The organism is Rhizobium sp. BK529, from assembly GCF_014194105.1.
GTDB lineage: Bacteria > Pseudomonadota > Alphaproteobacteria > Rhizobiales > Rhizobiaceae > Rhizobium.
Map to the genome: position 1 here is coordinate 2,511,917 of NZ_JACIAU010000001.1, position 57,671 is coordinate 2,569,587.

Genomic DNA, 57,671 nt, shown 5'->3' on the forward strand with positions numbered 1-57,671 from the left:
ATGGCTGGCGAATGCCACAGGGCTCATGAAAGAGGCCCGTGGACGCGTTGTCATCTTCACACTCCATCATGTGCGTCCTCATATTACGCGGCCGTTTAAGCCCAACCAACATCTTGAAATAACGCCGGAATTTTTGGATGCAGCGCTTCGGCAGCTGAAGCGGGACGGCTATCGGTTCGTACCGCTCGATGCCATGCCCTCCCTGTTGTCGGACCGGCAGGACGAACGTTCGTTCGCCGCCTTCTCGCTGGATGACGGGTATCGCAACAATCTCGCCCATGCCCTGCCCGTTTTCGAACGACATCAGGCGCCCTTTACCGTTTTCATCACGCAAGGATTTGCCGAGGGCTCACACAGCATCTGGTGGGAAACACTGGCGCTGCTGCTCGATAGGGAGAACAGCATCGAGTTCGACTTCGGCCGCGGGCGAGAGCGACTGGCGCTCGACACGCCAGTCCAAAAATGGGACGCCTTCGACCGGTTTGCCGAGTTTATCCACAGGCAGGACGAAAGTCGTGCCATTCTGGCGGTGGATGCGCTGGCCCGGCGCCACGGAATCGAGCCGGCAGACATTACCCGGGAATTGGTCATGGCGCCGCCGGAACTGCGCAGGCTTTCGGCAAGCCCGCTCGCCAATCTCGGCGCCCATACGATTAGCCACCGGGCGCTCGCCCGCCTGCCGCAGGCGGAAGCACGGATCGAGATGGAAATTTCGGCCGATTATGTCGAGTCGATCACTGGCATTCGTCCCCGGACAATCGCCTTTCCCTATGGCACGTCGGAGGCTGCGACGGGCCGCGAAGCAGATCTTGCGGCAGATCTCGGCTTTGCCGTTGCGGTCACAACGCAGCCTGGCTTCCCGACCGCGAGCCGCGCCACCTATATGCCGCGCATCTCGCTTAACGGCTTTTACCAGAAGCCGCGCTACGTTTCGGCGCTAGCTTCGGGCATTCCCTTGAAATTGCTTGGAAAATAGCGGATCAGGGATACATTCTCACCTTATCCCAAGCGCCTTCCGGTGTTGGGCGACGAAACTCGATACGATCGTGCAGGCGGAATTTCTGGTCCTTCCAGAACTCGATTGAGGTCGGGCGTATCCGGAAGCCGGACCAGTACGATGGGCGCGGAATCTCGCCGATCGCGTACCGCGCCGTATATTCGTCAACGGCCTTTTCCAGGGCAAAACGGCTTTCGAGCGGGCGCGACTGCTTGGAAGCCCAGGCGCCGATGCGGCTGCCGCGGGCGCGGGTCGCAAAATAGGCGTCGGCTTCGGCATCGGTCACGATTTCGACAGGACCGCGGACACGCACTTGACGGCGCAGCGTTTTCCAGTGGAAACACATGGCCGCTTTCTTCTGTCCCAAAATTTCGCGACCTTTCTGGCTCTCGAAATTCGTGTAGAAGACGAATCCGTTGATATCGAAACCCTTCAGGAGAACCATGCGGACATTGGGCAGCCCATCTTCGTCGACCGTCGCGAGGGCGACAGCATTGGGATCGTTGACTTCGGAAGCCTCCGCCTCTTTCAACCAGTCCCCGAAGAGCTTGAAGGGCTCCTCACTTTCAGTAAAGTCACTACCTGTTAACCCGTTTGCCGACATATTAATTCAAATCCCGCGGTTTATTAAGCTGACCCAGCCCTTGACGCTGGGGAAGGACACAGGGTGGAAGTCATAGCAAAGACACATCGCCATACAAAGGGTTCGCTGCGCCGCAGCCTCAGACTCTCCATCGTCGGTATCGCGATTCTGTCACTTTCCGGCTGCGTCGGCGGAGGATTCGATTTCCTGAGCTCGGCAAAGGTCGACCGCTCGGTCGCGACCGGCACCGTGCCGCAGCCTGCTCCCAGTACCGATACGCTTTCCGACGAGATGACGGTGCGCAATGCCGTCACATCCGCCGATATCCAGAAGCTCGAGGGGCAACCCCTCCCCTGGGCCAATGCCTCGACCGGCAGCGCTGGCGTCATCGAGACGATTGTCGAGAACAATGACGCCGGACAGGTCTGCCGCCAATTCCGCACGACGCGCCATTCCTATGTCGGCATCGCCAAATTTTACGGCAAGACCTGCCTTGTCGGCGGCGGCAACTGGCAGCTTCTGAGCTTCCAGCCTGAAAGCTGACCCCGTCTTTTCGCTTGTTTCGGAGAGATACGCGCCCTGACACGTCCGGGTTAACGGCCGCGCTGATTCGCCTTAATGTTTAGCGAAAGGCTAACCATTCGCGACAAAACATCGCTTATCAGCTGCAAGAAATAAGAAGTGATTAGTAACTCTCTCGCACGATCGACCGACGAGCGTGCCTTCTTCGCCTGAGCGGACCGAACGGCGCGTCATGAGTTGACATTTCGATTTCCGGGAACGGCCACGAGGAACATGTCGCCCGGATTGCGACAGCGGCGGTGCAAACAATGCGCGATCCATATAAGGTTCTGGGCGTCACGCGTGACGCGGGAGCGGATGAAATCAAGGCGGCTTGGCGTCATATGGCAAAGGCCGTGCATCCTGACCACAATCAAGGTGACCCGACGGCGACTGCGCGTTTTGCCGAGATCGGCCGCGCCTATGAGACGCTGAAGGATCCGAAGAAGCGCAACCTGTTCGACAATGCCTTGCGCATGGCCGAAGCCAAGAAGCAGGAACAAACGATCATGCAGCAGCGGCAGGCAGCCCGCGAGGCGGCTGCTCGCGCTAAGGCCGCGCAGGCGAACGCCGAGCGGGTAATGGAGGAGCTTGCGCGTGCCAACGCCTATGCGCAGAAGGCCGCCGCGGCAGGTGCCAAACAGCAGCAGGCGAGCACTACCGAAGCCGCCGAAGAAATGGTCGAACGCATCTTCGGCGCGCAGACAGCCCGCGCCGCAGGCGCCCAATCTCAGGCACAATCACAACAGCAGGCGCAGGCCAAGCCGCACACAGATGAGTCGGCCAAGCAGCCAGAACAGGAAACCACTGAATCCGAACCCGCCAAGGCTGAGGACGAACATATGGAGGCCTCCGCTGCCGGGGGCTCCAACATGTCCCTGCCGCTCAGCCTGCTCACCTCGCTTGTGCGCCGCTTCACCGGCGCCGGCCAGCCGGGTCTTGAGAAAGCTCCGGACGAGGTAGCAACCGCAACCGTGACGATCGAAGACATCATGAAGGGAAGCTGGACGACGGTTTCGCTTCCGGAAGGCCGCGAAGTAGGGTTTGCCCTGCCGGCCGGCACGACAGAGGGTCACCAGATCCGTCTCAAGGGACAGGGTTTCAAGTTGCCGGGCATGCAGCGCGGCGACGCGGTGATCAATATTCACATCGCACCCGACCCGCGTTTCACGGTCAATGGTTTCGACGTGCATGCGGTGCTGCCCTTGAACATCGAGAATGCCGTGCTCGGCACCGAGGCGCGGATCGACGGTCCGCAAGGACCGGTCAATGTAACGGTCCCGGCCTGGTCCGGCTCCGACAAGACGATCCGCATTCCTGACAAGGGTCTGCCCAATGACAACGGCGGAAAAGGCGATCTCGTCGTAGAATTGCGTATTATGTTGTGGGAAAAACCGGACGATAAAGTCACCGATCTCATGCGCAGCATGCGTGAAGGGCTATTTTTGTGAAATTTCGGTGACAATCGCACCCTTTGTTACGATCCCTAACAGTTGATGATCTTTGGCAAGCTTGAACCGATTAACGGCCTATGCCATAGGCAGGATCATCAGAATTCCTAGGGAAGCGAAATATGGCTCAAGCATCCGGCCTCATGGCAGGCAAACGCGGCGTCATCATGGGTGTCGCCAACAATCGTTCGATTGCGTGGGGTATTGCCAAGGCCATTCATGCGCAGGGCGGAGAAGTTGCATTCACCTATCAGGGCGATGCGCTGAAGAAGCGCGTGGAACCGCTGGCTGCCGAAATCGGCGCTGTCATGGTCGGCCACTGCGACGTGAGCGATGAATCCACGATCGATGCCGTCTTCGAAAATGTCGAGAAGCTGTGGGGCAAGATCGATTTCATCGTGCACGCGATCGGTTTCTCCGACAAGGACGAACTGACCGGCCGTTACGTCGATACGACGCCTGACAATTTCGCCAAGACGATGCAAATCTCCGTCTACTCCTTCACCTCGGTCGCTCGCCGCGCCGAGAAGCTGATGACGGAAGGCGGCTCGATGCTCACCCTCACCTATTACGGTGCCGAGAAGGTGATGCCGAACTATAACGTCATGGGCGTCGCAAAGGCTGCTCTCGAAGCGAGCGTCAAGTATCTCGCTGTCGACCTCGGACCAAAGAATATTCGCGTCAATGCGGTTTCGGCAGGCCCGATCAAGACGCTTGCCGCGTCAGGCATCGGCGATTTCCGCTATATCCTCAAGTGGAACGAGTACAACGCGCCGCTGCGCCGTACTGTTACCATCGAGGAAGTCGGCGATGTCGGCCTCTACCTGCTCTCCGACCTGTCACGCTCTGTCACCGGTGAAGTGCATCACGCCGACAGCGGCTATCATGTCATCGGCATGAAGGCTGTGGACGCGCCTGATATTTCCGTCATCAAGGACTGAGAGGTCCTCTCAAGCGGAGCCGATCCCCGTGCTTATCTATGTGATCAGACACGGCCAGACCGACTGGAATGCGGAGCGCCGCCTGCAGGGGCAGAAAGATATTCCGATCAATGCGATCGGCCGCGAGCAGGCAAGACAGAACGGGATCGCCCTTGCGGCGATCCTGAAGGGCGAAGACAGCAAGTTCGATTTCGTTGCGAGTCCTCTCGGGCGCACGCGCGAGACCATGGAGATCATGCGATCGGCCATGGGGCTCCCGCCCAAGGAATATCGCACCGACGAACGTCTGGTCGAAGTCTCCTTCGGCGACTGGGAAGGCTATACGCTCAAGCAGCTCAGGGTCTCGCAGACAGAGCGTGTCACGGAACGCAACATCAACAAGTGGGATTTCATTCCGCCAGGCGAGGATGCGGAAAGCTACGAGATCATGTCGTGGCGGACCGGCGCATGGCTTAATTCTGTCGACCGGCCGACGGTCTGCGTCACCCATGGCGGTGTCATCAGAAGCCTGTTTAAGATGATCTCCAACTTGCCGAAGGACGTCGCTTCCGAGGGCGAAATTCCGCAGGACCGGATTTTGAAGATCGAGACGTCGCAGAGCATGATCGGCTGGCTCTAGTCCAACCGGCCTGCCGGTGGCGACCTACTTGACGATATCGAGATCGTTGATGACACGCTTGCCATCAACCTCCGTATAGAAGATCACAACCTTGACGCCGGCCTTCAGGCCTTCGAAATCGAACTCCTCCGGCGCCTGATAGGTCTTGCCATCGTCCAGCGTCAAGACAAGATTGGTCGTGTCGACCTTCTTGATCGTTGCCTCGACATCAGCGCTCTCAGCAAAGCCGCTCATGGGCGAAAGAAAATTTGCCGTGGCCAGAAGCGTAGCAATAACGAAACGCATGTCGGCAATCCCTTTGAAACGCTGCCGTTGATATCGATTGGCCACAGATAAACTCCTGAATATGGCGAAAATTGCCCGGAAGAATGGCTTTCGGCGCCCAATTGATGAATAGGATTTTACGGATAATCAAGAGGCTCTATTCACTGTATTTTTCTCTCTATTTACGTGATTTAGCAGTCCCGAATGCGCGCAATCGTAAATTAACCCCTGCACAATAAGGTCAACGCGAATGTGGGGGTGGATGATTTGCTATTCCAGCGGAGCAACAGCAACCGGCTGCGGCGTGTTCTGAAGAATACGCGTATTTCGCTGCTTGTTTCCGCCCTCGTAGCCGTCGTCGTTATTGCCGTCGGCTTTGCACTCGACAGGGCGAATACCGATGCGCATCTGCGCGAGCTGCAAATCCGAACCGCAAACGAGACGAACCTGATCCGCGCCCGCATGATGGCGCAGATCAACATGGATATCACCGCCGTCCGCGATCTCTCCAACCTGGTTTCGCTCAGCACGCAAACGAACGACGTGGAGATAGAGCGGCAGATCAACTGGCTGCTGATCCAGAACCCGCATTTCATTCATATTGCAGTTGCGCCTGATTTCATCGTCAAGTCGGTCTATCCCGCGCAATCCGGCAAAGAGCGGATCGGCAAGGATGTGCGGGAAGTGCTGATGCAACGCATGTCGATCAACCGCAATACCGGCGACCATTCGGCCCGCTTCTACGGTCCCTTCAAAACGACGGATGCAGAAAACGCCTTTGCGATCTTCTTTCCCGTTTTCGTCAAGGAGAACGGCCAGCGCCGCGTCTGGGGCGCGGTCGAGGCGGTTATTGATCAGGACATGTTCTACGAGGCGACAGGCCTCAAGCCCGCACGCAACAGTGAAAACCAGGAGCGCTATCCACATCTCGACCATCTCTCGATCGCGGTGCGCGATATTGGGGTTCCGGATGAAACGGACGCGCCCTTCTTCGGTCCCTCCAATATCTACGAGAAGAATCCGCTCCGCCGCAGAATCAACTTCGCAGGCGGACGATGGGAACTGGCGGCGGTTCCGAACACAGGCTGGAATGCCGTCCCCGACAATCAGTCTGAACTGCGATTGATCATTGTCGCCGCGGGCTGCGTGATCATTATCCCGATCTTCTTCGCCACATTGCTGCTCGGCGAACGCAATCGCAATATTATGCAACTCGAAACGCGCGAGGCCAAGCTCCTGGAACTATCGCAGCGGCTCAATCTGGCGCTCGAATCCTCCCGGATCGGCATCTGGGAGCTGCCGGAAAACGCCACCAGCCTTTCCTGGGATGCGCGCGCATCCGCGCTTCACGGCCTCGAGGCGATCGAGGATACTCGGTCGCAGGACATGTGGCTGTCAACGATCGTGCCCGAAGACCGCGAAATCGCAGAGGTTCACGTCTTCGGCTGCAGCATCGCAGGCGAAGCCTGCGCCGCGCAATACAGAGTGATGCGGGAAGACGGCAGCATTCGTCATCTGCGTTCTGTCGGAGCCTTCTACACGGATGCCGGCGGCACCGGGAAAACGATCGGTATCGTCTGGGACGTGACAGCAGATGCACAGGTCACCAGCACACTCCGTCTCGCCAAGGAAACAAGCGAGCTCAAAAATGCCGAGTTGGAACTTGCGTTAGAAGAGCTTTCAAGCCGTGAGGCGGAGCTTTCCGAACTGTCTAGCAAGCTCGACCTAGCACTCGATTCCTATCAGTGCGGCATCTGGGAAGCCATTCTCGGCAGACCCGGCTCGATCTGGGACGAACGCATGCACGAGCTCTACGGACTCAAGCAGAGCAACGCCTTCGTGACCGAAGACGCCTGGCTCTCCTGCATCCACCCCGATGATCGCGGGCTGGCGCTCGAAAGCGCGCGGCATTTCAAACGGCTCGGGGATACCCATACACTCGTCTGCCGCGTGCCGGACGACGATGGCGGCTTCCGCTATGTACGTTCTGTCGGCAAGGTGCATCGCACGCCGACCGGCGAGATGAAGATCATCGGTATCGCCTTCGATTCGACCGAGGACGCGTTGATGACGCTACGCCTCAAGGCCGCGAAGGACGAGGCGATCGCCAAGAACATCGAACTGGAGCTTGCCAAGACCAGGATCGAGCACAATTCCCTCCACGACCCGCTGACCTCGCTCGCCAACCGCCGTAAACTCGACATCGCGCTGGAAACTCTGACGGATGCCGGTCGCAGGGAGCGACAGAAATTCGCAATCCTGCATATCGACCTCGACCGCTTCAAGGAAATCAATGACACGCTGGGTCATGCCGCCGGCGACGCGATGCTGGTGCATGCTTCACGCGTGCTTTCCAGAAATGTGCGTGACAGCGATGTCGTCGCGCGTATCGGCGGCGACGAGTTTGTCATCCTCTCCTTCGAGGTAGGCGACGAGGAGATGGCGGTGCTTGCAGGCCGCATCATTGAGGAAATGCGTCAACCGATCGACTTCCAGGGCTTCTCCTGCCGCTGCGGCGTTTCGATCGGCATCGCACTGGCGAACGGTGTTCATGTCGATGCCCGCAAAGTACTGATCAACGCCGATATCGCACTTTACCGAGCCAAGAGGCTCGGCCGTAACCGTTTCGAATTCTTCAACCAGAACCTACAGGCCGATGTCATCAACAATAAGCGCATGGCCGACGAGATTCTGGCGGGCATCGACAACGACGAGTTCACGGCCTGGTACCAGCCGCAATTCTGTGCCCGCTCGATGAAGCTGACGGGCGTCGAGGCGCTGGTGCGCTGGCGCCATCCTTCCAGGGGTCTGCTGACGCCGGACAAATTCCTGCGCATCGCCGACGAGATCAATGTCGTCCAAACGCTCGACCGCATTGTGTTGGAAACCGCGCTACGCGACAAGATGCGCTGGGCGGCACAGGGCATCTACGTGCCGAAAGTCTCCGTCAATGTCTCCGCGCGGCGCCTGCACGATGGTAGCCTGCTGGAATCATTGAACGACCTGCAGATCCGCCCCGGTGAAATTTCCTTCGAGTTGGTGGAATCTATCTTCCTCGACGAAAGCGAGGACGTGGTCTCGCAGAACCTCGAACGGATCAAGGCGCTCGGCATCGATATCGAGGTCGACGATTTCGGCACCGGCCACACGTCGATCGTCTCGCTGCTGAAACTGAAGCCGAAGCGGCTGAAGATCGACCGGCAGCTCGTGCAGCCGATCGTCGCTTCCTCGCAGGAACGCGCACTCGTCAGTTCCATCATCGAGATCGCCCGCTCGCTCGGTGTCGAGACGGTGGCCGAGGGCGTCGAGACACCTGATCATGCCGAACTGCTGCGCGAGCTCGGCTGCGATCTCCTGCAGGGTTATGCTTTCGCACGTCCTCTTTCCTTCGACGATTTCGCCATAGAAGCGCGCGGGACGGCCTGGCTGCTGGCTTCCTAAGAGCGTTCCGATTCTTCTTCGAAACGTGGAAATGCTCTTACCCTTTATTCTCCCCCAATTCCGGACGCAAAACCGCTACACATTTCTGATGGAATTGCTCTAGAGTCTCCATCGTTCGCAAATACGGGAAACACCATTTCCCCGACGGTACCGTGGGCGCAAAGAAAGGCTTTTGCCGGAACGTTTTTTTGGCCTATGAGTGTCGCGCCTTTTCGAGTAATGGCGCTGCCGGTGACGATCGGTAGCGCGTCCGGCGGGAACACATGTCGCACAATACATTCGGTCACCTCTTCCGTGTAACCACCTGGGGCGAAAGCCACGGACCGGCGCTCGGCGCCGTCGTCGATGGCTGCCCTTCGGGACTGCGCTTCAAACTTGAAGACCTGCAGGTCTGGCTCGACAAGCGCAAGCCTGGTCAGAGCCGTTTCGTTACCCAGCGGCGCGAGGACGACCTGGTGAAGGTTCTCTCCGGCGTGATGATGGACGCCGACGGCGAGACAATGATTTCGACCGGCACGCCGATTTCCATGCTGATCGAAAATACCGACCAGCGTTCCAAGGACTATGGCGAGATCGCGCGGCAATATCGTCCAGGCCATGCCGACTATACCTATGATACAAAATACGGCATCCGCGACTATCGCGGCGGCGGCCGTTCTTCCGCGCGCGAGACGGCAGCACGCGTGGCGGCCGGCGGCATTGCCCGGCTCGTCGTGCCCGGCGTGACCATCCGCGGTGCGCTCGTTCAGATTGGCAAGCACAAGATCAACCGCGCCAACTGGGACTGGGATCAAGTGGGGCAGAACCCGTTTTTCTCTCCCGATGCCGAGATCGTGCCCATCTGGGAAGACTATCTCGACGGCATCCGCAAAGCCGGCTCTTCCATCGGCGCCGTCGTCGAAGTGGTTGCCGAAGGTGTTCCAGCCGGACTTGGTGCGCCGATCTATGGCAAACTCGATCAGGATATCGCCTCGCTGCTGATGTCGATCAACGCCGTCAAGGGTGTCGAGATCGGCAACGGTTTTGCCGCCGCCGAGACCAGCGGCGAGGACAATGCCGACGAGATGCGCATGGGCAATGACGGCAAGCCGATCTTCCTGTCCAACAATGCCGGCGGCATTCTCGGCGGCATTTCGACCGGCCAGCCGGTCGTCGCCCGTTTTGCGGTCAAGCCCACCTCTTCCATTCTCACCGAACGGCAATCGATCGACGCCGACGGCAACAATGTCGATATCCGCACCAAGGGCCGCCATGACCCCTGCGTCGGCATCCGTGCCGTGCCGATCGGCGAGGCGATGATCGCTTGCGCCATTGCCGACCATTATCTTCGCGACCGCGGCCAGACCGGCCGGCTGAAATAGGACCGACTCCATGCCTTATGACCAGAAACGCGTCGTCGACGCCATCAGGGCTTTCGAAGCCGGCGAGATCGTCGTCGTCATGGACGACAATGACCGTGAAAACGAAGGCGACCTGATCGTCGCCGCCGTGCATGCGACACCCGAAAAGATGGCCTTCATCGTACGCCACACATCTGGCATCGTCTGCGCGCCGATGCCGAAGGAAGAGGCCAAGCGGCTGAACCTCAACGCCATGGTGGCGGAAAACGATTCTGCCCATACGACGGCCTTCACGGTTTCCGTCGATTTCAAACACGGCACGACGACGGGCATCTCCGCCGACGACCGGACGCTGACAGTACGCAATCTAGCGAACCCCAATGTCGGTGCTGCCGATTTCGTTCGCCCCGGCCACATCTTTCCGCTCGTTGCCCGCGAAGGCGGCGTACTGATGCGCTCCGGCCATACGGAAGCGGCCGTTGATCTCTGCAAGCTTGCCGGCCTGCCGCCAATCGGCGTCATCTGCGAACTTGTCAATGACGACGGTACGGTGACGCGCGGCCCGCAGGTGGTGGATTTTGCCGAAAAGCACGGGCTGAAGCTCGTCTCCGTCGCCGATCTCATTGCCTATCGCCAGCGCAAGGAAACACTGATCGAACTCGGCTCGAGCTTCGATATCGAAACACCGTTCGGCAAAGCCAAGGCGCATGCCTATTCCCTGCCCTGGGATCCCATGCAGCATCTCGCCGTCGTCTTCGGCGATATCCGGGATGGCATCGATATTCCTGTGCGCTTGCATCCGGAAAACGTTGCCGACGATCTGTTCGGCAAGCGCAAGCCGGTCGATTTCTACATGCAGAAGATCGCCGAACATGGTCGCGGCATCATCGTCTATCTGCGCGAAGGCTCCGTTGGAGTCGGTCATTACGACAATGGCCGAAAGGCGCGCAGCCAGGGCCGCGAGGCCCATGCCGAGGCGCAGACGCGCGATAATGAGTGGCTGGAAATCGGCCTCGGTGCGCAGATCCTCAAGGATCTCGGCGTCAGTTCGATCAAGCTGATGACCAGCCGCGAGCGGCACTATGTCGGCCTGGAAGGATTCGGCATCAAGATTTCCAAGACGGAAATCTGCTGATTATCTCTTCTCCCCACCGGGAGGAGAGCTTAGCCTCTCCAGCCGTCCAGATAGACGACCTGCTCGACGCCGGCGAAACGCGCAAGGCGTTCGAGCTCCGCTTCCAGTTTTTCGATCCGACCGGCAGACGCCTTCACACGCGGCTCCAACCATAGCCGCTTCACGTCCAAGGTGCCCTTTTTCCGATCGGCTTTCATGTCAATACGACCAATGAGCCTGTCGCCCTCCAGCAGCGGAAAAACATAATAGCCATATTCGCGCTTCGGTTCCGGCACGAAGACCTCAATGCGATAGAAGAAGCCAAAAAGTCGCTCTGTCCGGTTTCTGTCGCGGATCATCGGATCAAATGGGCTAAGCACCCGGATTCGCTGTGGCGCCTCCGGATAAGTATCTATCGTGCCAAGGAAATCGGCTGATGCCCATGAAGAGCGTGGCTTGCCGTCGAGTGCCGGTGCGATCAGCACTTCGACCAGTTCGTCCCGATGTTCAGCCACCCACGCCTTGACTTCGTCCGGCGAGAGCAGATCCCAGAAGGCGGCGATTTCGCCGTGAGTGGCAAAGCCGAGACGGGTGAGCGCGCTGCGGCAGGCCCAGTCGACAAATTCCTCGCGGCTCACTTCTTGGGCGTGGAACTCGGCAGGAATGACGCGTTCGACGAGGTCATATATCTTCTGGAAATTGGAGCGGCCGGCGATAGCGAATTTGCCGGTGCGCCAGAAATATTCGAGTGCCGTCTTGTTCGGATGCCAGTTCCACCAACCGCCGGAAACATGGCCGTCCGCCTTCATGTCGCGCGCCAGGATCGCACCGTCCTTCACGACCCGCTCATAGGTTTCTTCGAAGGAGGCCTCGAAGCCCTCCCCCCGCCATTTGCGCCAACGCTCGACGATCGCCACCTCCTCGTCGCGGAACTTGTGTTTCCAATATTTGAAGAAGGCGCTCGGCAGGATGGAGGCATCATGCGTCCAATGCTCGAAGAGCGTGCCGTCCTTTTCCAGAAGCGCCGTCAGATGTTCGCGCCGATAGGTCTGGTTGCGGGAAAACAGGATCTGATGGTGGGCGCGCTCCACCGTCTGAATGCTGTCCACCTGCACGAAACCCAGATCATGAATGAGCTGCAGCAGGCCGGCCTTGGTCAGCGCGCGGTTCGGTGGAGCACTCAGCCCCTGTTTGGCGAGGAAAACACGGCGGGCGTCGGCATTGGAGAGAAGATTCGTCATGTGAACATCATAGCGCGGAAAATCTTCCTAGCTACCCGCCAGCATATTCCGGGCGATTTGATTTTGATCCTTTATCGCATGGCCGTCGCCTTATAGAAGCAAGAGCTCTAAGCAAGGGGACCACATTGAATATTCGCTTCGACAGCGCAGGCGCCAGTTTCGGAACGAGGGTCGCAGTCGAACCGCTGACGCTCTCGCTCATGGAAAAGCGTCTCGGGGTCATCGGCCTTAACGGTTCAGGCAAGACGACCTTCGCGCGGATGATCAACGGGCTCATGAAACCCACCACGGGCAAGGTCGTGGTCAACGGGCGTAATACGCTCGAGGAGAAAACAACGCTTGCCGATGTCGGCTTCATTTTCCAGTCGCCGCAGAACCAGATCATCCTGCCGATCGTCAAAGACGATATCGCCTTCGGGCTCAAAGGCCGCGGCTTTACGAAGGCGGAGATCGAACGCAAGGTCGAGCTGGTTCTTGCCCGCTTCAGCGCCGAAAACCTAGCAGATCGCCGGGCGCACGAGCTATCGGGTGGCGAGCTGCAAATCGCTGCCCTCTGCTCAGTGCTGGTAACCGGCCCGAATATCCTGATCCTCGACGAACCGACAAACCAGCTGGATCTGCGCAACCGAGCGCTGGTCCAGAAGACTATCGACGGGCTCGAAGAAAACGTCGTCGTCATCACCCATGATCTGGAGCTGATCGCCGGTTTCGAGCGGGTGCTGCTGTTTCACGAAGGCAGACTGGCGGCTGACGCCCCCGCGGCAGAGGCGATCGCCCGCTACAGGGAGCTCGCCAGCTGATGCAATCGCTCTATGTCGAAGGCAATAGCGCCCTGTACCGGCTTTCGCCGCGAGTAAAGATCCTTTCGCTTTTCCTGCTCGGTCTCGTGCTCTTCGTTGGAGACTATCTCCCACTGCTCGCCATCGTTACGCTGCTGGCGGCGCTGGTCTATCGCAGCACTGGCCTGTCGCTGAAGGAATCGCTCGTCCGGCTCAGGCCGATCTTCCTGACGATCGTGATCGTGGCGCTCTTCACCCTCATCGTCAATCCGTGGCACGCCGCCCTTGCGACACTGCTGAGGCTGACGGCGCTGATGCTGTTTGCCGCCGCCGTGACCGCGACCACGACGATCACACAATTCATGGATGAGATAACGGCGCTTGCCGGGCCTCTGGAACGAACGGGCTGGGTGAAGGCCGACGATATTGGCTTGGCGGTTGGTCTCGTGCTGCGCTTCGTGCCCGAGATAATCGCCCGATACCATGCAATCAGCGAAGCACATGCGGCACGCGGACTGAGGGTGCGGCCGGCGACGATCCTCGCCCCGCTCATCATTTTGACTCTCAAGGATGCGGATAATATTGCCGCAGCGATTGACGCGCGCGGCATTCGGCGGCATGTCAATTAACGATTTGTTGAACTGGAGCTCCCGATGAGCACGCGCGACCTCGTTCTTGCCGCCCTCTTCGCCGCTATTATCGTGGCGCTCGGCGTGCTGCCGCCCATCTATCTCGGCTTCATTCCGGTGCCGATCACAGCGCAATCGCTCGGGGTGATGATGGCTGGCGTTGTGCTCGGCGCAAGGCGCGCCACGGTTGCCGTACTGATCGTGCTGGTGCTCGTTGCCATGACCTTGCCCGTGCTTTCCGGCGGCCGCGGCGGATTTGCGGCCTTCGTCGCACCGACCTCAGGCTTCCTGTTCGGCTGGGTCTTTGCTGCTTTCGTCACCGGCTTTCTCAGCGAGCGGCTGGTCAATGCCGGCCAATCCGGCCTGGTGCAGACGGTGAGCTTCTTCCTTGCCGCCTTGATCGGCGGTATCGTCGTGCTCTATGCCTTCGGCATCATTTATCTCGCCTTTGCCGCCAATATCGGCCTGAAGCAGGCCTTTATCGGCAGCATGGCCTTCATTCCGGGCGATGTCGTCAAGGCTGTCGTCGCAGCGCTCGTCGGCCGGGCCGTCATGGTCGGCTATCCGCTGCTGCCGGCCCGCCTCTAGAGCAATTTCTGTGGTGATGTGCCGCTGCTGATTTAACAAGCCCATACGGATTCCCAAAAGGACCCATCAGGAATGATCCGAGTCTTACGGGACATCACTTCGGATCGCTGAAATGTTCTAGGACCGACTGGCGCCAGCTCTGTGCATGTTTGCGCGCCGCGGCTTCGGTGGGGCAAAAAGCGGCTGGCCGATCGCTTCGAGCACCGTCTGGCGCAGAATTTTCTGACACCGCCGCGATGGCGACCAAAATCGGTGGCTCGACTGAGGCGCTTCACTGAGGATCAACGGTCACCGAACACCCTCGCGGCAGACAGACTTCCTCCAATCCTGCCACCAGGCGCGCATCACTGGGCTGGGCTCCTCGATAGCCGGATTTTAGCCGAATATTCAGGTTGCGCGGGTAGCCTGGGGAAATCATTCCCAGTCGGAGTATTGACGGTGAGCTTGGCAAGCCTTGACGAGGTCGAAAGGCAGTTGAAGCGCGGCTTCCCTCTCCTGCGCTTTTCGCCTGAAATCGAAACCCTGTTTCTCAGGCAGTACGCGGCAGAGCGTGCGAGGCTTATCATAATCTGGTGTCTGATTGGCCTGCTAATCTACGACCTGGTCTATTTCGGCGACAGCGCCATGGTCCCGGACGTGTTGCCGGAGCTGATCGTCGTTCGATTCGCGATATTCACGCCCTTCGTGTTCGGCTGCATATTTGCCGTCCGCCGCTGGCCGAACGCGCGCTTTTACGACAGTCTGACGGTCATGGCAGCCGTGCTCAGCGTGACTTTGCCGATGATCCCGGCCATGAAAAGCACGAGCCAGTACCTTTTCGTCTACCAGACCTACAATTCCGCTGCGTTTCTCTACTTCGTCATCTCCCTCCGGCCGCGGTTTCGGGCGGTGTTGACGGGGCTTACGCTGACATCCGCATCGCATTTCACGACCACGTATCTTACCGGCGCTTTCGACCAGGTTGCCTATTTCGGCATCGTTACCGTTTATTCGATGTTGTCGATCTTCCTGGCGGTCAGCGCCTATTTCCTGGAAAAATCGGACCGAAAGAACTTTCTCAACCAGTTGCGGGCCAGTCTTCTCTATCGGCAACTCGAGGAAAAAGCGGAACGCGATGAGTTGACGGGGCTATTGAACCGGCGGTCGCTGGCGCGGATCAGCGACGATCTTTGGAATGGCACGACACGCCAGGTGGCTGTCTCTGCCATTCTCCTCGATATCGACCATTTCAAGCGGTTCAATGACGTGCATGGCCATATAGAGGGCGATGCCTGCATTCGCGCCGTGTCGCAATGCATCCGCGATTCAGTCGATCCGACATCGTTTGTATTCCGTTTTGGCGGCGAAGAAATGCTGGTGCTTTTGACGGGACTTGAACCTGCTCAAGTCCTGGCGACGGCAGAGAGGATCCGCGCTGCGATCGAAGGTCTTCGCATTCAGCACCGCGGGCTTGGTGATGGCTGGGTGACGGCGAGCCTTGGCATTGCATCGGCGGTACCGGCGGAGATCCCCCTCGAAAAGTTGCTGCAGAAGGCCGACGAAGCGCTCTATGACGCAAAACGCCAGGGCCGGAACACTGTCGCCGTCGCCAGCCGGCTGGAGCCGCGCGTGGCGTAGAGCCCGTGAGCACTTCCCGTCTCGTTGCCAAATACTGATCCTGAAGCAGCAGATTGGGCCAGGCCGAAAGTACAGAAACTGCTCTAATCCAGAAAACTGTAGAGCCAATCGCGCGTTTCTTCGGGAAGTGCGGCCGGTGAACCGTCATCGCGGGTGCGCGCCTGCCAGATGATCTCCACCTCGGCAGCGCGCTCATCTTCGATCTCGAAGGCGATGAGAAACCCGATGGAACGGACGCCGATCTTGTCGACGCCGGCCGTGAAGGTTACCGTCTCATGATAGTGCAGCGGGCGGTGAAGGATGCAGGAAACTTTACCGGGAGTATAGACGGGCTCATCTTCGACGTTGGGCCGCGACGACCAGAAGCTCGCAAGTACGGATTCGGCATAGGAAATATAGGAGGCCAGAAACATCTGGCCGTTCATATCCACATCACGAAACGGTACGCGCAACTCCACCATACCCGGACGGTTCGTCTTACTCATTTACATGTCTGCCTTGCAGGTTACCGATCAGACCCTAGCACGGGGTCCGGCGATGTAAACGAAACAATTAAAATAGCGTAAACGCGAGAATGCCGAGCGTTAACTGCGACGATGCCGCTTGTTGAAATCAACAGCCAGCGCCCCATCTGCTGTGGATCATGACATTTGCGATCGATAGAGTGCCGGCATGAGCACCCGTCTTTACGAACATCCTGTCTTTCTCGAACACGTGACGCCGTCAGGCCATCCCGAGCGCTCCGACCGTATCCGTGCGCTCAACGTGGCGCTGGAGCACCCGAATTTCGAGCGGCTGGACCGCAAACAGGCGCCGCAGGCGAATGAAGATGCCGTGCTGCTTGCTCACCCGGAGGAGCATCTGACCGCCGTCATGCGGCAGATTCCGGAAGAGGAAGATAAGATCAACCAGCTCGAAGCCGATACCTATGCCAGCCAGAAGAGCCTGAAGGCGGCATTGACCGGCGTCGGCGGAGCGATGGCCGCCGTCGACGATGTCTTCAGAGGTAAGGCAGACAATGTCTTCGTCGCCGCGCGTCCGCCGGGTCACCATGCCGAGAAGATGACGGCGATGGGCTTCTGCTTCTTCAACAATGCCGCGATCGCCGCCCGTCATGCGCAGAAGGCGCATGGGGCCGAACGCGTCGCGATCGTCGACTGGGATGTCCATCACGGCAACGGTACACAGGATATTTTTTGGGACGATCCTTCCGTGCTCTTCTGTTCCACCCATCAGATGCCGCTTTATCCCGGCAGCGGGGCCAAAGAGGAAAACGGCACGCATGGCACGATCGTCAACGCGCCGCTTTCGCCCAATGTCGGCAGCGACCATTTCCGTGAAGCCTTCAAATCCCGCGTGCTGCCAGCGCTTAACGATTTCCGGCCGGATCTCATCATCATCTCCGCCGGCTTCGACGCTCATCACCGCGATCCGCTGGCACAGATCAACCTGACGGGCGAGGATTTCGACTGGGCGACGGGCCGGCTTCTGGAGGTTGCCGACCGCAGCGCCAATAACCGGGTCGTCAGCCTGCTCGAAGGCGGGTATGATTTGGAAGGACTCGCCGAGTCGGCGGGCATGCACATCCTCAGAATGATGAAGGGTTGAGAATGACTGATAGCGCCAAGCCGGAGGTTTCCGGCCTCTCCTTCGAAAAGGCAGTTGCTGAACTCGAAAGCATCGTTGCGCGCCTCGAACGCGGCGATGTGGCGCTGGATGAATCCATCGAAATCTATGAGCGTGGCGAAGCGCTGAAGAAGCATTGCGAAATGTTGCTTTCGGCCGCCGAAAACCGCATCGAGAAAATCCGCCTCGATCGCGCTGGCAAACCGCAGAGCGTGGAACCGCTCGACGGCGCCTGAGACAATACCAAATCCCTTTTCCAAGACACTTGGCTGCAAGCTTCCGACCGATCTATGATCCCTTTCAAAACAAAGAGGGGACCAAGGGATGACGGACAGATTAAAAGGCAAGGTCGCCATTATTTCGGGCGGCGCGACCGGCATGGGCGGCGCAGCATCGAAACTCTTCGCGGCGGAAGGTGCGCGGGTTGCGATCATCGACCGCAATGGCGAGGCTGCGGCCGAGACCGTGAAGCAGATCCGCGATGCCGGCGGCGAAGCCGAATACTGGACGGCCGATGTGTCGGAGGAAGCAGCCGTCAATGACGCGGTGGCTGGCGTCGAGGAACGTTATGGCCCAGTGACGGTGCTCTTCAACCATGCCGGCACGATCGTCATCAAACCTTTCCTGGAAACCACGCTGCAGGAATGGGACTGGCTGCATGCCGTCAACGTGCGCTCCATGTTCCTGATGACCAGGGCCGTGCTGCCCAAGATGATCGAGGCCGGCGGCGGATCGATCGTCTGCACTTCGTCGATCTCGGCAGTCGCGGCCACGCCGATGGAAGTGCTCTACGATACGACCAAGGGTGCAGTGCATATGTTTGCGCGCGCCATCGCGGTGGAATTCCGGGATCGCAACATCCGCTGCAATGCCGTCTGCCCCGGCTTCATCCGCACACCGCATGGCCTGCGCGAGGTGAGGGAGTTGCAGGCGCGTGGCGTGGACGTCTCTGATGCAGCGATCGCCGCGCAGCAGGGTCGAATCGGCGAGCCGGAAGATGTGGCGCGTGCCGCACTCTATCTCGCCAGCGATGAATCGATCTTCGTCAACGGCGCGCACCTTTTCGTCGATAACGGCTTTACGGCGATCTGACGGCTTGATGAAACTGGCCCTTTCACCATCGACCGGCAGGCGCTATCTGTGGCGGAAATCTTTGTGATCGGAGTCCGCCATGTCCTTCTTCCCCGGTAAAGATCCCTTGCCCGGCGATGCCTTTGCCTGTGACGCGATCGAGAACCTGATCATTCCGCGCACCAGCGATATCGGCGGCTTCCAGGTGCGCCGCGCCCTGCCGACGCGCCAGCGCCGGCTCGTCGGACCTTTCATCTTCTTCGACCGCATGGGACCGGCCATCCTGAAACCGGATGAGGCGCTCGATGTGAAGCCGCATCCGCATATCGGGCTTTCGACGGTCACCTATCTCTTCGACGGGGAAATCCGCCATCGCGACAGCCTCGGCACGGAAAAGGTCATCCGCCCCGGCGATATCAACCTGATGACAGCAGGCCGCGGTATCGTGCATTCGGAGCGCACGCCGGACAATCTACGCGGCCATCCGCTGTCCATGTCCGGCCTGCAGACATGGCTGGCACTGCCCGACGACAAGGAAGAGATCGATCCGTCCTTCGCCCATACCGAAAAGACCGACATGCCGCTGATCGATGATGGCGGGGTGACCGGCCGTGTCGTCATCGGCTCCTTCGAAGGGCTGGCCTCACCGGTCCAGGTCTTCACTGATACGCTCTATGCCGACATTTCCCTTCAACCGGGCTCGAAATTTCCTTTTGGCGCAGCGCATGAGGAACGTGCCGTCTACGTGCTCGCGGGCGAAGTCGTCGTCGCCGGCGACCGGTTTGCGGCAGACCAGCTTCTCGTCTTTCGGCCGGGCGATGCGGTCACGCTTGAGGCGGGCGCTAACGGCTGTCATCTCATGCTGTTCGGCGGCGCGGCGCTGAACTCCAAGCGCTACATATGGTGGAATTTCGTATCCTCCTCCAAGGAACGGATCGAGAAGGCCAAGGAGGAGTGGCGCACTGGCCGCTTCGATATCGTTCCCGGCGACGAAGAGGAATTCGTGCCTTTGCCGGAGGGCTGAAGTGCTCTAAGGTGAAAAACTTGCGGTTATGCAAATGCAGTTGTTTTGCCGCAATTCAATCGAATAAAGCAGAGCCGATCAGTCAAAGAAGAGCACCCGCCCGTGACACACCCCCCGAAGACCCCGCTGCTCGATCAGGTCACCTATCCGGCCGACCTGCGCAAGCTCGAGGATCGCGATTTGCCGCAGCTTGCACGCGAAGTGAGGGACGAGATGATCGATGCCGTCTCCCGCACCGGCGGGCATCTCGGCGCGGGTCTCGGCGTGGTGGAACTGACGATCGCCATCCACAACGTCTTCAACACGCCTGATGACCGGCTGATCTTCGACGTCGGCCACCAGTGTTATCCGCACAAGATCCTGACTGGCCGCCGCGACCGCATCCGCACGTTGCGCCAGGAAAATGGTCTCTCAGGCTTCACCCGCCGCGCAGAGAGCGAATACGACCCCTTTGGCGCCGCCCATTCCTCAACCTCGATTTCCGCAGGCCTCGGCATGGCTGTCGCCGCCGATATCGACAAGACGGATCGCCGGGTGATCGCCGTCATCGGCGACGGCGCGCTCTCGGCCGGCATGGCCTATGAGGCGCTGAACAATGCCGGCGCACTCGATGCCCGGCTGATCGTCATCCTCAACGATAACGACATGTCGATTGCGCCGCCGACCGGGGCGATGAGCGCCTATCTGGCCCGCCTTGCCTCTGGCCGCACCTATATGGGCTTCCGCGATTTCGGCAAGAAACTGACAGCCTATCTCGGCAAGAACATCGACCGGGCTATCACTCGTGCCGTCGAGCATGCCCGCGGCTACGTCACCGGCGGGACGATGTTCGAGGAGATGGGCTTCTACCATATCGGCCCGATCGACGGTCACTCCTTCGATCACCTTCTGCCGGTGCTGCGCAATGTGCGTGACAACGCCAACGGCCCCGTGCTGATCCATGTCGTCACGCAGAAGGGCAAGGGTTATCCGCCGGCGGAAGCAGCAGCCGACAAGTATCACGGCGTCAACAAGTTCGATGTCATCACCGGTGCGCAGGCAAAGGTGAAGCCGAATGCGCCGAGCTATACCAATGTTTTTGCTGAATCGCTGATTCAGGAAGCGACACTCGATGACCGCGTGGTCGGCATTACGGCAGCCATGCCGAGCGGCACCGGGCTCGACAAATTCGCCGAAATCTTCCCTTCGCGCTATTTCGATGTCGGTATCGCCGAGCAACACGCGGTGACCTTCGCCGCCGGCCTTGCCGCCGAGGGTTTCAAGCCGTTTGCGGCACTTTATTCCACCTTCCTGCAACGCGCCTATGACCAAGTCGTGCATGACGTGGCGATCCAGGGCCTGCCGGTGCGTTTTCCCATCGACCGCGCCGGATTCGTCGGCGCCGATGGTCCGACACATGCCGGCTCCTTCGACACGGCCTTCCTCGCTACGCTGCCTGGCTTCGTCGTCATGGCAGCCGCCGACGAGGCGGAGCTGAAGCATATGGTGCGCACCGCCGTCGCCTATGATGACGGTCCGATCTCGTTCCGCTATCCGCGCGGCGAAGGTGTGGGCGTCGACATGCCGGAGCGCGGCCAGATCCTTGAAATCGGCAAGGGCCGCGTCGTCAAGGAAGGCACCAAGGTTGCGCTTCTCTCCTTCGGGACGCGGCTTGCGGATTGTCTGCTGGCGGCCGAGGATCTCGATGCCGCGGGCCTTTCGACGACGGTTGCCGATGCGCGCTTCGCAAAGCCGCTCGATCACGCGCTGATCCGCCAGCTCGCACGCCATCACGAAATCCTCATCACTGTGGAAGAAGGCTCCGTCGGCGGTTTCGGCAGCCAGGTGATGCACTTCATGGCGATGGATGGCTTGCTTGACCGCGGGCTCAAGGTCCGTTCGCTGGTGATGCCGGACATCTGGATGGAGCAGGCTAAGCCCGAAGCGATGATCGCCCATGCGGGTCTCGACCGTGCCGGCATCGTCTCGACGGTCTTCAGTGCGCTCGGGCGCAGCGTTGCGGTCGGTGTGGCCGGTTAAGGCAGCCCACCGACCGCCCTCTCTATTCCGGCTTCCTGCCGTCGCGATAGAAGATCATGCCACCGTGGTGCAGCACACCGTCGATGAAATCGCCATCGGCGGTAAAGCCGGTATCGTCCCAGTATTCGATATGATCGCCGGCCACTTCATAACGGCCCTGATAGGCGCTTCTTCGGGTGCCTCGCGCCTCATCGTAACGACCGTTGGGCAGTAGCTCCTGGCGGACGTGCCCGTCGCCGGTAATCCACATGCCGAGATAGGGATGCGTCTGCATTTTCGTTTCCTCTGAGATAACGGGAGATGAGACGGCGAGGGAAACAGCCGCCCCGGCAAGAGCTGTGCGGATCGTCATGGTCACATCCCGACGCTCAAAGTTGGCCTGACGGTGATATCGTTGACATCGACATCCTCCGGCTGCTCGATGGCAAAACGGATTGCCCGGGCGATGGCATCGGGCTTCAAGGCGATCTCGCGGAAACTCACCATAGCTTCGGCCGAGAAGGGTTCGGTGATCGTCTCGGCCAATTCGGATTCGACGACGCCGGGATAGATGCAGGTCACCCTGAGCTTCTTGTTCTCCTGCCGCAGGCCATCGGAAATCGCCCTTACGGCATATTTCGTCGCGCAATAGACGGCTGCGGTCGGCACTACCGACAGACCTCCGATCGAGGAGATGTTGATGATTTGCCCGCGCTCCTGAACGTTCATGATCGGCAGTACGGCAGCGACGCCGTAAAGCACGCCCTTGATATTGACGTCGACCATCCGATCCCACTCCTCGACCTTGAGTGAAGACATCAGTGAGAGCGGCATGACGCCGGCATTGTTGATTAGCACATCGATGCTGCCGAAAGCTCCGATCGCGGCCTTGGCGAAAGCCTCGACATCGGCACGGTCGGTCACGTCAAGCGCCCGGAATTCGACGGTGCCGCCAGCGGCACGAATCTCCTTTGCGAGTTGCTCCAATCGGTCGGTACGGCGCGCGCCGATCATCAGCTTCGCGCCGGCGGCACCCAGTTCGCGTGCTGTGCCGGCGCCGATGCCGCTGCTGGCGCCCGTGATCAGAACGACCTTGTCTCTGATACCTGTCATGTCTCGTCCTCATGCTTCAATGGTGATCGCAGCGGGATGCTGTCGATCGATCCGCATGAGATTGGGCCTGAGGAGCGCAAACCGATAGCAAGCTTCTCCGGATTTCTTGCACGATCTTCCGAAAGCGGAGAAGAGAGCTTGGCATTTCCTGCAGTGTCGGCCATGCTGCATTCATGGAAAAGATTGCCGAACTTGCAGACCTGATCGATCGTCACGCGGGAACGGACGGCAGTTTCGACACGGCGTTACCGCGTGTCGGCATCATACGATCCTCCGCCCGCACGGAGCCTATCCACACACTCTACGAGCCCTCCTGCTGCATCGTGGCGCAGGGACGCAAGCGCGCTGTCATCGGTGACAGCGTGCACGTTTATGATGCCGCCCATTATCTCGTCGTCGGCGTCGATCTGCCTGTCATTGGCGCCGTCGTCGAAGCGAGCGCCAGCCGGCCCTATCTCTGCCTTCGGCTGCAGCTTGACCGCGGCCTGCTTGCCCAGATGCTGCCTGCCATACAGGGGCGATTGCCGGAAAGCCCGGCGGCAGGTGTCAGCGCCACGACGCCTGATCTTCTCGATGCCGCCGTGCGGATGATGCGATTGCTCGACACACCTGAGGATGCCGAGGTTCTGGCCCCCTTGATCGAAAAAGAAATCCTCTATCGGCTCATTCGCGGGCCGCAGGGTGCACTCTTGCGGCAGATCGCCAATGGCGAGAGCCGGCTCAACCAGATTGGCCGGGCGATCGATTTCGTGCGGAAGAATTTCAGCGAGCCCTTCGCCATCGAACATCTGGCGTCCGTCGCAGGCATGAGCGCCTCGTCTTTCTACGAGCACTTCAAAACGGTGATGGCGATGAGCCCATTACAATTCCGAACCCAGCTGCGTCTGCAGGAGGCGCGGCGGCTGATGGTGACGGAAGGATTGACTGCGGCCGAAGCGGGTTTTCGTGTCGGCTACGACAGTCCTTCGCAGTTCAGCCGCGACTATGTCCGCGTCCACAATGTTCCACCGCGGCGCGATATTGAGCGGATGCGCGCTACCGCTGGCTAAGGCAATTCCTGCAAAAGTGTGCAGTGGTTTTGCGTCCGGAACTGCGTGAAAAAATAAAGTAAAAGAAAGGGCGGCACCGAATGCCGCCCTACCCTGTCCATCAGTCAGAGAACTGAGCTCAGAACTCGGTCCAATCTTCCTGGACGACAGCGGCGGCCGTTGCCTGCTTGCCGCCGAAGGCCCTGGTGACCTTGCCTGCAAGCGTGCGGGCTGGAGAGGCGACCGGGCGGGACTGAGAGGTTGCGGCAATGGTCCGCTGGACCGGAGCCGACGCCTCGGCGCCGAGCTTGAACTGGCGCAGCAGGTCATCGAGAGCGGAGGCTTCCTGGGCGAGTGCGTGGCTGGCAGCCGTCTGCTCTTCGACCATGGCGGCATTCTGCTGGGTGCCCTGATCCATGTTATTGACGGCAGTGTTGATCTCCTGCAAGCCGATGGACTGTTCGCGGGTGGCCGTGACGATCGCGCCGACGTGGCGGTTGATTTCCTGGACCTCGGCGACGATCGCCTCCAGCGCCTTACCCGTTTCGTCGACAAGGCTGACGCCCGAATTGACCTGTTCGCTCGACGTATTGATCAGCGCCTTGATTTCCTTGGCGGCATTTGCCGAGCGCTGAGCGAGCTCGCGCACTTCCTGTGCGACAACGGCAAAGCCCTTGCCGGCTTCGCCGGCACGGGCCGCTTCGACCCCGGCGTTCAGAGCCAGAAGGTTTGTCTGGAAGGCGATATCGTCGATGACGCCGATGATGTTGGAGATTTCGCCCGAGGACTTTTCAATCTGCTGCATGGCAAAAACCGCCCTGCGAACCACTTCGCCGGACTTTTCGGCGCCGAGGCGGGTGCGTTCGACGAGGTTGCCGACATCTTCAGCGCGCTTGGCGGAGTCACGCACCGTGGTCGTGACCTCTTCCAGAGCGGCCGCGGTCTCTTCGACGGCAGCGGCCTGCTGTTCGGTGCGTTTGGCAAGATCATCGGCGGCAGAGCGGATTTCGCCAGCACCAGCATTGATGGCAGACGCGTTGCGACCGACCGACTGCAGGGCAGCCTGCAGCTTTTCGACGGCATTGTTGAAGTCGTTGCGCAGGCTGTCATATTGCGGGGCGAAGGGTGTATGGATGCGGGCTGCGACATCGCCATTGGCAAGGCCGGCAAGGCCGCCAGCCAGGGCTTCGACGGCGAAGCGGATTTCGCCCTCTTCGCGAGCCTTCTGCTCGTCACTGATCTGACGCTGACGCTCGGCTTCGCCGCGCATGCGGTCGGTTTCGCCGGCGAGTTGCTGCTTTTCGATCGCGGCGTCCTTGAAGACTAGGACGGACTGAGCCATGCGGCCGACTTCGTCCTGACGACCGGTCGCCGGAACTTCGATATTATGGTCGCCACCGGCGAGACGGTCCATGGCGGCTGTCATGCCGACGATCGGGCGGACGATGGTACGCGACAGGGCCCAGGCGAGTGCGGCAGCGGCGAGCGCTGCGGCAATGCCACCAGCCAGAAGCGTGGCCTTGAGGTCGCTATTGGCTTCCGACTGCGCGGCAGCGAGAGCCGTGGACTTGTCGCGGGCGAGCGATTTGATCTTGGCGGAGGCGGCGCGGAAACCGTCGAGCTGGCCCTTGGTAGCGTTGACACCGATCTTGACGACATCTTCAATCGGCGTTTCGGTTTCCTTACGGGCCTTGGCCTGCGGCTCGGCGAGTTCGTGGAAATAGAGGTCTGCAGCCTTCTGCATGTCGTCGATCATCGAGACCAGTTCAGGCTGAGAAGCGGCGGTCTGCTTGGCAGCGGCAATCGCCTTCAGCATGCGCTCGCGGTTGGCGAAAATATCACCGTAGGTGCTGTCGCTGCGGAAGAGTATGAAGCCGCGCAGGTTGACCGCCTGCTCGAGCATGGCCTGCAGCGCGTCGTCGATCTGGTTGACGAGAAGCTCGGACTTTTCCTGCTCGGCGGAAGCACTCGCCGATATGGTGGCCTTGGAATAGACGAAAGCGGAAACGGATACGAAAATAAGGATTAGTGCTGCGAAGGTGGCCGCAAGCTTGCCATTCAAGGATATGTTTCGGGCGAACATCGGTCAATATCTCCTGGCGACAAAAGGCGCGACGAGGGGCGGCCGCACGCAGGCACAGCCACAAGACTTCTTGATGAGGAACATGATCGGCGGGGAGGACGCGGGAGCCTTCATGGCACGAAGCGATTCAAAACGCGAACCGCTGCAATCAAAGTGAACCTATGCGGGCAGGGATTTAAATTTGTTTAAATTTGTGCGCCGCAGCACGGATGCGTTTAAATAATACCGTGAGCGCTTTTGCTTATTTTCGAATGGACTGGCCCGCGAACGCGCGGCGACACGAGTTTCACAAGCAATAAAATGCTTGCAACCGGCGGCTTTGCCGGTCATTCACAGCCGATGTCCGATCACAGCCAGCGCCTCGACCAGCTTCTCGTTACCCTCGGCCTCTTTGCGAGCCGTTCGCGGGCGCGCGATGCCGTTGCGCGCGGCACTGTGAAGGTCGCCGGCAAGGTGGTTACAAAGGCGGGCGCGGTCTTCGGCCCGGATGCCGCCATCGAGATCGATGACCCGGCGCAAGACTATGTTTCGCGCGCGGCATTGAAGCTCGTGGCAGCACTCGACCATTTTGGACTCGACCCTGCCGGGCGACACTGTCTCGATGTCGGCGCATCGACCGGCGGTTTCACTGAAGTGCTGCTGGAGCGGGGCGCCGCGCATGTGACGGCAATCGATGTCGGCCATGCGCAGATGCATCCGAGGATATCAGCCGATCCGCGCGTGACCAATATCGAGGGGCTGAACGCTCGCAATCTGACGGCCGAGGATGTAGGCGAGCCGTTCAATTTCATCGTGTCCGACGTCTCCTTCATTTCACTGAAGCTGGCGCTTGCCCCGGCACTCGATCTTGCCGAGGCCGGTTCGCTTGCGGCAATCCTCGTCAAGCCGCAGTTCGAAGCGGGGCGCGAGGCGATCGGCAAGGGCGGACTCCTGAAGGATCCGGCGTCCGGACCAGATGTCGCGGCGGAGCTGGAGCGCTGGTTTACGCAGGATATGGGCTGGAAGAGTTTTGGGCTCATCTCCTCGCCCATTTCAGGCGGCGACGGCAATCAGGAATTTCTTTTGGCAGGGACGAAAGCGTGAGCACGGAAACCATTACCATCGACAGGCTCGGCGCACAGGGTGACGGCATTGCCAACAGCAAGGACGGGCCGGTCTACGTGCCCTTCACGCTGCCCGGCGAGACGGTCGCGATCGCCCGCGTCAAGAACCAGGGCACCGTGATGTCGATCACGTCGGCCTCGCCCGACAGGCAGGAGCCGCCCTGCCGGCATTTCGGACCTGATGGCGTGAATGGCAGTTGCGGCGGCTGCACGCTGCAGCATATGGCGGATGCGCCCTACCGCGCCTTCAAGCGGCAGCTCGTCATCGATGCGCTGAAATCCAAGGGGCTGACACCTGAGGTCGGCGAGATCGTGGCCGCCCATCCAGGCGAGCGCCGACGCGTGGTCTTTGCGGCGCGCAAGACCGAGAAAGACATGTTGATCGGCTTCAACCAGGCCGAAAGCCACCACATCGTCGCGATCGAGGAATGTCCCATCTCGTCGGCGGGGATCGTCTCCCGTCTGCCCGCGATCAAGGCCGTCGGGGCGGCGGTCGCGACCAATGCCGAGGCCTTCCGCATCGCGGTGCTCGAAACGCTCTCCGGCCTCGACCTGGCGGTCGAAGGCGTGAAGAAGCTTTCGGACCAGCAGCGGCGCAAGGCGATCGAGGTCGTGCTCGGCCTTCGCGGCATTGCGCGCGTTTCGCTTGATGGAGAAATCCTCATCGAGCCGGTGAAGCCGATCGTCGATTTCGGCGGCGTACAGGTTTCACCGCCGGCGGGCGGCTTCACACAGGCGACGAAGCCGGCCGAAGAGGCGATGGCGAAGCTGGTGCTTGCCCATGTCGGCAAGGCCAAGCGGATCGCCGATCTCTTTGCCGGCGCCGGCACCTTTTCGCTGCAGCTCGCCCGCATCGGCCGCGTGCATGCCGTCGAAGGTGACGGCAAGGCGATGGCCGCCCTCGACCACGCAGCTCGCAATACGCAGGGTCTGAAACCCGTTACCGTCGAAAAGCGCGATCTCTTCCGCCGTCCGCTGATGACTTCAGAGCTCAAGGTCTTCGACGCCGTGGTCTTCGATCCGCCGCGTGCGGGCGCGGAATTCCAGTGCAAGGAGCTGGCGCGTTCGATCGTCAAAAAGGTCGTCGCCGTGAGCTGCAATCCGCTGACACTTGCCCGCGATCTCGCCATCCTCGTCGAGGGAGGATATCGGATCACCTCCGTCACGCCCATCGACCAGTTCCTATGGACCTCGCATGTCGAAGTCGTGGCAACGCTGGAGAAATAGTCACCTCCTGACTCGCGACCGTGAAACGGCTTCGCAGCGCGGGGGTTAAGCGCGCTGCGAACTGCGAGGCTGTGGGTAATTCGGACAAGGGGGGTCGTACGAAACACGTCACGCGCCCGGACGGTGGGGGATCCGTCCTCCGTTCAATAATTAGATCGTCCTTAAGGGAAGCTTTAAATTGACATATGATAATAACCGCTGATTTTTAGGGGCTCAGCGGCGCAGGAAAGCCTCGAAGGCAGCGCGAGCCTCAGCGCTTTTAAGGCGTACGGCGAAATGGCGAGCCTCTTCATCGATGCGCGCGAGAATCTCATCCCGCGGACCGCGAAGGAGGTCGCGGGCGATCTTCAGCGCTTCCGGCGGTTTGGCGGCAAGCTTTGCAGCCGCGGCCAGCGCCTGGCCTTGCACCTCTTCCGGTACCGTCACCTTCCAGATCAGGCCGGCTTGTCTCGCGTCCTCGGCAGTGAAGCCCTCGCCGGCGGCAAGCATGGCAAAGGCTCGCTGATGACCCGTGATGCGCGGGACGATCAGGCTGGAGGCCGCTTCCGGCACCAGTGCCAGATCGACGAAGGGTGTGCGGAACTGGCTGCGATCGGAGGCGATCGTCAGGTCGCAATGCAGATTGAGCGTGGTGCCAATACCGATCGCCAGACCGTCGACGCCCGAGACCAGCGGCTTTTCGGCATTGACGAGCGCATAGAGGAAATCGATCAGTTCCTGCCCCATGCTGCCCCCTGTCGCCACGGCAAGGAAATCGCCGAGATCGTTACCAGCCGAAAAGCAGCCTTCGGTGCCGAGGAAGAGCGTCACCCGGATGCCGGCATCGCTGTTTGCGGCATTCAGCGCATTCGTCATCGTGCGATACATATCGCGGGTGAAGGCGTTCTTCTTTTCCGGCCGGTTGAAGCGGATGATCTGGACAGCCGGATTTTCTACAGATCGCTCGATGATGACGGGATCACTCATTTTCAGCCCCTCAGGCAAAAACAGAATGGGCGGCGGCAAGGGCTTCGGCGCCGTTGACGACACGGTCCTTCAGCGCCGCCGTTTCGGACAAAAGATTTTCGGCGGCAAAGCGGCAGAGCGCGATGCGGCCCTCGCCTGCCCTATCGGCCGGTCGGGCGAGGCCGCCTTTGGCGAGATAACAACCGACCAGAGCAAGGCCGAAGAGGCGCTGATAGGGCGTCGCGCCCGACAGAGCCTCTGCCGATTGGCCCCGGGTAAGGCGGGTCAGCAGCCAGTCTGTCGCCTCTTCGAGATCTGTAATTGCGGCCTCCAACCTCTCGGCCGTCGTGCCGAAACCATCGAGGTTTGAACTGCGGACGGCCTCGGCGATCGCCTTCAGCTCGGCGATGAAAACTCTGATCTGCCCGCCGGCCGAAAGAGGCAGTTTGCGGGTGACGAGATCGATCGCCTGAATGCCGTTCGTGCCTTCGTAGATCGGGGCAATGCGGGCGTCACGCAGGTAACGGGCAGCACCCGTCTCCTCGATGAAGCCCATGCCGCCATGAACCTGAATGCCGAGGGAAGCGACGTCGACGCCGGCATCGGTCGCGAATGACTTGGCGATCGGCGTCAGAAGGGCGGCGCGCTCCTGCCAGTGCTCGCGGCGATCGGCGGCGCGATGCGCCATGTCGATTGCATGGGCGCAGGCATAGGCGATGGCGCGCGAGCCCTGTGTCAGCGCCTTCATCGTGAGCAGCATCCTGATGACATCGGGATGGTCAATGATCGGGCTCATGCCGGAGCCGTTCCAGCCAGGCGCCCTGCCCTGCGTGCGCTCCCTGGCATAGGCAATCGCCTTTTGGGTTGCCGCCTCGCAGATCGCCACTCCCTGCATGCCGACGGCGAGACGGGCGTTGTTCATCATCGTAAACATGCAGGCGAGGCCCCTGTTCTCCTCGCCGATCAACCAGCCGACCGCACCTTTCTCCCCGCCGAATTTGCCGTCACCATAAATCATCGTGCAGGTGGGCGAGCCATGGATGCCGAGCTTATGCTCCAGCGAATGGCAGTAGAGATCGTTGCGGGCACCAAGCGAGCCGTCGTCGTCGACGAGGAATTTCGGCACGAGGAAGAGCGAGATGCCACGCGTGCCCGGTGGCGCATCCGGCAGACGGGCAAGGACGAGATGGATGATATTTTCAGCCACGTCATGTTCGCCCCAGGTGATGAAGATTTTCTGGCCGAAGATGCGATAGCTGCCGTCCTCGCAGCGTTCGGCGCGCGCTTTCAGCACGCCGAGATCGGAACCGGCATGGGGTTCGGTGAGGTTCATGGTGCCGGTCCACTCGCCCGACACCATGCGCGCCAGATATTTTTCCTTGAGGGCCGCGCTGCCGTGCACGTTCAGAGCCTCGACGGCGCCCATTGTCAGCGTCGGGCAAAGCGCGAAGGCCATGGAGCCGGAGTTCCACATTTCGAGGGCTGCGACGTTCAGCATATGCGGCAACGCCTGGCCGCCGAAGTCCTCTGGCGCGGTCAGGCCATTCCAGCCGCCGGCCGCCCAATTGCGGTAGAGATCGCGCCAGCCGTCGGGCGTGCTGACCTCGCCGTCAGAAAGACGAGCGCCCTGACGGTCCCCGATCTCGGCGAGAGGGGCGATTTCCTCCGTGGCAAATCGTCCCGCCTCGGCAAGGATGGCTTCGACGAGATCCTCGCCAAGATCGCCCAGAAGGCCGCTGTCAATCGCCTGGGCCATGCCCGCGACATGTTTCAGCGTGAACGCGATTTCCTCGACAGGCGCCTTATACATTCCATTTCCTCCACATTCAGCTCACGCGTGGCAAAGCCGGTACGCAAGTGCCTCCCTCCAAAAAGAGCTATTTGATTTTTACGTAAACGTCAATTTGCTTTCCGTCGATAACCTTTATCGAAGACTCGTTTTCCCTTGTGCACTTGCGCAAACAGACGTGATGGAGAATCTCTAAGCGTGTCGCGATCTTCCAGATCGCTGCCAAGCTTCAGATCTTTGTTTATGCATGTCGTTATCGCAAAACCGCTACACACTTTTGCGCGACATGCTTTTTAGGATTGATCGCTTTCGCGAGAGGATAGGCAACAATGGATACCTTGCCCGTCAACATACCCGGCCTTGTATGGGCTTACCGTTTCTCGCCGGAAAGCAAGAAGGCTGCGCGGCTGCAAAACAACGCGACGGCTGCAGAGCTGACCGCAGACGACGGTTTCTATTGGCTGCATCTCAACCTCGCCGATGCCCGTGTGCCGGCCTTGCTTGATACGCTCGGCGTGATTGACGATGCTAAGGCGGCACTGATCACACGCGACACACATGCAGTCCTGACTGTCGACGAGCAGATGCTCTACGGCACGCTGGTGGACTGCCAGCGCGAATTCGATCAGGACACAGCGGATCTCGGCTGGCTGCATTTCGCCATCTCCGACCGGTACATCATCACCACGCGCCTGCAACCGCTGAGAAGCGTGGAGCGGACACGCGTGATGATCGAGAAGAATCCCGGCAAGTTCACTCGCCCCGTCGATCTCTTCGAGCTGCTTGTGACCGAGTTCCAGCGCACGCTGATCTCCGTCGTCATGGAGCTTACCGACGAGCTCAACCTGATCGAGGACTTCGTTTACGACAATGCACCGCGCGATGAACGCCGCCGGCTTGCTCCCGTCCGTCGCACGATCGTACGCCTGCACCGTCATCTGCGCACGGTCCTCGCGCTGATGCGGCGAGCGGCAGCCTCCGACGAGGACGAAATGCCCTTCGGTTTCGACGATATTGCCGGGCGGCTGACAAGCCGGCTGGAGACAGTGGATCACGATATCTATGCGCTGCAGGACCGGGCGAGACTCTTGCACGAGGAAATCGACTCCAAGCTTTCCTCGGAGACGAACCGCCATCTTTACATCCTGTCGATCATGACGGCTTTTCTGTTGCCGCCGACACTGGTGACCGGCTTTTTCGGCATGAACACGGCCAATCTGCCCTTCGCCGTCGGAGACTACGGTACCGAATATGCTGTAGGACTTATCCTCGCATCCATCGTCTTTGCCTGGTGGCTCTTGAAGCGAGTGAATATTCTCTGAATGAAAACGCCCGGCTCAATGGCCGGGCGCCTCTCTCGATCTCTGGCTGCGCCTCAATAATAGGGCGAATAGCACTGCTGGCGCGGACCGTTATAGGGCTGGAACGTATTGTCATAGGCCCGATACGAGCGGTAGCGGTTTTCGCACCAGGCGACGTGGCTCGGATTGATGCCCGAGGGCGCCGGGGCAGGCGCGTAATAGCGCGGCTGAGCGGCAATCGCGCCGCCAATGATGGCGCCGGCACCGAAGGCTGCCAGCGGATACCAGTAACCGTTATAGTGACGGTAACCCGGACGATAATAGGGATAACCCCGATAACCGCCATACCAGCCCGGGCGATAGGCAGGACGATAGTGCGGATAGTAACCGGGGCGGTAGTAGCCCCTACCATAGTAGCGGCGGTATTGGACATTCTCGAAAGGCGAAGATTTTTCCACCTGCGGGGCGGCCGGCATCTGGATTGCCTGCGACGGCACGAAGCTCGTCACAACGACGGCGGCGGCCATAACCGCGGTCGCGACCTTCTTATTCAGCCCAAACATTACGTATCTCCGATCAAAGAGCGAAAAAGCCCGCCGATAACGGATTAAGCGGAAGACTGTTCCCAAAACCCGCTGACGGCATCTACGCTCCGTTTCTACCGGAGGCGAAATGAACCGAACATTAACCGGTTAGGAACACCTTAGGCGACCACCGAAAGCTTGGCCTGATCGCCCTGCAGGCGGTTGATCATGAAGTTCGAATACCATTCGAGAAACTGCATGACGCCGCCTTCATGGGCAGCCGAATAAGGACCGGGCTCATAGGCCGGCGAGCGAATGCCGGAAGCATTCTCCTCGACGATGCGGCGGTCCTGATCGTTGGTCTCGGTCCAGACATGCGTCAGTTCATCGATATTATAATCCACCCCTTCGACCGCATCCTTGTGGACGATCCACTTGGTCGTGACTGCCGTCTCATTGGCGCTGAGCGGCAGCACGCGGAACGAGATGGCATGATCGCCAAGCAGGTGGTTCCAGGTCGTCGGATAGTGGAACAGCAGCATGGTGCCGATTTGGTTGATCTTCACGTCGTCGGAGAGCGGGCGCGTGACGGCGGGCCGGCCGGACATAGTGTAGCTTTCGGCATCCTCGAGAAGCGGCATACGGGCGGTGCGGAACTGTCCATCCGGCGAGATCTGAAACTTGCTCGGCAGCCCGGCTTCCTCGCAACGCGCCCAATGGCCGGCGATTTCCGGGTCGTCGGCACCACCATCCGTGCCCGTCACGCTCGGCGCTTCCGGATAGGTGCGGCAGAGCTCAGGATGGTTTGCCGCGCAATGATAGCATTCGCGGTTGTTTTCCCAGACGAGCTTCCAGTTGCCCTTCTCGATGATGGTGCTCTGGAAGGCGATCTTAGCTTCACCGATGCGGTGCGGAGCCATATAGGGCTCGATCTTGTCGCGCACAGGCTGGAAGTCCGGCGCGGCGTTGGCAAGGCAGATGAAGACGTAGCCAGCGACGGTCTCGCAGTGAACCGGCTTCAGTCCATAGCCGCTCTTGTCGAAATCATCGCCCATATGGCGGGCGAAAGCGAGCTTGCCGTCGAGGTCGTAGGTCCACTGGTGATAGGGGCAGACGAGACGAACCGAGGAGCCGTGCTCCTTGGTGCAGACGCGCGAGCCGCGATGGCGACAGCTATTGTGGAAGGCGCGAATGACATTGTCGCGGCCGCGCACGATGACGACGGGATATTCGCCGATCTGGACGGTGAAATAGGCGCCCGGCTTTGGCAATTCGCAATCATGACCGACGAACAGCCAGTCGCGATAATAGATCATCTCCATGTCCAGCCGGAAATAATCCTCGTCGGTATAGAAGGGCTGTTCGAGGCTGAAACCCTCGCGGCGGCTCTTGAGCTGGCGCAAAACGTTGCTGCGAATATCCATATGCCTATCCTCGTACATGCGGCTGCCATCCTGTTGGAATAAGGCAGCGGAAGCGCGCCCGCTTCCTTCTCCTTCCGGAGAACTGGTCATGGCGTCATTTAAACACCGAGCATGTCGGCGGCTTGGTTGTAAAGCGACATCGGCTTCGAAATTGACGACAGGAACCCGAACGGTCCCCGATATCATTCATTCGCCCTTGATTATCGTCAGTTGCGACATCTTGTGGAGCTTGAGACACGAGCAGGTCCAGTGTCGCATGCAAATACCTATCGCATTTGCGACATGTCACGCCCCAGCTCACCTGCCGCGTCTTCTTCCTGTTATTTTAACAGGGCGTTAAGCACGAAATCCTATTCTTGACAGTGACCGACACAGCGAAGACTGCGACAGCCATGGCCAAACTTCGATATTTCGACAAGCGGGAAGAGACCAAGCCTGCCGAACCACGGCTTCTCACGAAGCACTCGGAGTTCCTGCGCACCGGCCGCATCAGCCGCCGCCGCGAAGATTGGCTGCCAGAGGAACGCCGCTATCTGACCCATGAGGAGGTGGCTGAAAAGACGGCACGCAAACTGCAGGCCGCCGGTGAAAAGACCCATCAGAACATCAATGGCTTCCACCGCGCCATCCAGTTTCCGAAGATGATCTTCCACCGGACGCTGGCCGACAGTCCGCATCTCGGCTACTGCCACGTCACAGCTTCGCGCACCAAATTTGCGCACTATGACGAGGTAGCTTGGGCTTTCTATATCGCCAACTTCTATTCCGACATCGGCGACAACGACAATTTCTTCGACAATATCGCGGTTCAGAATTCACGCATGTATTTCGCCGTTGCAATCAAGCCGGGCGAGAGCACGCCGGAGAGAATGGTGGTCGACCGCTCGGTGCGCGGCAACGGCCTGCTCTTCCGCACCAACGATCCACAGATCGCCATCCGCAACATCCTCCTGCTCGGCGCCCGCAACGAGCAGCTTCGCCAGATCATCCGCCAACTATAGGCCCATGAGCTCAGGACGGGATTGATCGCGCCGCCACGAAGGCCTAATGACTGCCGGACGAAAACCGGGCAGGCCATGGCACGAATAATCGACATCAATGCGGACAGGCAGGCGGCGCTGGAGGCTGGCTGCGCGGCACTTGCCGAAGGCTTCGCAATCGCCATCCCCACCGAGACCGTCTATGGGCTTGCCGCCGACGCGACCAATCCGGTGGCGATCACCCGCATCTATGAGACCAAGGGCCGACCGCGATTCAATCCGCTGATCTGCCATATGGCCGATCTTGCCATGGCCGAAAATTATGCCGAATTCGATCCGATCTCGCGCGCGCTCGCAGAAGCCTTCTGGCCCGGTCCGCTGACGCTGGTGCTTCCGCTGAAATCAGGCACCACGATCCATGCACTGGCGACCGCAGGCCTGGACAGCGTCGGCATCCGCATACCCAAGGGCTTTACGGGCGACCTGATCCGCGCCTTCGGGCGGCCGCTTGCCGCTCCGAGCGCCAATACGTCAGGCAAGGTGAGCGCCACGAGTGCTGAGCATGTCGAAGCCGATCTCGGCGACAAAATACCGCTGATCCTCGACGCGGGCGCCAGCGCGGTCGGGGTGGAATCGACGATCGTGAAGGTCGAGAACGGCGAGCTTCGGCTGCTGCGGCCGGGCGGCCTGCCGGCCAGAGACATCGAGCGGGTGGCCGGCAAGCGATTGCTGCGTTTAAAGAAGGCCGCGGCGGCGATCGAAGCGCCAGGCATGCTCGCCTCGCATTATGCGCCGGGTGCAGCCGTCCGGCTCGATGCCACCGAGCTTCGACCCGGCGAAGCGCTCGTCACCTTCGGGCCGCAGATGGTGGCAGGTGCCGAACATGCGGCGATCAAGCTTAATCTCAGCCCGCGCGGCGATCTTGCTGAAGCGGCCGCCAATCTTTTTGATTACATGAAGAAAGCCGATGCCAGCGGCGCGGCCATGATCGCCTTCTCGCCAATTCCCGACGAGGGGCTTGGAGAGGCGATCAATGACCGACTGCGGCGTGCGGCAGCACCGCGCGAGTGAGGAAGAGGGACCGGGGCTCCATGAGCAGCACAAGCATTTCTGCAGAGATCATCGACCGTTTCACCGCCATTGTCGGCGAGAGATATGCGCTGCGTAGTGAGGCGGATCTGGCGCCGCACCTGATCGAAAACCGCGGCCTCTATCACGGCTCCTCCCCTCTCCTCTTGAAACCCGGTTCGGTCGGGGAAGTCTCCGCAATCATGAAGCTTGCCACCGAAACCGGCACGGCGATCGTGCCGCAGACCGGCAATACCGGCCTCGTTGGCGGGCAGACGCCGCGCGAGGGCAAGGCGGACATCATTCTTTCGCTCGAGCGCATGAACAAGATCCGCGATGTCGATCCGGTCGCGAACGTATTGATCGCCGATGGCGGTGCGATCCTCGCCGAGGTGCAGAAAGCGGCCGAGGCACACGGCCGGCTGTTTCCGCTGTCGCTCGGCTCGGAAGGCTCCTGCCGCATTGGCGGTAACCTTTCCACGAATGCCGGCGGCACGGCGGTTCTTGCCTACGGCAACATGCGCCAGCTCTGCCTCGGCCTTGAAGTCGTACTGCCGACCGGCGAGATCTGGGACGGGCTTCGCCGTCTGAAGAAGGACAATACGGGATACGATCTGCGTGACCTCTTCATCGGTGCAGAAGGCACGCTCGGCATCATCACCGGCGCGGTACTGAAGCTCTTTCCCCAGCCGCTCGGCCATCAGGTGGCCTTTGCGGGGTTGTCCTCGGTGGAGGACGCGCTTGCGTTCTTCAATCTCGCGTCCAGCCTTTGCGGTGCCTCGCTCACCGGTTTCGAGCTGATGCCGCGCTTCGGCGTCGAGATTACCGTGCGCCATATCGACGGCGTGCGTGATCCGCTGGAGACGCCGCATGACTGGTACGTGCTGATCGATATCTCCACCTCGGATTCCGCCGAAACGGCCGAGCGGATGATGAATGCGGTGCTGGAGCAGGGTTTCGAAGCAGGCCTCGTGCAGGATGCGGCAATCGCCGCTTCCGTCGCACAGCAGAAAGCGCTCTGGCACATGCGCGAAAGCATGTCGGACGCCCAGAAGCCAGAAGGCGGCTCGATCAAGCACGACGTTTCCGTGCCGGTTTCGAAGGTTCCGGATTTCATGAGAGAAGCCGGAGAAGCTGTACTGGCCGCCATGCCCGGCGCACGCATCTGCGCCTTCGGCCATATGGGCGACGGCAATATTCACTACAACATCTCGCAGCCGGTTGGAGCCGACAAGGACGCTTTCATCGCCCGCTGGCATGAGATGAACCATATCGTGCACGCACTGGTGCTTGCCCATGGCGGCTCGATCTCCGCCGAGCACGGTATCGGTCAATTGAAACGCGACGAGCTGGCATCGATCCGGCCAGCAATTGAAATGGAGCTAATGCGCCGCATCAAGCGCGCCTTCGACCCGGCCGGCATCATGAATCCCGATAAGGTGGTGAGCCTCTAGCTCCTTCATGTCATTCCGGACGCAAAACTGCTGAATAGATTGCTGGAGTTGTTTTAAAGGCTCGCGCCATTGTCACAGTAGCGATGCCGCCTGGCCGGTGCCACCGGTGAGGAGTTGCAGCGCCGGCGATTGCTGGGTGTTGTTCTGGATGTCGTACATGGCCGTGAAGCGCTTGAGGAGCTTGTCGACCTTCTTCGGATCCTGCAGATCCTCGAGCTTTACGAAGCGGCCTAGCAGATCGACCTGCTTGGCCACATCCATCGACGACATTTGCTGCGGCAGGCTGTAGGCCGTCTGGACGACCTGATAGAGAGCCTTGTCACCGAGGATGCCATAGAGCGAGGTGATGTCGCCTGCCTTGCGCTTGAAGTACAGCGCTAGGCGAACGCCATCATTCTTTTCGCCCTCCTGGGTTTCCAGGGTCATCTGCACATACATCTGCTGTGTATTCGCTTCGGCCTGCTTGTCTTGGATCGTGCCCATCTTTGCACGGGTCAGGTTGCCGTCCTTGTCGAAGTTGAAGGAGGCGACGATCTCCTTGAAGCGAGCATCGGCCGTGGTGTTGAGGTAGCTCTTCTTGTCGTCCGGATCGGATGTGAAGATCTTCTTCAGCGTATCCTTGTCGTATTTCTTCGGATCGAGGCCGTTTGCAGTCAGCACGAGATCCGTCAGGCGCTTATCGGCCAGGAAATCATCGAGCGACGTTATGGTTGGTATGGTCTTGCCGAAATAGTCCACTTCTGTCGTGGCGGCCTTGGAAGCGCGATCTTTCGCCGGGCCGTCCTTCATCAGCATTGTCACATGCGACTTATAATCGGTCGCATATTTCGTCATGGTGGCGGCAGACAAAGCCGACATAGGCTCTGCAGCCTTGCCATCAGGACCGAAATTGAAAGCGCGCACCATCTTGGTAATGCGGTCATCCTTGAAGGATGCGACATATCCCTTCGGATCATAGGGGTCACTGACGAGCAGCTTGCGCATGGTGGAACGCGAGACATCGTCCGACGTCAGGCCGTAAGCCTGAAGTGCCATCTGATACAGATCCGGATAGGAGTCGTTACCGAGAAGCGTATCGGCAGTAGCATTGGTCTTCATGAAATCATTGACGTTCTTCACGCCGTCGGAGTCGTCCATTCGCGACTTGTAGTTCGCGATGATGCGGTCAATGAGATCGTTGCCCTGATTGTTGACGCGAGCGGTGTAATTGTCCGACGTATTTGATGCCTGCTCGCCAGTCTGGGCTGACGTCGAGGTTGGCAGCGATCCATCCGCGGCAAAATTGAAGGCTGCGTTGAGATCGGCCTGACCAACGGAAGCGGCATGTGCCGGGTCGGTGAGGATATTCTTCAACTCCGCATCGGTCGTGTCGAAGCTCAGACCGTAGGCCATTTTCAAATAATCTGTCAGCGACGAATCGGCGAGCAGCTGATCGACATCGTTGACGTCGCCCATCCGATCCAGAATGCCTTCCTCCCGAATGTTGGCGGCCGAGTTCAAAGAGGCCATCTGCGTACTAGTCTGCGCCGGAAGGCCGGGGACAGCGGTGCCGTCCGCCTGGAAATTGAACGCCGCCTTCACGTTGGCGTAGGGGCCGGTGCCGCTCTGATCGGTGAGAATGTTGTGCAGATCGGCATCCGAGACGCTCGTTGGAATGCTGAAGGCATAACGGATGTAACTGTTGAGCTTCTGGTCAGCCAGCAACTGATCGACGCTGGAAATCCAAGGCATCGTACTGCCGTAGTAGGTGGCGGCGTCGCTTACCTTCTGGTTCATCGCGGCAACCTGGTCGGCATTCTGCGAGAGGGTGTTTTGAGCGACCGTGCCGTCCTGACGGAAATTGAAGAGCTGATAGACGTCACTGTAGCCTTGGGCAGCCGCGACCGTCGGATCGGTCAGAATGCCGCGAAGCGTGGCATTGTCGATGTCGTTACCGATCTGCATGCTGGTGCGCAGGAAGCTGACCAGCTTGTTGTCGGCAAGGAAGACGTCAACGGCAGCGGTCGAACCATCGTTGGAGAGATCGCCGAGTTTGGTCTGGTAATAGGAAGAGTTGTTTGCAGCGAGCTGGCTGATGCCCTGAAACTGATCGAAGTTTTGTATCGCGCCATTGACCGAACCATCCGCGTTGAAATTGAAGGCATCGTGGATGTCCTGATGGCCTGCGGTGGCTGCATAGGCGGAATCCATCAAAATGTTCTTCAGTTCGGAATTGCTGAAATCCTGACCGAGCCCGTAGGCATCCTTGATATAGGAGGTCAGCACTTTGTCGGAAAGCAGTTCATCGACATTATCGATTGGGCTGATGCCGCCTGGCGGCATCATCATGTTCGAGAAGTAACCCGAGACGTTTGTCGCACCATTCACGATGCCCGTCAGCTGGTCGTAGGACTGCGCGCGCTCCGTCGGAGATACAGTACCATCTGATTTGAAATTGAAGGCTTCGTAAGCATCGCCCAGATTGACCGAACGGGCATAGGCCGGATCGGTCAGAACACTTTTCAGCTGTGTAAAGCCAGGATCCATGTTGAAGGCGGACCGAACGTAGTCTGCAAGCCGTTTGTCGTTGACCAACTGATCGACATTGGTGATCGTGCCGATCTTGGACAGATAGTAGGCCTTGTTGAGGTCGGACATCGCCGGGCTGGTATAGTACACATCGCTGGCCGTGCCGTCGCGGTCGACGATCTGCGGCGCAGTCTTGATATTATACTGTTCGATGACGTTGCTCTTCTGTGCCGCGGTCTGGGCAACACCGCCGACAGCGGGAGCGCGGAAGGCGTAGAGCGACGCAACGGTCTGGGTCTGATCGGCATTCTGCGCAGAACCAGTGACCGAGCCATCGGCATTGAAGCTGAAATAGGACCGCAGCTCCTTGTATTTGTCGCCGACATAGTTGAGAGACGGATCGGGATTGCTGAGCGGCGCATCGCCACCAAGCGTCGAAGGATCGCTTGTTAGCACCATCTTGATGAAAGCGTCGTCGGCCGTTGCCGGATCAATGCCGACGGACTGCAGCGCCACCGTGCGCAGGCGCGGATCGGCGAGCAGATCGTCGACCGACTGTACCGAACCGATATTGTCGCGGAAATACTGGGCGTCGCCATTGTCGGGCTTGAAATTGAACTGCTGGGCGAGTGCATAGAGCTTGTCGCCGACATATGTCTTGTTTGGATCGAAGCTCGGATCGCTCGGGTCCGGCGCATTGCCGCCAAGCTTGCTGATGTCAGTTGTCAGGACACCGGCAATGTAGTCCTTCGACATATAAGTCGGGTCGATGCCGACGCTCTTCAATGCGTAGTTCAACAGGCGGGAATTGCCGACGAGGTCCTGGACGGTCTTCACATCGTCCATCTGCGCACTGTAATAATTCGTTTCAGTTACAGCCTGCTGTGCCGCATCGGCAAAGGACTGCTTGTAGAGGCCGATCAGATCGTCTTCTTGGGCATCCGTCTGGATATCCTTGGGCGGTGCATTGAAGTTGAAAGCGGCAGCGAACTCCTTGTAACGGGTGTCGGAAAGCTTGTTGGCGAAGCTGTTCGGATCCGTAAGATCGCTCTCCAGGACCTTCTTCATGAAGGCCTTGGCATAGGTCATGTCGTCAAGGCCGTAAGCTTTCATGGCGTAGCTGTAGAGCTTGTAATCGCCAAGGAAGTCGTCGACGTCCTTCACCTTGTTGATATTGTCGGCGTAATATTGGGCGTCTTTCTTGACCTGCGCCTGATTGGCGACGCGATCCAGACTCTTGGGCATATCACGAGACAGAATGACGTATGCCAGGGATGCCGTGATCATAAGTGCGCCCTTTTCAGCAATATCTTTAAAGTATGACGGACTATTGGTGCGAGCATTATGCCACCCAAAGCTTACCCGAGGCTTACCTGAAGCTGTCCCGCGTTGACGCAAGGGCGCGTTCACCAACCGGAAACCTTGCCATATTCAGTTTTGCTAACCATCCCCGGAGGCAGGATTTTCTTAACCGCGATTTTTAAGCTGTACGGAACGGGGGCCGCCTATTGTCAGGCCATAGAGGACGAAAAGTCCCAAGGAGAAGACCGGAAACCGGCTCTCAGGTAAGACAAGGGTAGAAATGAAATGAAGAATACCGTTCTGAAGCCCGTCTGGGCTGGCACGACATTGCGTCTTGATCCGTCTCGCTTTCCGCAACAGGTAAGCTATGCCATCCACGACCATGCCGGTGACGTCAGCATAACGATCGACGAACGCGGCGCGGTTCTACGAAAAGTTCTCCCTTCCAGCGGCCTGCCGCTCTCCATCGCCCTGCCGCGACGCGTCTTCAAAGGTGTTGCAGCCCGCGCCATCGACCATGGCAATGGGGAGGTCACGGTGACGCTCGAACTGCATCACGAAGATCCGGAACTCTGCATTCCGTTGCTCGTCGCCCACGATCTGGGCGATATCGCCGCCGACTGGCGCAGCTGGTCGGAAGCCTTCGGCATTCCCATGCTGATGGTGGAAGCCGACGGCGTCGCGCGTCCGCTCGAAGAGCATCTTGGCGGTCTGCGCACCGGTGAAATGAAACCGCGCCGCCGCCATTCCTATTTCGCAAACCGCCGCCCGCGCTTCCTCGTGCGCCGCACGACCGGCAAGCTCGGCGTCATCATGAAGATCGAAGGCAAGGAAATCATTGCCCGCAACTGAGCCATAGGCTCAGAACCTCATTACAAACCCATCTCAAGAGCGCTGTGCGTCCGGCACAGCGCTCTTTTTTTGATCTGCGCATCCGGCTTTCCAAACATCGAGTTCGATTTTCGGGCCGTTGCCTTGCCGGGTTTTTCAGTTCGCGGTCAGGGAATGGCGAACAGCAGCGAGACTAACAGGCCGAGGAAGATAATCAATCCAACGCGGGTGTTCGATTTGAAGAGCGCAAGGCACTGGGCGCCGTCATTGATATCGAGCGTCCTGATCTGCCAGGCAAACATGCCGGCCGCGACCAGCAGACCCACGAAGGCGAGAAGTCCAACGCCAGCAAATGCGAAGGACAGGAACATCAATACGAGCGTCAGCCCGTAGAGGCCGATCAACGCCAGGTGTGTGCGATCGCCGAACAGGCGGGCGGTGGAGCGAACACCGATCAGCTCGTCATCCTCCTTGTCCTGATGGGCGTAGATCGTGTCGTAACCGATCGTCCAGACGACAGAGGCGGCATAAAGCAGGACGGCTGAGAAGGACAGGCTGGCGAAAATCCCTGCCCAGCCCATGAGCGCACCCCAGGAAAAGGCAAGGCCGAGGAAGAATTGCGGCCAATCAGTAAAGCGCTTGGCGAAGGGATAGAGCGCGACGATGCCGAGCGACAGCACGCCGAGAAACACGGCAAACCAATTAAACTGCAACAGCACGAACAGGCCGACCAACGCCTGCAGTCCGATGAATATCTTTGCCTGCCGGCGCGTCACACGACCCGACGGCAGCGGACGCGACCGGGTGCGCGCCACCTGCATGTCAATCTCGTGGTCGACAAGGTCATTATAGGTGCAGCCGGCGCCGCGCATGGCAACCGCGCCGATGAAATACAGGAACAGATGGTAAAGCAGCAGGGCGCCGGAAAAGACGCGCGGCTCGATGGCTGCATTGGCGGCGAGCGTCGCCGACCAGAAGCACGGCCACATGAGAAGCTGCCAGCCGATCGGCCTGTCCCAGCGCGCCAGCTGCGCATAGGGCCACAGCCAGGGCGGCAGGATGCGGTAAACCCAGTTCTCCGAGGGCGCATCGGCAACACGCCCGTTGAGATCGTCCATCTGTTGCATGCGGCCATCTAGCGATGGGCGCCTCACATGGTCAAGACTTCATTACCGATGAGCCTCGTTATGCGGTTCAATCGAGGCGCCACACCCTGCAGGGCTTGCGCCTCTTGGAGGGCGAAGGGAAGCTGTGGGCCAAAGGCAGTTGGAGCGCCTATCTCTGACGCGCGCTCAAGGCTCGCTTCACATCTTCCTCAGCACCGTCCAGTAAAGAGACCAGGGCCCTGCTCGCCGCAGCGGGATCGCGATTTTCTATGCTGTCCACGACCTCCTGATGCAACGGCAGCGAATGGCTTTGGCCCTGCGGATTATCATCGGAAAGCCGGAAACTGATTACCAGCGCAGTCTCGATCAGCGCTGCCAGCGAACCGATCAATTCATTGCCGGACATGCGCAGCACCGCCTGATGAAATGCGAGGTCAGGAACCGCAAAGCGCGCACCATCATCGCCCGCCAGCTCCATTTCGACGAGCAAAGCGCGCAAATGCTTGATCTCTGCCGAGGTGGCACGTTCGGCGGCCAGCGCACCAGCCGTCGGCTCGATCGCACGACGCAACTCGAAAAGCGAGCGGGCGTCCTCGGCGGTGGTTCTTCCCCCATATCGCCACAACAACACGTCCGGATCGAGAAAATTCCATTCCTGGCGGGGGCGCACGCGAGTGCCGATCTTCGGTCGGGATTCCACCATGCCCTTGCCGGCCAAAACCTTGATCACCTCACGCAGCACGGTGCGGCTTACCCCATGCGCGGCGCTCCAGTCGTCCGCGTTCGGCAGCTGATCGCCGGGAGAAAGATCCCCCCGCACGATGCTTTGGCCGATCTCGTTGAGCACCCTCGTATGCAGGCTGCTGCCGGAGATCCCCTCCATGCGCAGCGGCGCCATGAGAACCGATGACCGCACTCTCGCATTCTTCGTATTCTTCATACTATTCATACTAATGTCACATCGCTCCCCTATTACCGCTCTCATAGAACAAGCGTTTCAGTTACGTCAACTCATGATATGTAAATTAAAAGCCGAAGCCATGTGTAAGTTGAGCAAAGCAACCAGAAATGGAAGATTTGTAATGATTTTACTGACATATATTCGAGATTAATTCTCGGCTTCTATTTGCTTTTTCTGCGATTATATTCTCTATGCCAGAGGATACCGCGGAATATAGATTGAACACCGCAGATGCTTAGCAGTATTTTCGATATTCTCGATTGCGCGCGCTGAGTTAGCACTCGACTTCCATTCCCCTGAAAGCATTGCGATCGACCGGTCCTCAAGCCTGTCGGCCGGATCTCGGCGCTTTCACCACGCCGTTTCACCACCGCCGCTTGTCACCAGGCCGGCGGGCCCTCTCGGCTGCGCCACGCAGCTTTTGCCCTCGCGAAAGGAACCTGAAATGCCATTCATGACGAGAGATCGATCAACCGGGGCGCCGTTGGCGCAAGCGGCAAAACCGCTCCTCTTCACCGCTCTTCTCTGTGCAACGGCCATTCCTGCTCATGCCGTCGAGCCTTGGATCATGGTCGAAAAATTCACCTTCACCGACGATCCCATTACCTATCGCGGCCAGGGCGTCACCACCGACGGCAAGAACTGGTACTTTTCAGGCACCAATGCGCTGGACAAGGCGGACGGGAACTTCAACACGATCTCGCGCGACAACCACGCGATCGATCCGGCTCTCGCAAATCCGTTTCCCGATGCGCCGAAAGGTCTCAATCATATCGGCGACATTGATTACGCCGACGGCTATCTCTATGTCTCGCTGGATTCCAGCGCCCGCGACCCCATTACCGGCGCTCAATACAATACGCCAGTCTTTGCGATCTATAACGCAAGCGACATGAGCTATACGGGCCGGTATTTCTCGCTGAACCCGCCTCACGGCAGGCAAGATATCGCAAGCTGGGTAGCCGTGGACGCCAAGAAGGGCCTGATCTACGGCATGGCCTATGACAATTCCACCGAGATCGCGGTCTATAATCTCGCCGATGGATCCTTCAAGCAGTACATCCCCCTTTCAAAGACCATCGACCAGGCGCAGGGCGGCAAGATTCTTGACGGCTATATGTATTTCTCCACCGAAAGTGCGACGAAAGCGTTTTATCGCGCCAATCTGACAACCGGCGAAGTGGAGGAAATCGGGCAGCTCGACACGCCCGGCGATCAGGAAGTGGAGGGCCTCGCCTTCGGCATGACCAAGGATGGCTGGTCGCTCTACATCATCAACCGCGAACAGCCCGATCCATCTATCGACGAGTACATCGGCTTCTACCGCTATCTCAGGCCCTACGGCAATGCGCTCTCCGGCGAGATCCATTCCAGCGTCAAGGGCGCGTTTATCCAGGACAGCATCTATCTCGACGATGCAGTCAACCAGCGCCTCCGCTCGGCCTTCAGCGCGGTGGGCACGCCGACGTCGGAGGTCACCTCGTATGACGAGAACGGCTTGACCGGCGCCATCAGCAATACCGAAAGCCTTGCCTTCTGGAGCCAGGCGATCGGCGCCACGAGTACGACTGAGGGAAAAGGCTACTCGGCCGATTTCGACCACACGACCGGCGGTATCGTTTTTGGTGCCGATGCGACGGCAGGTTCTTGGCGCCTCGGCGCTATTGCCGGCTACAGCCGCACCAATTTCGATGTCGACGCCCGCAGCTCGTCCGGTTCGAGCGACAACGTCCATCTTGGTATCTATGGCGGTACAGAGTGGGGACCGGTCGGCTTCCGCACGGGCTTCTTCTACTCGTCACATGACATCAGCACCACGCGCCACGTGGTCTTCCCGGCATTCAGCGAAACCCTATCGGCCGACTACGATGCCCGCACCACCCAGGCTTTCGCGGAACTGTCCTACCGAATGGACTTCGAAGACACCGCCTTCGAACCCTTTGCGAACCTCTCCTATGCCCGCCTGAAGAGCGATGGTTTCTCCGAAACGGGCGGCACGATCGCCGCGCTGACGAGCGATGAGTCCAGCATGAATACCGCGTTTACGACGTTCGGTGTCCGCGCCTCGACCGATATCGCCCTTGAGGATGCCAAGGCGACCGTGCGCGGCATGCTCGGCTGGCGTCACGCTTATGGCGATATCACGCCGAGTTCGAACCTGGTCTTCAATACCGGTGCAAGCTTCGATTCCGTCGGCGCTCCGATTGCCCAGAATGCTCTGACCATGGAAGCCGGTCTGGACTTCAACCTCGCGAAGAATGCGACGATCGGCGTGTCCTATTCCGGCCAGATCGCAGGGGATACCCAGGATCATGCCGGTAAGATCAATTTCAACGTGAGCTTCTGAGCCGGACCTGCAGTCCGCCGCAGGTTTCCTCTCGGAAATACCGTTGAAAAAAGACGTCGCAGCGCTGCGACGTCTTCTGTTTGATACAGTCGTGCACCTATCTACGCAACTGATCCACATCCTTCGGAGATCTGCCGATGAGCCAAGATGCCAGCAACGACCACGCCCCCTGTGCCAGCTATCCGAGCCTCAGGGGCCGAAGCGTGTTCATTACCGGCGGTGCAAGCGGCATCGGCGAAAGTCTTGTCCGGCATTTCTGTGCGCAGGGCAGCCGCGTTGCCTTCGTCGATATCGCGGAAGATAGCGGCCGTGAACTCGCCGCAGCAATAGCGACTGACGGTCACGCCGCACCGCTCTTCATTGCCTGCGATCTGCGCGATATCGAGGCGTTGAAGCGAGCAATCGGGCAGGCCGTCGAGCAGAACGGCCCGCTTCAGGTACTGTGCAACAATGCCGGCAACGACGACCGGCACCAGACGGAGGATGTGAACGTCGCCTATTGGGACGACCGCATGGCGGTCAACCTGCGCCATCAATTCTTCGGCGCGCAGGCAGCCCGGCCGTATATGAAGGCACTCGGCGGCGGCTCGATCATCAATTTCGGCTCGATCACCTGGATGGTTGGAGATCCGGATTGCCCGGCCTATGTCACCGCGAAAGCGGCAATCTGGGGGATGACGCGGGCGCTCGCGCGCGAATTCGGCCCCGAACGTATCCGCGTCAACTGCATGGTGCCTGGCTGGGTCATGACCGAACGGCAGATCAATCTCTGGTTGAATGAGGCCGGCGAGCGGCAGATCGCCGAGCGCCAATGCTTGCCGGACAGGCTGCAGCCTTCCGACATCGCCCGCATGGCGCTGTTTCTCGCTTCCGACGACAGCGCCATGTGCACCAGCCAACAGTTTATCGTCGACGGCGGCTGGGTCTGAGCGCCCAGCTGGGTCAGTTCAGCGTGAAATTGAACTTGTAGCTGGCGGACACGCCGATCAGGAACTGGTTCTTGGAACCACGCTCGCGCACAAGACTGCTATCAGCGGCCGGCCCGGCAAGGCGCTTGTATTCCGCGAAGGCACTCGTCGACAGATTTTCCGTCGCATTCCAAGTGAGCGCTGTGCCGGCGCCGTAGGACTGGATGCCGCCCGAGGGATCATACTGCTTCAACCCGCTTGCGGCTGACTGCGCTTCGTTGACGCCGTAATAGGAATGGAAGTAGCCGCTCGTTGCAAAGGTGGCACGCGGGCCGCCTGACAGTTGCAGGTCGGGGGCGATATCGGTGAAAGCATCGAGTGCCACGTCAGCCACAAGGCCGTCATGGGAGCGGATGCCCTGGCGCAGTTCGGCGCGGGCGCGCAGCCAGTCGGTCGGATAGACCTCGGCGAAGCCGCCGACTTCTGCACCCCACTTGACCTTCTTGAGACCACGCAGATCGCTGTCGTCGCCTTCGTCACGCTCAGGCACATAGCGGCCGACGATGCCGGCGCGGAAGCCGCCGTTATCGACAAGTGCGAAGGATGGATTGTCGTTGCGCGAAGAGAACCGAGGGCCGGTTCCCTGGCGGCCGACGGAGATCAGCGGACTGAACTTGAACTCGTTGGTCGAAGCGCCTTCGAATTTGGGCGCGGAAAAGCCGGATACGCCGACTTTCAGATACCAGTCGCCGGACCACCAGTGGCCGCCCTCCTGAGCAGAGGCCGTGCCGAAAGAAGCAAGGGCAACAGCTAAAGAGATCGATACGACTGATCGATTAAACACAATCCGCACTCCAGAAAACGCAATACAAGAACGGCCGCGGACGGCGGCGACCGGAACATTTATAGCGATGGAGTTACCTCAATCTTAACCACGCCAGCGAGATTGAGGGGATGTGAAATTACTTCTGGTTCCAGCGGCGAATGACCGGTTCGGTCAGATCATGCTCATAGCCGAGAACACTGATGCTCGTCGTATCCAGAATGAACCGGGAGCCGTCCTCCGGGGGCAGGCCAAGCCAGCGGGCGCCGAGCACGCGCAGGAAATGCGAGCTCGAAAAGATCAAGACGGGCGCATTGACCTGCCGAAGCTCTTCGATGATGCGATCGGCCCGGGCGCCGACATCGGCTGCTGCTTCGCCATCCGGGCAACCATCGCGGAAAAGCTGCCAGCCGGGGCGCTTCGAGAGGATTTCCTTGGTCGTGATGCCTTCATAAGCACCGTAATCCCATTCCGCGAGATCGGGCTTGATGATCGCCCCCTCCCCGAAACCCGAGAGCATGCAGGTATTGCGCGCCCGCTGTGAGGGGCTTGACCAAACCGCCGAGACGGAAAGACCCGCAAGCCGCGGAGCAAGCGCGCGGGCGGCGGCCTCACCGTTGGCGGTCAGCGGGATATCGCTGCGGCCGGTATGCTGGCCCGATAGCGACCATGCCGTTTCGCCATGGCGCACAAGGGTGAATTCGGGAAATGCGCTCATAACCGTTCTCCAAAAAGAAAAAAGCGCGGTCGTGCCGCGCTTTTGAAGTCAGAAGGTGAACTTTTCCAGTGGCGGCCGCGTCGCCTCGAATTCTCTCAGCTTCGCCTCGTTCTGCGCGATGTAATTGCGATTATCAGGTGTAGCGAACTGATTCTTGGTGATCTGGATCTGCTCGATGAAAAGTTCATCCCAGCGGAAGCCCATTTCGGAGCCGGCCAGATAGAACTCCCACATGCGGAAGAACTTCTCATCATAAAGCGCCACGGCTTCGGCCTTGCGGGCGACGAAGCGCTCACGCCAGTGGCGTAGCGTGTAGGCGTAATGCAGCGGCAGGACCTCGACGTCACGGGTCAGCAGGCCCGCCTTTTCGAGAGGCACCAGCGTTTCGGCGATCGAGGGAATGTAGCCTTGCGGGAAGATGTACTTCTCGATGAAGGCATTGGTCGCGAAACTCGGCTTCGGGCGCGCGATCGAATGCAGCAGCATGATGCCGTTGTCGTCCAAAAGCTCGTGCACCTTCTTGAAGAAGTTTCCATAATTGCCGATGCCGACATGCTCGAACATGCCGACCGAGACGATGCGATCGAACTTCTTGCCGGTCAGGTAGCGGTAGTCCTGCAGCTCGAAACGGACACGATCGGCAAGACCGCGTCTCTCCGCCCGTTCGCGCGAAATCTTCAGCTGCTCTTCACTGAGCGTAATGCCGGTGACATCGAGGCCTGGTGTCGATTCCGCCAGATACATGGCCATGCCGCCCCAACCCGAACCAATTTCCAGCACGCGCTGGTTCGGCTGCGGCATGAGTTTTGCGGCGATATGGCGTTTCTTGGCGACCTGCGCCTCCTCCAGACTGATGCCCGGCGGATCGAAATAGGCGCAGGAATATTGCCAGTCCTCGTCGAGGAAGAGGTCGAAGAGCTTTTCGGACAGATCGTAATGATGGGCCACATTACGCTTGTTGTGGTTGATCGGTATGCGGCTCTTCAGCTGCTGCATGGCAATGCGGCCGATCAGCAGGGCGGCCATCTTGAAATCGAAGATTTCGTTGGTGGTGTTCTGCTTCACCAGAGCGAGGAAGTCGTAGATGTTGCCCTGTTCAAGAATGAACCGGCCTTCCATATACATTTCGCCGAGCTTCAGCGTCGGATCGCGACGGATCGCATCCTCTGCCTCCTGGTCGGCAAGGCGAACGACAACCGGCTCCCCGGTGCCGTCGCCAATCTGGTGGGTCTCCCCATTGGCAAGAGTAAGGGTCAAAGAACCCTTGCGGATAATTTTTTGGACAATCGATAAGAATGCCGACGCCATGGACGCCTCGCAAATGTGACAGGATGGTCACATCAACTTAATACCTCACGCCTGCCTTACAAGCGCCGGATTTAGCACTCTGCGGATTCAATTGCCAAAGTGTGACATTTTTGCCGCGGTTGAAGCTAAGCCATTATTTTCGCTTCATGGCTTCTGCGAGCGCTGCGCCGAAGGCACCCTGGCTCTGCGGCTTGGCGAGCGCCGGGCGGCGGTCCTGCTGGGGGCGCGAGCCTGCGTTTCCACGCGACTCACCGCGCGGAGAACCTGCTGAAATGCCATCGTCCTTGCGCATGGAGAGGCCGATGCGCTTGCGCTTCACATCCACTTCGACGACACGAACCTTGACCACATCGCCTGCCTTCACGATTTCGTGAGGATCCTTGATGAAGCGGTCGGCAAGCTGGGAGACGTGGACCAAGCCATCCTGATGCACGCCGATATCGACGAAGGCACCGAAGGCCGCGACGTTGGTCACCGTGCCTTCCAGCATCATGCCCGGCTTTAGGTCGCTGATTTCATCGATGCCTTCCGCAAATGTTGCCGTTTTGAAGCTCGGGCGCGGGTCGCGGCCGGGCTTGTCGAGTTCGGCGATGATGTCCTTGACCGTCGGGAGGCCGAACTTCTCGTCGATGAACTTGCGCGGATCGAGCGCCTTCAGCGTGGCGCTGTCGCCCATCAGCGAGCGTAGGTCACGGCCGCAGGCAGCAACGATCTTCTTTGCCACGCCATAGGCTTCCGGATGCACGGAAGAGGCATCGAGCGGCTCCTTGCCATTCAGGATGCGCAGAAAGCCGGCCGCCTGCTCGAAGGTACGCTGGCCGAGGCGGGCGACCTTCAGGAGGTCCTTTCGGCTTTCGAAGGCGCCGTTCTGATCGCGGTGCAGGACGATCGCATCGGCAATCGAGCGGCCGAGCCCGGAAACACGCGCCAGAAGCGGCGCAGACGCGGTGTTTAGATCGACGCCGACGGCATTCACGGCATCTTCGACGACCGCATCCAGCGAGCGCGAAAGCTTCGTCTGATCGACATCGTGTTGATACTGGCCGACGCCGATCGACTTCGGCTCGATCTTGACGAGCTCGGCCAGCGGATCCTGCAGACGGCGGGCGATGGAGACGGCACCACGCAAGGAAACGTCGAGCTGCGGGAATTCCGCAGCGGCAGCTTCTGAAGCTGAATAGACGGAAGCACCGGCTTCCGAGACGATGACCTTGGTGGGCTTGGGTGCCGGAAGGGCGGTCAGCATATCGGCCACCAGCTTTTCCGTCTCGCGGCTGCCGGTGCCGTTGCCGATCGCGATCAGCTCGACATTGTGCTTGCGGATGAGAGAGGCGAGTTCGGCTTGCGTGCCGCGCACGTCGTTCTTCGGCGGGAATGGATAAACGGTCGTCGTATCGAGCAGCTTGCCGGTGCCGTCGACGATTGCGACCTTGACACCGGTGCGGATGCCCGGATCGAGGCCCATCGTAGCGCGCGAGCCGGCAGGTGCGGCCAGAAGCAGATCCTTGAGATTACGGGCGAAGACGTAGATCGCCTCTTCTTCCGCCCTTTCGCGCAGTTCGCGCATTAGGTCGAGCGAGAGCGACATGGAAAGCTTCACGCGCCAAGTCCAGCTTGCGACATCCATCAGCCAGCGGTCCCCGGGACGGCTCGAACCGATTTCGTAGGCGGCAGCGATCATGCGCTCGACGGGCTTGTTCGGCGAGGCAATCTCGGCATCGGCCTCGATCGTCAGCGTCAGCACTTCCTCGTTCCAGCCGCGCAACATGGCGAGCGCGCGGTGGCCGGGCACAGTCGCCCAGCGTTCGGAATGGTCGAAATAGTCGGAAAACTTCTCGCCGGTCGCTTCCTTGCCTTCGACCACCTTGGCTTTGAGAAGGGCGGCATTGCGCAGATGAGCGCGCAACTTGCCGAGCAGATCGGCATTTTCGGCAAAACCTTCGGCGACGATGTCGCGCGCGCCTTCGAGAGCCGCCTTCACATCAGCAACGTCGGCGGTGATATAGGCCTCGGCCAGCGTGGCCGGTTCCTTAGCTCGGTCAGCGAGGATTGCTTCGGCAAGCGGGCCGAGACCACGCTCTCGAGCAATCTCGGCGCGGGTGCGGCGCTTCGGCTTGTAGGGCAGATAGAGGTCTTCCAGCTCGGCCTTGGTTGCGGCGCCCGAAAGCTTTGCCATCAGCTCGTCGCTCATCTTACCTTGGCCGTTAATGGAATCGATGATCGCATCGCGGCGGGCTTCGAGCTCGCGCAGATAAACGAGGCGTTCGGCCAGCGTACGCAGTTGCGTATCGTCAAGGCCGCCCGTCACCTCCTTGCGGTAGCGGGCGATGAACGGCACCGTCGCGCCCTCGTCCAGCAGCTCGATCGCTGCCTTCGCCTGATCGGGCCGGGCATTGATTTCGGCGGAGATGCTTGCTGCGAGCGAACGAAGGTCAGCGGCCATGAGATTTCCTGCGGTTTATTAGGGTTGGCGGACCATAGCGGCGAAAAGCAGCAAGGCAATGCCTGCCGCCGCTTTCCACAGCGCAAGACAGTGCTCTTGCCGATTCAGGCGGCATGATTGAGGCGCAATTGAGCTTTCCTCTCCCTGTTTTTGCGGTTGTGCAGATGCGGCATTCTTTGGTAGCAGAGGCGACCATTTTGGATCGCCCTGCCCTGCGGGCGCTAGGAAAAGAGTACAATGCCGAACCTGCTTCTCGAACTTCGCTCCGAAGAGATCCCCGCCCGCATGGAGCGCAAGGCCGCCGGCGATCTCAAGAAGCTGCTGACCGATGCCCTGGTGGAAGCAGGACTGACCTACGAGGGCGCTCGCGAATATTGGACGCCGCGCCGTCTGACCCTGGACATTCACGGCCTGACGGCCCGCTCCGCCGATATCCGCGAAGAGCGCAAGGGTCCGCGCACCGACGCCAACGAGAAGGCGATCGAAGGCTTTCTGCGCGGCTCCGGCCTGTCCTCGGTTTCCGAGGCTCAGGTCGTCAGCGATCCGAAGAAGGGTGATTTCTACGTCGCCGTCATCTCAAAGCCCGGCCGCAGCGCCGAGGAGATCATCGCCGAGGTCATGCCCGGCATTATCAGAGATTTTCCGTGGCCTAAGTCGATGCGCTGGGGCAAGGCCTCTTCGCAGCCCGGTTCGCTGCGCTGGGTTCGCCCGCTGCAGTCAATCGTCTGCACCTTCGGTAGCGAGCACGAAGAAACCGTTGTCATCCCCTTCGAGGTCGACGGCATCGTCGCGTCCAACGTGACCTATGGCCATCGTTTTCTTGCGCCCGAAGCCATCACCGTGAAGCGTTTCGACGACTATGTTTCGAACCTCGAAAAGGCGAAGGTGATCCTCGATGCGGAGCGGCGCAAGGATATCATCCTGCACGACGCCCGCGACATCGCCTTTGCGAGTGGATTGGAACTGGTCGAAGACGAAGGCCTGCTGGAGGAGGTTTCCGGCCTCGTCGAATGGCCGCAGGTGCTGATGGGCTCCTTCGACGAAGATTATCTTTCGATCCCTTCCGAGATCATCCGCCTGACCATCAAGACGAACCAGAAGTGCTTCGTCACCCGCAAACAGGGCGAAGAGACGCTTTCGAACAAATTCATCCTCGTCTCCAACATTCAGGCGACTGATGGTGGCAAGGAAATCATTCACGGCAATGGCAAGGTCGTGCGCGCGCGCCTGTCCGACGCGCTGCACTTCTGGAAGCGGGATCAGGGCAACCTCCCTGACCTCGAAACGCTGGACGCTTCGGCCAAGAAATTCGGCCTCGATCTCGAAAAGCCGCTCGACCAGCGCATGGCGAAGCTCGATGCGCTGAACGTGACCTTCCATGCCAAGCTCGGCACACAGGGCGACCGCGTCGAGCGCATCCGCGCGCTGGCCGCCAAGATCGCCATGCCGGCGAGCGCCGATTACAAGCTCGTTGACCGCGCCGTCGTCCTCTGCAAGGCGGACCTGCGCACCGAAGCCGTCGGAGAATTCCCGGAACTGCAGGGCGTCATGGGCCGCAAATATGCGGTGCTGCAGGGCGAGGACATTTCGGTTTCGACCGCCATCGAAGACCACTACAAGCCGCAAGGCCCGTCGGACCGCGTGCCCGAGGACAAGGTAGCAATCACGGTGGCGCTCGCCGACAAGCTCGACACGCTCATCGGCTTTTGGTCGATCGATGAGAAGCCAACCGGCTCGAAGGATCCGTTTGCTCTTCGCCGTGCGGCCCTCGGCATCATCCGCATCCTGCTCGAGAGGCGCGTTCGGGTGACGCTGCTGCCGCGCATCGTCTCGCATATGCAACGCATCGATAGCGATATCGGCGCCAGCGCTGCAACGGACGACCTGTCGCGTCAGATCGACCTACTCTCCTTCTTCCATGACCGCCTTAAGGTCTATCTGCGCGATCAGGGTGCGCGTCACGATCTTATCGATGCGGTGCTGACGCCTGAATCCGATGATCTCTTGATGGTCGCCCGCCGCGTCGAAGCATTGACGGCCTTCATCACCTCGGAAGACGGCATCAACCTGCTCGCCGGCACCAAACGCGCCACGCAGCTTCTGGCGGCCGAGGAGAAGAAGGGCACCGTTATTGCCGACGGTGTTTCGGACGCGTTGCTGAAATTCGATGCCGAAAAGGAACTATTTGCGGCCATCACCAAGGCTTCTTTGGAAGCTGCCGGCGCCGTTGCACACGAAGATTTCCGCTCGGCCATGGAAGCGCTTTCAAAACTGCGCGCACCCGTCGATCGCTTCTTCACCGACGTGCTCGTCAATGACGAGGACGCGGCGATCCGGGCCAACCGCCTCGCGCTGTTGCGGATGATCCGCGCGGCGACCGGAACTGTGGCGGATTTCTCGAAGATCGCCGGCTAGATTTCCGACAGGTAAAAATGGGGCCGCTCGGCCCCATTTTCCGTTCATCTCATCGCTCTTTCTGCATCTTGGCGATGGTCAGGGTTTCGCCTGCGCGGCCATAACCGCCGTCGACGACCTCGTCGACAAGCACCATCGTATAGGGGCGAACGCCCTCTCCGAAAAAGTCGACGAACATGGCCGTCGTCCGAAGGATAATGTCCTCCTTCTGCTCGGCAGTCAGAGTGCCCTCGGGAAACTTGTAGTTTGCAAATGGCATGATGAACTCCTGCCCGGTTTGTGTTGCGACCCGGCAAGCCTAGCTGTGTTGGCAACATGCTTGAAATTGATATCAAGTATATGCATTCATCCATATCATGGATTTGCATGGTATCGATCTCAATCTGCTCGTCGCCTTCGATGCGCTCATGAAGGAACGGAGCGTGACGAAGGCCGGCATTCGCATCGGCCGGACGCAGCCGGCGATGAGTGCTGCCTTGGCGCGGTTGCGGAGCCTTCTGCGGGATGAATTGCTGGTGCGCGGGCCACAAGGGCTGCAGCCGACACCACGAGCGCTCGATCTCGCCGAACCCTTGTCGCGGGCCTTGGCCGAAATCCAGCATACGCTCGATTTCACCCAGGGGTTCGATCCCTCGACCTCGTCTGCGACTTTCACGATCGGCCTCTCCGATCATCCGACGTTCGCGCTTCTGCCGCGGCTTGTTACCCTTCTGGCGGGGGCGGCTCCGGGTGCGGCATTGCAGGTCAGGAATTTCAGTGCGCGGGATGACGCCATCGATCTGCTGGATGCGGGAGAAGTCGATGTGACGGTCGGCGTGCCGGCAGTGAAGACCGGACGTATCCTGACCCAGCCTCTATTCGAAGAACGTTTCGTCTGTATCGTCAGGAAGGATCATCCGGTTGCAGGAAGAGAACTCGATCTCGATCGATTTCTCGCTCTCCCCCATCTGCTCGTCTCGCCGGAGAACGAGCGCTTTGGCCATGTCGATGCGGCTCTAGCAAAACGGGGGTTTCAACGGCGGCTCTCACTGACGCTTCCCAATATGTATGCCGCGCCGCTGCTGATTGCCCGCTCCGATATGATTGCCACATTGATGGCAGGCGTAGTGGAGGCTTCCGGCCATTCGGACGAACTGACCTTGCTGGAGCCGCCCCTCACGCTCGATCCCATATCCTTCGTGCTATCCTGGCATCGGCGCAATGACGCACATCCGGCGCAGCGCTGGTTCCGGAATTGCGTCGTGGAGGCTGCACCAAGGGATAAGGCGAAGACGCCGGGCTGAATGTGCAGTAGAGCTGCCCTATGGTGTCGAAGATCCTCGTCAGTGCCTGTCTCATGGGTCATGCTGTCCGCTATGACGGGCGCGCCAAGCCGCTTGTCCATCCGGCAATCGAACGCTGGATGCAGGAAGGCCTGTTGGTAACGATCTGTCCGGAAATGTCGGCGGGGATGCCGGTTCCACGACCGCCTGCCGAGATTGCGGATGGAGCATCGGGTGAGAATGTGCTGGCAGGTAAGGCTCGTGTCGTGGAGCTGACCGGCGGCGATGTGACCGATGAATTCCTACGGGCGGCAGAAAATGCCGTTCGGCTCGCGACCGATAGCGGCTGCCGCTATGCGCTGCTGATCGACGGTAGCCCGTCCTGCGGTTCCGGTTTCATCTATGACGGAACCTTTTCGGGCAATCGGCGGCTCGGGAACGGCGTGACGGCTGCTGCCCTCAGGCAAGCCGGTATAGAAGTCTTTTCGGACCGCGAAATCGATCGGCTCATCGAGCGCGTCAGCCATGCCGCTGACGACACAGCCGCCGGTTTCTGATCCGGCGGCCGCTAAAGCTTTGGTGATAAAACCGCCTGTGGTGTGGCCCCGCCTATGCGGCGCGGCGACCGTGATGCGAGACGGGGGCGGCTGCGACATTGCCGACGCGGAAGCCTCTGATGAGGCCGAGCAGTTCGTCGGTATCGGCAGCCAGCGTTTCGGCCGATGCCGTGGTCTCTTCGGCCATGGCGGCGTTCTGCTGAGTGGCGGCGTCGAGTTGGTTCATCGAGGCCGAGATCGAGCGCAGCGTCGTATCCTG

50 protein-coding genes (2 of these 50 running past the window's edge) are annotated in these 57,671 nt (G+C 59.8%); 30 read left to right on the forward strand and 20 right to left on the reverse strand.

Going from position 1 to position 57,671, the window contains the following annotated elements; all coding sequences use genetic code 11:
• Positions 1 to 976, forward strand: the 3' portion of a protein-coding gene (locus tag FHX08_RS12805) for a polysaccharide deacetylase family protein (protein ID WP_132652334.1). Its footprint begins 59 nt before the window's first position; 976 of the gene's 1,035 nt are visible here — the last part of the coding sequence; its start codon lies beyond the left edge, outside the window; the stop codon is at positions 974 to 976.
• Positions 977 to 980: 4 nt separating this feature from the next.
• Here FHX08_RS12805 and pdxH read toward each other — a convergent pair whose 3' ends face one another.
• Positions 981 to 1,601, reverse strand: coding sequence for a pyridoxamine 5'-phosphate oxidase (gene pdxH / locus FHX08_RS12810; RefSeq protein ID WP_184327217.1), 621 nt, complete (start codon positions 1,599 to 1,601; stop codon positions 981 to 983).
• A 63-nt stretch (positions 1,602 to 1,664) separates the two neighbouring features.
• On the opposite strand from pdxH, the gene FHX08_RS12815 reads away from it, so the two are divergent.
• The 4 genes from FHX08_RS12815 (at position 1,665) to FHX08_RS12830 (ending at position 5,152) form a co-directional block, all read left to right on the forward strand.
• Positions 1,665 to 2,123: an RT0821/Lpp0805 family surface protein gene (locus tag FHX08_RS12815; RefSeq protein ID WP_132652337.1), complete on the forward strand. Its 459-nt coding sequence runs from the start codon at positions 1,665 to 1,667 to the stop codon at positions 2,121 to 2,123.
• A gap of 287 nt (positions 2,124 to 2,410) precedes the next feature.
• Positions 2,411 to 3,592 (forward strand): J domain-containing protein, encoded by a 1,182-nt coding sequence (locus tag FHX08_RS12820; RefSeq protein WP_132652339.1) that lies wholly within the window; start codon positions 2,411 to 2,413, stop codon positions 3,590 to 3,592.
• Between the two features lie 122 nt (positions 3,593 to 3,714).
• Positions 3,715 to 4,533: an enoyl-ACP reductase FabI gene (gene fabI, locus FHX08_RS12825; RefSeq protein ID WP_112573377.1), complete on the forward strand. Its 819-nt coding sequence runs from the start codon at positions 3,715 to 3,717 to the stop codon at positions 4,531 to 4,533.
• A gap of 28 nt (positions 4,534 to 4,561) precedes the next feature.
• Positions 4,562 to 5,152: a histidine phosphatase family protein gene (locus FHX08_RS12830; RefSeq protein WP_132652341.1), complete on the forward strand. Its 591-nt coding sequence runs from the start codon at positions 4,562 to 4,564 to the stop codon at positions 5,150 to 5,152.
• Between the two features lie 24 nt (positions 5,153 to 5,176).
• Here FHX08_RS12830 and FHX08_RS12835 read toward each other — a convergent pair whose 3' ends face one another.
• Positions 5,177 to 5,437, reverse strand: coding sequence for a DUF1344 domain-containing protein (locus tag FHX08_RS12835; protein WP_132652343.1), 261 nt, complete (start codon positions 5,435 to 5,437; stop codon positions 5,177 to 5,179).
• 246 nt (positions 5,438 to 5,683) lie between these two features.
• On the opposite strand from FHX08_RS12835, the gene FHX08_RS12840 reads away from it, so the two are divergent.
• The 3 genes from FHX08_RS12840 (at position 5,684) to ribB (ending at position 11,332) form a co-directional block, all read left to right on the forward strand.
• On the forward strand, positions 5,684 to 8,857 hold the full coding sequence (locus FHX08_RS12840; RefSeq protein WP_132653206.1) for an EAL domain-containing protein: 3,174 nt from the start codon (positions 5,684 to 5,686) through the stop codon (positions 8,855 to 8,857).
• Positions 8,858 to 9,120: 263 nt separating this feature from the next.
• A complete protein-coding gene (aroC, locus tag FHX08_RS12845; RefSeq protein WP_132652345.1) occupies positions 9,121 to 10,218 on the forward strand; it encodes a chorismate synthase in 1,098 nt (365 codons plus the stop codon).
• A 10-nt stretch (positions 10,219 to 10,228) separates the two neighbouring features.
• Positions 10,229 to 11,332 (forward strand): 3,4-dihydroxy-2-butanone-4-phosphate synthase, encoded by a 1,104-nt coding sequence (gene ribB / locus FHX08_RS12850; RefSeq protein ID WP_132652347.1) that lies wholly within the window; start codon positions 10,229 to 10,231, stop codon positions 11,330 to 11,332.
• A gap of 29 nt (positions 11,333 to 11,361) precedes the next feature.
• Here ribB and FHX08_RS12855 read toward each other — a convergent pair whose 3' ends face one another.
• The gene (locus tag FHX08_RS12855; RefSeq protein WP_132652348.1) at positions 11,362 to 12,552 is read right to left on the reverse strand and encodes a winged helix-turn-helix domain-containing protein; all 1,191 of its coding nucleotides are present in this window, start codon (positions 12,550 to 12,552) and stop codon (positions 11,362 to 11,364) included.
• Between the two features lie 125 nt (positions 12,553 to 12,677).
• Between FHX08_RS12855 and FHX08_RS12860 the strand changes: the two genes are divergently transcribed.
• The 4 genes from FHX08_RS12860 (at position 12,678) to FHX08_RS12875 (ending at position 16,165) form a co-directional block, all read left to right on the forward strand.
• Positions 12,678 to 13,352, forward strand: coding sequence for an energy-coupling factor ABC transporter ATP-binding protein (locus tag FHX08_RS12860; protein WP_132652350.1), 675 nt, complete (start codon positions 12,678 to 12,680; stop codon positions 13,350 to 13,352).
• Positions 13,352 to 13,960, forward strand: coding sequence for a CbiQ family ECF transporter T component (locus FHX08_RS12865; RefSeq protein WP_132652352.1), 609 nt, complete (start codon positions 13,352 to 13,354; stop codon positions 13,958 to 13,960). The genes FHX08_RS12860 and FHX08_RS12865 overlap by 1 nt, the downstream gene beginning before the upstream one ends.
• 24 nt (positions 13,961 to 13,984) lie before the next feature.
• Positions 13,985 to 14,548: a biotin transporter BioY gene (locus FHX08_RS12870; RefSeq protein ID WP_132652354.1), complete on the forward strand. Its 564-nt coding sequence runs from the start codon at positions 13,985 to 13,987 to the stop codon at positions 14,546 to 14,548.
• A 438-nt stretch (positions 14,549 to 14,986) separates the two neighbouring features.
• Positions 14,987 to 16,165, forward strand: coding sequence for a GGDEF domain-containing protein (locus FHX08_RS12875; protein WP_132652356.1), 1,179 nt, complete (start codon positions 14,987 to 14,989; stop codon positions 16,163 to 16,165).
• A gap of 83 nt (positions 16,166 to 16,248) precedes the next feature.
• Here the strand turns inward: FHX08_RS12875 and FHX08_RS12880 are convergent, their stop codons facing one another.
• Positions 16,249 to 16,650 (reverse strand): thioesterase family protein, encoded by a 402-nt coding sequence (locus tag FHX08_RS12880; protein ID WP_132652357.1) that lies wholly within the window; start codon positions 16,648 to 16,650, stop codon positions 16,249 to 16,251.
• Between the two features lie 187 nt (positions 16,651 to 16,837).
• Here FHX08_RS12880 and FHX08_RS12885 point away from each other — a divergent pair, with 187 nt between their 5' ends.
• The 5 genes from FHX08_RS12885 (at position 16,838) to dxs (ending at position 21,905) form a co-directional block, all read left to right on the forward strand.
• Positions 16,838 to 17,773, forward strand: a complete 936-nt coding sequence (locus FHX08_RS12885; RefSeq protein WP_132652359.1) for a histone deacetylase family protein — start codon at positions 16,838 to 16,840, stop codon at positions 17,771 to 17,773.
• 2 nt (positions 17,774 to 17,775) lie between these two features.
• Complete coding sequence (locus tag FHX08_RS12890) at positions 17,776 to 18,027, forward strand: exodeoxyribonuclease VII small subunit (RefSeq protein WP_132652361.1); 252 nt, start codon at positions 17,776 to 17,778, stop codon at positions 18,025 to 18,027.
• 88 nt (positions 18,028 to 18,115) lie between these two features.
• On the forward strand, positions 18,116 to 18,883 hold the full coding sequence (locus tag FHX08_RS12895) for an SDR family NAD(P)-dependent oxidoreductase (RefSeq protein WP_132652363.1): 768 nt from the start codon (positions 18,116 to 18,118) through the stop codon (positions 18,881 to 18,883).
• Positions 18,884 to 18,962: 79 nt separating this feature from the next.
• On the forward strand, positions 18,963 to 19,886 hold the full coding sequence (locus FHX08_RS12900; protein WP_132652365.1) for a pirin family protein: 924 nt from the start codon (positions 18,963 to 18,965) through the stop codon (positions 19,884 to 19,886).
• 102 nt (positions 19,887 to 19,988) lie between these two features.
• Positions 19,989 to 21,905 carry a 1-deoxy-D-xylulose-5-phosphate synthase gene (gene dxs / locus FHX08_RS12905; protein ID WP_132652367.1) on the forward strand — a complete coding sequence of 639 codons (1,917 nt, stop codon included), beginning with the start codon at positions 19,989 to 19,991 and terminating at the stop codon, positions 21,903 to 21,905.
• 22 nt (positions 21,906 to 21,927) lie between these two features.
• Here the strand turns inward: dxs and FHX08_RS12910 are convergent, their stop codons facing one another.
• Both FHX08_RS12910 and FHX08_RS12915 read right to left on the reverse strand, forming a co-directional pair.
• On the reverse strand, positions 21,928 to 22,257 hold the full coding sequence (locus FHX08_RS12910) for an Atu4866 domain-containing protein (RefSeq protein ID WP_132652369.1): 330 nt from the start codon (positions 22,255 to 22,257) through the stop codon (positions 21,928 to 21,930).
• Positions 22,258 to 22,259: 2 nt separating this feature from the next.
• Positions 22,260 to 22,997 (reverse strand): SDR family oxidoreductase, encoded by a 738-nt coding sequence (locus FHX08_RS12915; RefSeq protein ID WP_132652370.1) that lies wholly within the window; start codon positions 22,995 to 22,997, stop codon positions 22,260 to 22,262.
• 173 nt (positions 22,998 to 23,170) lie between these two features.
• Here FHX08_RS12915 and FHX08_RS12920 point away from each other — a divergent pair, with 173 nt between their 5' ends.
• A complete protein-coding gene (locus FHX08_RS12920) occupies positions 23,171 to 24,046 on the forward strand; it encodes an AraC family transcriptional regulator (protein ID WP_132652372.1) in 876 nt (291 codons plus the stop codon).
• Between the two features lie 118 nt (positions 24,047 to 24,164).
• On the opposite strand, the gene FHX08_RS12925 is transcribed toward FHX08_RS12920, so the two are convergent.
• On the reverse strand, positions 24,165 to 26,108 hold the full coding sequence (locus FHX08_RS12925) for a methyl-accepting chemotaxis protein (RefSeq protein WP_132652374.1): 1,944 nt from the start codon (positions 26,106 to 26,108) through the stop codon (positions 24,165 to 24,167).
• Positions 26,109 to 26,408: 300 nt separating this feature from the next.
• Here FHX08_RS12925 and FHX08_RS12930 point away from each other — a divergent pair, with 300 nt between their 5' ends.
• Positions 26,409 to 27,191 carry a TlyA family RNA methyltransferase gene (locus FHX08_RS12930; RefSeq protein WP_409527394.1) on the forward strand — a complete coding sequence of 261 codons (783 nt, stop codon included), beginning with the start codon at positions 26,409 to 26,411 and terminating at the stop codon, positions 27,189 to 27,191.
• Positions 27,188 to 28,438 (forward strand): class I SAM-dependent RNA methyltransferase, encoded by a 1,251-nt coding sequence (locus FHX08_RS12935; protein WP_132652376.1) that lies wholly within the window; start codon positions 27,188 to 27,190, stop codon positions 28,436 to 28,438. Before FHX08_RS12930 ends, FHX08_RS12935 begins: the two co-directional genes overlap by 4 nt.
• A 213-nt stretch (positions 28,439 to 28,651) precedes the next feature.
• Here the strand turns inward: FHX08_RS12935 and FHX08_RS12940 are convergent, their stop codons facing one another.
• Together FHX08_RS12940 and FHX08_RS12945 are read right to left on the reverse strand one after the other, a co-directional pair.
• Positions 28,652 to 29,404 carry a crotonase/enoyl-CoA hydratase family protein gene (locus FHX08_RS12940; RefSeq protein WP_132652378.1) on the reverse strand — a complete coding sequence of 251 codons (753 nt, stop codon included), beginning with the start codon at positions 29,402 to 29,404 and terminating at the stop codon, positions 28,652 to 28,654.
• A gap of 10 nt (positions 29,405 to 29,414) precedes the next feature.
• On the reverse strand, positions 29,415 to 31,193 hold the full coding sequence (locus FHX08_RS12945; protein WP_132652379.1) for an acyl-CoA dehydrogenase: 1,779 nt from the start codon (positions 31,191 to 31,193) through the stop codon (positions 29,415 to 29,417).
• A gap of 308 nt (positions 31,194 to 31,501) precedes the next feature.
• Here FHX08_RS12945 and FHX08_RS12950 point away from each other — a divergent pair, with 308 nt between their 5' ends.
• Positions 31,502 to 32,494, forward strand: coding sequence for a transporter (locus tag FHX08_RS12950; RefSeq protein WP_132652381.1), 993 nt, complete (start codon positions 31,502 to 31,504; stop codon positions 32,492 to 32,494).
• A gap of 53 nt (positions 32,495 to 32,547) precedes the next feature.
• Here the strand turns inward: FHX08_RS12950 and FHX08_RS12955 are convergent, their stop codons facing one another.
• Both FHX08_RS12955 and FHX08_RS12960 read right to left on the reverse strand, forming a co-directional pair.
• Entirely contained in the window at positions 32,548 to 33,036 is a 489-nt protein-coding gene (locus FHX08_RS12955; protein ID WP_132652383.1) for a BA14K family protein, read from the reverse strand.
• Between the two features lie 140 nt (positions 33,037 to 33,176).
• A complete protein-coding gene (locus tag FHX08_RS12960) occupies positions 33,177 to 34,421 on the reverse strand; it encodes an aromatic ring-hydroxylating dioxygenase subunit alpha (RefSeq protein ID WP_132652384.1) in 1,245 nt (414 codons plus the stop codon).
• Positions 34,422 to 34,813: 392 nt separating this feature from the next.
• Here FHX08_RS12960 and FHX08_RS12965 point away from each other — a divergent pair, with 392 nt between their 5' ends.
• The 3 genes from FHX08_RS12965 (at position 34,814) to FHX08_RS12975 (ending at position 37,923) form a co-directional block, all read left to right on the forward strand.
• A complete protein-coding gene (locus FHX08_RS12965) occupies positions 34,814 to 35,422 on the forward strand; it encodes a DUF6656 family protein (protein ID WP_132652386.1) in 609 nt (202 codons plus the stop codon).
• Between the two features lie 75 nt (positions 35,423 to 35,497).
• Complete coding sequence (locus FHX08_RS12970) at positions 35,498 to 36,472, forward strand: L-threonylcarbamoyladenylate synthase (RefSeq protein ID WP_132652388.1); 975 nt, start codon at positions 35,498 to 35,500, stop codon at positions 36,470 to 36,472.
• Positions 36,473 to 36,492: 20 nt separating this feature from the next.
• Entirely contained in the window at positions 36,493 to 37,923 is a 1,431-nt protein-coding gene (locus FHX08_RS12975) for an FAD-binding oxidoreductase (protein WP_132652390.1), read from the forward strand.
• 72 nt (positions 37,924 to 37,995) lie between these two features.
• Here FHX08_RS12975 and FHX08_RS12980 read toward each other — a convergent pair whose 3' ends face one another.
• On the reverse strand, positions 37,996 to 41,718 hold the full coding sequence (locus FHX08_RS12980; protein ID WP_184327218.1) for a DUF1217 domain-containing protein: 3,723 nt from the start codon (positions 41,716 to 41,718) through the stop codon (positions 37,996 to 37,998).
• 300 nt (positions 41,719 to 42,018) lie between these two features.
• Between FHX08_RS12980 and FHX08_RS12985 the strand changes: the two genes are divergently transcribed.
• On the forward strand, positions 42,019 to 42,585 hold the full coding sequence (locus FHX08_RS12985) for a DUF6101 family protein (protein WP_132652393.1): 567 nt from the start codon (positions 42,019 to 42,021) through the stop codon (positions 42,583 to 42,585).
• Between the two features lie 146 nt (positions 42,586 to 42,731).
• On the opposite strand, the gene ubiA is transcribed toward FHX08_RS12985, so the two are convergent.
• A complete protein-coding gene (ubiA, locus tag FHX08_RS12990) occupies positions 42,732 to 43,691 on the reverse strand; it encodes a 4-hydroxybenzoate octaprenyltransferase (RefSeq protein ID WP_132652395.1) in 960 nt (319 codons plus the stop codon).
• Positions 43,692 to 43,839: 148 nt separating this feature from the next.
• Positions 43,840 to 44,568, reverse strand: a complete 729-nt coding sequence (locus FHX08_RS12995; protein WP_245508241.1) for a FadR/GntR family transcriptional regulator — start codon at positions 44,566 to 44,568, stop codon at positions 43,840 to 43,842.
• A 508-nt stretch (positions 44,569 to 45,076) separates the two neighbouring features.
• On the opposite strand from FHX08_RS12995, the gene FHX08_RS13000 reads away from it, so the two are divergent.
• Together FHX08_RS13000 and FHX08_RS13005 are read left to right on the forward strand one after the other, a co-directional pair.
• Positions 45,077 to 46,978, forward strand: coding sequence for an autotransporter domain-containing protein (locus tag FHX08_RS13000; RefSeq protein ID WP_132652398.1), 1,902 nt, complete (start codon positions 45,077 to 45,079; stop codon positions 46,976 to 46,978).
• A gap of 137 nt (positions 46,979 to 47,115) precedes the next feature.
• Entirely contained in the window at positions 47,116 to 47,907 is a 792-nt protein-coding gene (locus FHX08_RS13005; RefSeq protein WP_132652400.1) for an SDR family NAD(P)-dependent oxidoreductase, read from the forward strand.
• 13 nt (positions 47,908 to 47,920) lie between these two features.
• Here FHX08_RS13005 and FHX08_RS13010 read toward each other — a convergent pair whose 3' ends face one another.
• The 4 genes from FHX08_RS13010 to FHX08_RS13025 form a co-directional block, all read right to left on the reverse strand.
• Positions 47,921 to 48,730 (reverse strand): MipA/OmpV family protein, encoded by an 810-nt coding sequence (locus FHX08_RS13010; protein ID WP_132652402.1) that lies wholly within the window; start codon positions 48,728 to 48,730, stop codon positions 47,921 to 47,923.
• A gap of 118 nt (positions 48,731 to 48,848) precedes the next feature.
• On the reverse strand, positions 48,849 to 49,427 hold the full coding sequence (locus FHX08_RS13015; RefSeq protein WP_132652403.1) for a histidine phosphatase family protein: 579 nt from the start codon (positions 49,425 to 49,427) through the stop codon (positions 48,849 to 48,851).
• 48 nt (positions 49,428 to 49,475) lie between these two features.
• Entirely contained in the window at positions 49,476 to 50,735 is a 1,260-nt protein-coding gene (locus FHX08_RS13020; protein WP_184327219.1) for a cyclopropane-fatty-acyl-phospholipid synthase family protein, read from the reverse strand.
• A gap of 133 nt (positions 50,736 to 50,868) precedes the next feature.
• Positions 50,869 to 53,178 carry a Tex family protein gene (locus tag FHX08_RS13025; RefSeq protein ID WP_184327220.1) on the reverse strand — a complete coding sequence of 770 codons (2,310 nt, stop codon included), beginning with the start codon at positions 53,176 to 53,178 and terminating at the stop codon, positions 50,869 to 50,871.
• A gap of 237 nt (positions 53,179 to 53,415) precedes the next feature.
• Between FHX08_RS13025 and glyS the strand changes: the two genes are divergently transcribed.
• Positions 53,416 to 55,593 carry a glycine--tRNA ligase subunit beta gene (glyS, locus tag FHX08_RS13030; RefSeq protein ID WP_184327221.1) on the forward strand — a complete coding sequence of 726 codons (2,178 nt, stop codon included), beginning with the start codon at positions 53,416 to 53,418 and terminating at the stop codon, positions 55,591 to 55,593.
• Between the two features lie 49 nt (positions 55,594 to 55,642).
• On the opposite strand, the gene FHX08_RS13035 is transcribed toward glyS, so the two are convergent.
• Positions 55,643 to 55,852, reverse strand: coding sequence for a 4-oxalocrotonate tautomerase family protein (locus FHX08_RS13035; protein WP_132652410.1), 210 nt, complete (start codon positions 55,850 to 55,852; stop codon positions 55,643 to 55,645).
• Between the two features lie 94 nt (positions 55,853 to 55,946).
• Between FHX08_RS13035 and FHX08_RS13040 the strand changes: the two genes are divergently transcribed.
• Complete coding sequence (locus FHX08_RS13040; RefSeq protein ID WP_312862153.1) at positions 55,947 to 56,876, forward strand: LysR family transcriptional regulator; 930 nt, start codon at positions 55,947 to 55,949, stop codon at positions 56,874 to 56,876.
• A gap of 20 nt (positions 56,877 to 56,896) precedes the next feature.
• Positions 56,897 to 57,412 (forward strand): DUF523 domain-containing protein, encoded by a 516-nt coding sequence (locus FHX08_RS13045; protein WP_184327223.1) that lies wholly within the window; start codon positions 56,897 to 56,899, stop codon positions 57,410 to 57,412.
• 52 nt (positions 57,413 to 57,464) lie between these two features.
• Here FHX08_RS13045 and FHX08_RS13050 read toward each other — a convergent pair whose 3' ends face one another.
• Positions 57,465 to 57,671, reverse strand: the end of a protein-coding gene (locus FHX08_RS13050; protein WP_184327224.1) for a methyl-accepting chemotaxis protein. Its footprint extends 1,617 nt past the window's final position; only the last 207 of its 1,824 coding nucleotides appear in the window; the start codon falls outside the window, past its right edge — the gene reads right to left on this strand; its stop codon occupies positions 57,465 to 57,467.

Coding starts and splice junctions, on each gene's coding strand:
- pdxH (WP_184327217.1), bottom strand. CDS start 1,601: ATGTCGGCAAACGGGTTAACAGGTAGTGACTTTACTGAAAGTGAGGAG.
- FHX08_RS12820 (WP_132652339.1), top strand. CDS start 2,411: ATGCGCGATCCATATAAGGTTCTGGGCGTCACGCGTGACGCGGGAGCG.
- fabI (WP_112573377.1), top strand. CDS start 3,715: ATGGCTCAAGCATCCGGCCTCATGGCAGGCAAACGCGGCGTCATCATG.
- FHX08_RS12835 (WP_132652343.1), bottom strand. CDS start 5,437: ATGCGTTTCGTTATTGCTACGCTTCTGGCCACGGCAAATTTTCTTTCG.
- aroC (WP_132652345.1), top strand. CDS start 9,121: ATGTCGCACAATACATTCGGTCACCTCTTCCGTGTAACCACCTGGGGC.
- ribB (WP_132652347.1), top strand. CDS start 10,229: ATGCCTTATGACCAGAAACGCGTCGTCGACGCCATCAGGGCTTTCGAA.
- FHX08_RS12855 (WP_132652348.1), bottom strand. CDS start 12,552: ATGACGAATCTTCTCTCCAATGCCGACGCCCGCCGTGTTTTCCTCGCC.
- FHX08_RS12865 (WP_132652352.1), top strand. CDS start 13,352: ATGCAATCGCTCTATGTCGAAGGCAATAGCGCCCTGTACCGGCTTTCG.
- FHX08_RS12870 (WP_132652354.1), top strand. CDS start 13,985: ATGAGCACGCGCGACCTCGTTCTTGCCGCCCTCTTCGCCGCTATTATC.
- FHX08_RS12880 (WP_132652357.1), bottom strand. CDS start 16,650: ATGAGTAAGACGAACCGTCCGGGTATGGTGGAGTTGCGCGTACCGTTT.
- FHX08_RS12885 (WP_132652359.1), top strand. CDS start 16,838: ATGAGCACCCGTCTTTACGAACATCCTGTCTTTCTCGAACACGTGACG.
- FHX08_RS12890 (WP_132652361.1), top strand. CDS start 17,776: ATGACTGATAGCGCCAAGCCGGAGGTTTCCGGCCTCTCCTTCGAAAAG.
- FHX08_RS12895 (WP_132652363.1), top strand. CDS start 18,116: ATGACGGACAGATTAAAAGGCAAGGTCGCCATTATTTCGGGCGGCGCG.
- FHX08_RS12900 (WP_132652365.1), top strand. CDS start 18,963: ATGTCCTTCTTCCCCGGTAAAGATCCCTTGCCCGGCGATGCCTTTGCC.
- FHX08_RS12910 (WP_132652369.1), bottom strand. CDS start 22,257: ATGACGATCCGCACAGCTCTTGCCGGGGCGGCTGTTTCCCTCGCCGTC.
- FHX08_RS12915 (WP_132652370.1), bottom strand. CDS start 22,997: ATGACAGGTATCAGAGACAAGGTCGTTCTGATCACGGGCGCCAGCAGC.
- FHX08_RS12920 (WP_132652372.1), top strand. CDS start 23,171: ATGGAAAAGATTGCCGAACTTGCAGACCTGATCGATCGTCACGCGGGA.
- FHX08_RS12925 (WP_132652374.1), bottom strand. CDS start 26,108: ATGTTCGCCCGAAACATATCCTTGAATGGCAAGCTTGCGGCCACCTTC.
- FHX08_RS12930 (WP_409527394.1), top strand. CDS start 26,409: ATGCTTGCAACCGGCGGCTTTGCCGGTCATTCACAGCCGATGTCCGAT.
- FHX08_RS12940 (WP_132652378.1), bottom strand. CDS start 29,404: ATGAGTGATCCCGTCATCATCGAGCGATCTGTAGAAAATCCGGCTGTC.
- FHX08_RS12945 (WP_132652379.1), bottom strand. CDS start 31,193: ATGTATAAGGCGCCTGTCGAGGAAATCGCGTTCACGCTGAAACATGTC.
- FHX08_RS12950 (WP_132652381.1), top strand. CDS start 31,502: ATGGATACCTTGCCCGTCAACATACCCGGCCTTGTATGGGCTTACCGT.
- FHX08_RS12955 (WP_132652383.1), bottom strand. CDS start 33,036: ATGTTTGGGCTGAATAAGAAGGTCGCGACCGCGGTTATGGCCGCCGCC.
- FHX08_RS12960 (WP_132652384.1), bottom strand. CDS start 34,421: ATGGATATTCGCAGCAACGTTTTGCGCCAGCTCAAGAGCCGCCGCGAG.
- FHX08_RS12965 (WP_132652386.1), top strand. CDS start 34,814: ATGGCCAAACTTCGATATTTCGACAAGCGGGAAGAGACCAAGCCTGCC.
- FHX08_RS12970 (WP_132652388.1), top strand. CDS start 35,498: ATGGCACGAATAATCGACATCAATGCGGACAGGCAGGCGGCGCTGGAG.
- FHX08_RS12975 (WP_132652390.1), top strand. CDS start 36,493: ATGAGCAGCACAAGCATTTCTGCAGAGATCATCGACCGTTTCACCGCC.
- FHX08_RS12980 (WP_184327218.1), bottom strand. CDS start 41,718: ATGATCACGGCATCCCTGGCATACGTCATTCTGTCTCGTGATATGCCC.
- FHX08_RS12985 (WP_132652393.1), top strand. CDS start 42,019: ATGAAGAATACCGTTCTGAAGCCCGTCTGGGCTGGCACGACATTGCGT.
- ubiA (WP_132652395.1), bottom strand. CDS start 43,691: ATGCAACAGATGGACGATCTCAACGGGCGTGTTGCCGATGCGCCCTCG.
- FHX08_RS12995 (WP_245508241.1), bottom strand. CDS start 44,568: ATGGCGCCGCTGCGCATGGAGGGGATCTCCGGCAGCAGCCTGCATACG.
- FHX08_RS13000 (WP_132652398.1), top strand. CDS start 45,077: ATGCCATTCATGACGAGAGATCGATCAACCGGGGCGCCGTTGGCGCAA.
- FHX08_RS13005 (WP_132652400.1), top strand. CDS start 47,116: ATGAGCCAAGATGCCAGCAACGACCACGCCCCCTGTGCCAGCTATCCG.
- FHX08_RS13015 (WP_132652403.1), bottom strand. CDS start 49,427: ATGAGCGCATTTCCCGAATTCACCCTTGTGCGCCATGGCGAAACGGCA.
- FHX08_RS13020 (WP_184327219.1), bottom strand. CDS start 50,735: ATGGCGTCGGCATTCTTATCGATTGTCCAAAAAATTATCCGCAAGGGT.
- FHX08_RS13025 (WP_184327220.1), bottom strand. CDS start 53,178: ATGGCCGCTGACCTTCGTTCGCTCGCAGCAAGCATCTCCGCCGAAATC.
- glyS (WP_184327221.1), top strand. CDS start 53,416: ATGCCGAACCTGCTTCTCGAACTTCGCTCCGAAGAGATCCCCGCCCGC.
- FHX08_RS13035 (WP_132652410.1), bottom strand. CDS start 55,852: ATGCCATTTGCAAACTACAAGTTTCCCGAGGGCACTCTGACTGCCGAG.
- FHX08_RS13045 (WP_184327223.1), top strand. CDS start 56,897: ATGGTGTCGAAGATCCTCGTCAGTGCCTGTCTCATGGGTCATGCTGTC.